This window comes from Novosphingobium sp. 9 (genome assembly GCF_025340265.1).
Lineage (GTDB): Bacteria > Pseudomonadota > Alphaproteobacteria > Sphingomonadales > Sphingomonadaceae > Novosphingobium.
The window spans coordinates 737,153-793,960 of sequence record NZ_CP022707.1 but is presented as its reverse complement, the minus strand read 5'-3'; the positions used below and the strand labels follow the sequence as shown (position 1 = coordinate 793,960).

Here is a 56,808-nt window from a genome sequence, read left to right as displayed (position 1 = left end):
ACACCTGAATCACGCCCTCTTCGGACAGATCGTCGAGCGCCTTGCGAAGCTGCTTGGTCTTGGTCGGGTCCTTGAGCTGGACACGACGCAGGATTTCCGGCGCAAAGTTGGGCAGGCCGGTGAAGCGGACCTGGTTCTTTTCCGACAGGGTATCGCCCACGCGCAAGGTGCCGTGGTTGGGAATGCCGATGATATCGCCGGGCTCTGCGTTGTCGGCGATCTCGCGATCCTGCGCGAAGAACAGAATCGGCGAGTGGACCGCGATCGGCTTGCCCAGCCCCGAGGGCGTCAGCTTCATGCCGCGCTTGAAAGTGCCCGAGACCAGCCGCATGAAGGCGATACGGTCCCGGTGCATCGGGTCCATGTTGGCCTGCACCTTGAAGATGAAGCCGGTGACTTCCTTCTCCTCGGGCTCGACCGGGCCGGTGTCGCTGGGCTGCGCGCGCGGCGGCGGCGAAAACTTCGAGATCGCGTCGATCAGCTCGGCCACGCCGAAGTTCTTGAGCGCGGAGCCGAAATAGACCGGCGTCAGATCGCCGCCGAGATAGGCGTCGAGATCGAACTCGGGATAGCCCGCCTGCGCCAGTTCCAGTTCGTCGGCGACTTCGGCAGGCAGCGTCGCGCCTTCGTCCACCTTGCCGAGGAACTCCTTAGAGGCACCTTCGGGACGGCTGACCCGGCCCGATGCGATGTCGAGAATGCCCTCGAAAATGCCGCCCATGCCGACCGGCCAGGACATCGGGCACACGTCGAGCGCCAGCTTGTCCGCCACTTCGTCGAGAATGTCGAAGCACGGGCGGCCTTCGCGGTCGACTTTGTTGATGAAGGTGATGATCGGCAGCGAGCGCAGGCGGCAGACCTCGAACAGCTTGCGCGTCTGCGGCTCGATACCCTTGGCCGCGTCGATCACCATGATCGCCGAATCGACGGCGGTGAGCGTGCGATAGGTGTCTTCCGAGAAGTCCTCGTGCCCCGGCGTATCGAGCAGGTTGAACGTCACGGTCGAACCGTCGGCGTTGGTCTTCTCGAACGTCATGACCGAACTGGTCACGGAGATGCCGCGCTGCTGCTCGATCTTCATCCAGTCCGAGCGCGCACGCCGGGCCGCGCCACGCGCCTTGACCTGTCCGGCCAGGTGGATGGCGCCGCCCTGCAGCAGCAGCTTCTCGGTCAGCGTGGTCTTGCCCGCGTCCGGGTGCGAGATGATCGCGAATGTGCGACGGGAATTGGTCATCGGCGCGCATTACCGGCGCGCGCGCGGATTTCATAGCCTGTTGTTGGCGCGCGGGAGAGACAGCCTCCCCCGCAGCACCACATCCGCAGATCAGCCTACGCGCGCGACCTGGAAGCCCGCGAACGATTGGCTGACCGGCATCAGTTCCAGCGTGTTGATGTTGAGGTGCGGCGGCAGCGTCGCCACCCACAGGATCGTCTCGGCGATATCGTCACCGGTCATCGGGTTGGAGCCGCCATAGAGCGCATCCGAAGCCGCCTGGCTGCCGCCGGTGCGGATCAGCGTGAACTCGGTCTCGACCATGCCCGGCTCGATCGAGGTGACGCGCACACCGGTGCCGTGCAGGTCCGAACGCAGGCCGAGGCTGAACTGGTGGACGAAAGCCTTGGTGCCGCCGTAGACGTTGCCGCCGGTGTAGGGATAGGTCGCGGCGGTCGAGGCGAGATTGACGATCGCCCCCTTGCGTTCGATCAGGCCCGGCAGCAGCTTGTGGGTAAGCGAGACCAGTGCGGTCACGTTGGTGTCGATCATCGTCTTCCAGTTGTCGACGCTGGCCTGCTGCGCCGGTTCGGTGCCGAGCGCGAGCCCGGCATTGTTTACCAGACAGTCGATCGCGGCGAACTCGGCGGGAAGCGACGCCAGCGCGGCATCGCGCGCGGCTTCATCGCGCACGTCGAAAACGAGCGCATGGACCTTGTCGGCGCCCAGATCGGTGACCAGCGCCTCAAGCCGATCGGCACGGCGGCCGGTGGTCACGACGCGCCAGCCCGCCTTCACGAATGCACGCACGCAGGCTTCGCCGATTCCGGCGGTTCCGCCGGTCACAAGTGCGGTCTTCATGGGCAATCTCCTTGGCTAGTTTGCGAATAGGAATGAAAGGCGCGCGGGGGATCAGTCGGCGGGCAGCACCGTCACGTCCATGCGGAAGCCGCGCGAGGCACCCGGTGCGAGTTCGACCACGCCCGGCTTCTCGCGGAAATCGCCCGCGAAGCCGACCGGATCGGCATGGCCCTGCCAGGGCTCGACGCAAAGATAGGCCGCGCCCGGCTTCTGCCAGATGCCCAGCATCGGCGTCTCGGGAAAAGCGATGGCGAGTTGCGTGCCACCCGGCGCTCCAAACGTCAGCGCGCGGCTGGCGAGATCGTCCCAGATCAGCGCGTCGGCCTCGAACAGTTCGGACGTCGGCGTGAAGGTGTGGCCTTCGACAGGCGTGGGAATGGTCTCGGGCAGCAGCAGGCCGGACTTGAGATCGACCGCGCGGATCGGCTGCGGCTCGCTCTGGTCAAAGGCGATCGCGTGGTCGGCCTTGGCCGCGCCGCCGGGCAGCGGCCAGGCAAACGCGGGATGGAAGCCGAAGCTGAACGGCAGCGCGCCCTCGCCGGGATTGGTCACGGTGCCGGTCATCGACAGGCGCGCACCGTCGAGCTCAAAGGCCATCTCCAGCGCGAAGGCGAACGGATAGACCCCGCGCGTCTCGGCACTGTCGGACAGGCGGAAACGCGCGACGCCCTCGCCCGCCTCGATCACCTCGAAGCGCGAATGGCGCGCGAAGCCGTGCTTGGAAAGGCCGTATTCCTGCCCGTCGAGGCGATAGCGGTTGCCGTTCAGCGCGCCGACGATGGGAAACAGCACCGGCGCGTGTCCGGTCCAGAAGGCCGGGTCCGCATCGGTCATGTACTCACGGCCCTGACGATCGGTGAGCGACCACAGTTCCGCACCCAGGGGATTGATCCGGGCGGAAAGATCGCCGGAGGTGATGGTCACGAAGTCCTTGTCAATCACCGGCGATCGTCTCCATTTCCAGAACGGCATCCGGGATTACCCCCGCAGGGTCGCCCCGAGCTTGGCGGCGGCGGCCACAACCTTGTCGGACACCGCCTTGATGTCCTCGTCCTTGTAGGTCTTCTCGACCGGCTGGAGCGTGACTTCGAGCGCCAGCGACTTGTGCCCCTCGGGCACGCCTGCCCCACGGAAATCGTCGAACAGGCGCGCGGCGACGATGTTGGCCTTGTCGGCACCCTGCACCGCCCGAACCAGATCGCCTGCCGCCAGATGGACCGGCGCGAGGAACGCGAAGTCGCGCGTCACCGCCTGCAGCGCGGGCGGCGCATAAGCGGTGCGGGCAAAGGTAGCGGCACCCTTCTTGGCCGGGATCGCGTCGAGGAACACCTCGACCATCGCCACCGGACCGTCGATATCGAACAGCTTGGCGGTCGCCGGATGCAGCATGCCGAAGCGCGCCAGCACCGACTTGGGCCCGAGGCGCAGCGTGGCCGACTGGCCGGGATGGAACTGAGTACCTGCCTCGCCCATCACCATCAGGCGATCGACCGGTGCGCCTGCCTCGGCCAGCAGCGCGAGCGCCTCTGCCTTGGCATCGAAGGCATCGAAGGCAACGGCCTTGCCGGTCGCCCAGCCGCGCGGCGTCTTCTCGCCTGCGAGCACGACGCCCAGCGTCACGCGCTCGTCGCTCGCGCCGCCCTTGCCGCGCAAGTAACGACGGCCCAGCTCGAACAGGCGCAGGCTGGACGCCCCGCGATCGAGATTGCGGCGCGCGGCGGACAGCAGCCCCGGCAGCAGCGAGGGACGCATGGCCTTCAGGTCTTCGCTGATCGGGTTGGCCAGCACCCAGAGCGCATCCTCGCCCCGGAACGCCTCGGCCTCGGCCTCGGGCAGGAACGACCAGGTGACGGCCTCGTTCAACCCGCGCGCAGCAGCGGCGCGGCGCAGGCGGCGCTCCAGCATCTGCGCAGGCGTCGCGGTGGGACGCGCCACGCCATCGGCACGCGGCAGAGCCACGCTCTCCACCTTGTCGAGCCCGTGGATGCGCACGACTTCCTCGACCAGATCGGGCGCGCCATCGACGTCCGGGCGCCAGCCCGGCACGGTGACAGCCCAATCACTGTCGAAACCGGCCTCGCTCGCCACGACCGAGAAGCCCAGCGATTCGAGAATGCGCTGCTGCTCGGCAGGGGCGACGGTCACGCCGCCCAGACGCTGTGTCAGCGCCGGATCGAAGTGGACGATCTTGGGCGTTGCAGGCGCAGCCCCGGCGCGCACGACTTCGGACGCCTCGCCGCCGCAGGTCTCGACGACCAGCGCGGTCAGCAGGTCCATCGCGGTATCGAGGAACGCCGGATCGACGCCGCGCTCGAAACGACCGCGCGCGTCGGAGGTGAGGTTGAGCTTGCGGCCCGCCCTGGCGATGCGCTCGGGATCGAAGTAGGCGATCTCCAGCAGCACGTCGCGGGTCTCCGCCGAGCAACCCGAGTGCTCGCCGCCCATCACGCCTGCCACGCCGTGGATCTCGGCATCGTCGGCAATGACGGTGATCTCGCCATCGAGCGTGTAGGTCTTCTCGTTCAGCAGCGTGGCCGTCTCGCCGTCGCGGGCGCGGCGGGCGACCAGCGCGCCGGTCAGCTTGGCAAGGTCATAGGCATGCGCCGGGCGGCCGTAGCCGAGCGAGAGGTAGTTGGTCACGTCCACCAGCGCCGAGATCGGGCGCTGTCCGGCGGCGATCAGCACATCCTGAAGCCACTGTGGCGAAGCGCCGTTGGTGACGCCGCGCACGACCCGGCCATAGAGCGCAGGTGCGCCTTCGGCGTCCTCGGTGCGCACGTCGACGGGGCTGGTGAAGCTTGCCGAAACCGGTGCGAAAGCGATGGGCTTCAACGTGCCGAGGCCTGCCGCCGCAAGGTCGCGGGCGATGCCGTAGACGCCCATGCAGTCCGGGCGGTTGGGGGTGATCGCCACTTCGATCACCGGGCTGGCGCCGTGATACTGCGCGAAGGGCGTGCCGATGGGCGCGTCCTCGGGCAGTTCGATGATGCCGTCGTGATCCTCGCCCAGTTCCAGTTCGCGGGTCGAGCACATCATGCCGTTGGATTCGACACCGCGGATCGCGCTCTTGCGCAGCACCATGCCGTTCGCGGGCACGCTCGCGCCGGGCAGGCCGAGCACGCCGACAAGGCCCGCACGCGCATTGGGCGCACCGCAGACGACCTGCAAGGGCGCGCCCTCACCGGTATCGACGCTGAGCACCTGCAGCTTGTCCGCATCCGGGTGACGCGCGGCGGTAAGCACACGGGCGATGCGGAAGCCTTCGAGCTTCGCAGCGGGGTCTTCCACGCCTTCGACTTCGAGGCCGATGGCGTTGAGCGTATCGCAGATCTGCTGCAGGCCGGCCTCGGTATCGAGGTAGCGCGCGAGCCACGAGAGAGAGAATTTCATGTCCGTCGTATCCTTGTCGCGCGTCAGGCCGGGGTGCCGACACCGCCCGAGAGGGTCGGCACGTCGAGCGCGGAGAAACCGTAGTGGTTGAGCCAGCGATGATCGCCGTCGAAGAAGGCGCGCAGATCGTCCATGCCGTATTTCAGCATGGCGAGGCGATCGACGCCGATGCCGAAGGCGAAGCCCTGCCACTGTTCGGGGTCGAGGCCGCCGAACTCGACGACGCGGCGGTTGACCATGCCGCTGCCGAGCACTTCCATCCAGCCGCCCTCACCCTTGGACGGATCGCCGCCGACCACGCGCTTGCCGTTGATGAGCGTATAGCCGATGTCGACTTCGATCGAGGGTTCGGTGAACGGGAAGTAGCTGGGGCGCAGGCGCAGGACGATGTCCTCGCGCTCGAAGAAGGCCTTGAGGAAGGTCTCCAGCGTCCACTTCAGGTGACCGAGATGTACGTCCTTGTCGATCACCAGACCTTCGACCTGATGGAACATCGGCGTGTGCGTGGCATCGCTGTCCGAGCGATAGACGCGGCCCGGCGCGATGATGCGAAGCGGCGCACCCTGCGCCAGCATCGTGCGCATCTGCACCGGCGAGGTGTGCGTGCGCAGCAGCATCTCGCGGCCCGCCTCATCACGGTCCGGGAAATAGAACGTGTCGTGCATCGCGCGCGCCGGATGGCTTTCGGGCATGTTGAGCGCGGTGAAGTTGTGCCAGTCGTCCTCGATCTCGGGACCGGAGGCGACGGCAAAGCCCATGTCGGCGAAGATTTCGGCCAGTTCGTCCATCACCTGCGCGATGGGGTGGACCGAGCCGCGCGGGGCCTCGGGCGCGGGCAGCGAGAGGTCCACGGTCTCAGCGGCGAGACGCGCTTCGAGCGCGGCGCTTTCCAGCGCGTCCTTGCGGGCGGTCAGCGCGTTGCTGACCTCTTCGCGCAGGCCCTGGATCTTGGGCCCTTCGACCTTGCGGGCCTCGGGATCGAGCTTGCCCAGCGTCTTGAGCAGGCCCGAAATCGAACCCTGCTTGCCCAGAAACTCGACCCGCAGCGCCTCGAGCGTTTCGAGATCGGTGGCCGCGACGATGCGCGCGATCGCCTCCTGGCCGGTTGCTGCGTAATCCATGGGTGTCTGCCTGGCTGGTTGTTCAAAAGGATCGGAAGGCCGGTCCTTAGAAAGGATGCCGCCAAAGCGCAAACGGCAAGACGCGTTTGCGAAGCCCGATCAGAAGCGCAGCGCCCGATCAGAACCGCGCGGCCAGCCGCGCCCGCTCGCGCAGCACAGCCCCGCTGATCGGGTGCGGCTGCTGGGCATATTCGCGCGGGGTCATGCCCATGAACTCGCGGAAGTCGCGCACGAAATGCGCCTGATCGTGATAGGCCGCATCGATGGCGCCGATCCAGCGCCCGGACGGATCGACCGAAAAGTCGACCAGACTGCGCACGAAGCGCGCACGGCGCAGCAGCATCTTGGGCGAGAATCCGAAACAGCGCAGCGCCAGCCGCTCGATGCTACGCTTGGCGATGCCCAGCCGTTCGGCCAGCATGTCCACGCTGTCCACCGTCGGATCGGCGAGCGCGGCCTGCATCGCCTCGATCGCTCCGGCCTGCGGCTCGCTCTGCTGCGCCATGGTCTCGAAGAAAGTGACGATGCGCTCCAGCTCTCCCGGCGCATCCGAGGCCTGTCCGTAGATTGCCGAGCGCAGCGGGCGAAAGGGGGCGAAGACCGGGTCCGCCATGCCATCGGCCATGCGGTTGGCATAGTCCGCCGCAGATACCCCGATGAAGCTTGCCCAGCCCAGCGGCGTCAGCGCGACCGTCCACTGGCGATAGCTGCCGAGCCGGAACCGCACATCGTTCATCAGCGGGCCGACCACGACGAAATCACAATCGGCCAGATGGCCGCCATTGCGCATCCAGCCCTCGCCGCGAAGACCGAGATTGAAGCGCAGGGTCGCAAGGTCCGGGAAAAGCACATCCTCGATCATGCCGCCATGCTCGACAACGACGTCGGACAGCACGAATTCGGCCACGAACGGTCGCAGGCTCGCAGGGCCTGGAAAGCTGCGAATACTGACCCGGTAATCGGGCGCGACCGTCATCCCCGTTATTCCCCTTATCTTTCAGGAAGATATGGTGATATTTCTTGTTTTTGACAATGAAAAAGGCGCCAGAGAGGACCTCTGACGCCTTAATCTATTTCGCTCATGTACTCAGGAGCAAGCCCCGAGTATCGATTAAAGTCCTGTAACCAGCACTTCAACCGTTCGGCCGGTTCAGGCCGGAAGAGCAGCCTTCGCCTGTGCGATCACAGTCGAGAACACGCCGCCTTCGTTCATGGCGAGGTCCGCCATGGTCTTGCGGTCGAGTTCGATGCCGGCCAGCTTAACGCCGTGCATGAACTGCGAGTAGGTCAGGCCTTCGTTGCGAACGGCAGCGTTGATGCGCTGGATCCACAGGGCGCGGAAGGTGCGCTTCTTAACCTTGCGGTCGCGATAGGCGTACTGGCCGGCCTTTTCGACGGCCTGACGGGCAACGCGGATGGTATTCTTGCGACGGCCACGGTAACCCTTGGCCTGGTCCAGAATACGCTTGTGCTTGGCGCGGGTGGTTACACCCCTCTTGATACGGCTCATAGTCTAGCGCTCCTCAGTTCAGCCCGTAGGGCGCCCACTTCTTGATCGTCTTTGCATCGGCGTCGGAAATGACGTCGGTGCCGCGATTCTGGCGGATGTACTTGCCGTTGTGGCTCATGAGGCGGTGGCGCTTGCCAGCCACACCATGCTTGATCTTGCCAGTGGCAGTGAGCTTGAAGCGCTTCTTGACGCCGCTCTTGGTCTTCAGCTTGGGCATTTTTGTCTCCTGTTCAGGGACACGTCCAACCAGCCCTGGCAGCCCTTTTCGCCAGGCGGGCCATGAATTGCGTGTCTATGAAGGGCGCGCCCATAAGGGGGTCTGCGGGCAAAAGCAAGAGATTCGCTGGAGCACCGCGATTGTCGGCGCCGCGATCAGCGGAATGCACGATGCCCGGTCAGATCGAGCCAGCGCCGGAAATCGCCGCTTGGCACCGGCCTTGCCCTCGCAGGCAGTTGGCGATCCCATCGCCACGCCTGCGCGGCGACAAGCGCACCGCCTGCCCTCGCCCGCACCATAGTCCGGCGATAATCGCGCCCTTCGTAGCGATCGAGACGCGCGAGATCGTTCGCAGCGAGATCGAGCGTCAACAGCGCGCCCGCAATCGCGGCATCGGCGGCGGCAACCCCGGCCGGATACCAGCCGCGAGGATCGGGGATGGCATATAGCCGCCCCGGCACGGTGGCTGCGACGCTCTCGACCGTCCGCCCGGCCAGCCAGCGCGCCATCGGCGTATCGGCTTGCGGTTGCAGCGTGCCATAGACGAAAAGCCGTCGCCGCAGCACGATGACCAGAACCTCAGTGGTGGTGGCAGGCCAGCGCCTCGACCACGTCTTCCAGACGCGCGGGATCGCCCATCGCCAGAACATGCCCGTCGCTGTCGGCGTTGAGCGGCTCGCCGTTCCAGTCGCACATCGTGCCGCCCGCGCCTTCGACCACCGGCACCAGCGCCGCCCAGTCGTGCAGCTTGAGCCCGGCCTCGCAGACCACGTCGAGATGACCGCTCGCCAGCAGTCCGTAGTTATAGCAGTCACCACCCATCACCATGCGCTTGTGATCGGTCTTGGCGGCCAGTGCCATGAAGTGCTCGCCCTGGTGATTGTCGAAATAGTGCGGCCCGGTGGTCGCCAGCATCGCCTGCGACAGCTCGCGGCAGGGGCGCGTGCGGATCGGGCGATCGTTGAAGGTCGTCTCGCGCCCGGTAGCCCCGATCCAGCGTTCGCGCAGGATCGGCTGGTCGATCACGCCCAGAACCGGCCAGCCATCGACGAGCAGCGCGATCAGCGTGCCGAAGATCGGCCGCCCGGCGATGAACGAGACCGTGCCATCGATGGGATCGAGCACCCAGGTCCGGCCCGAGGTGCCCTCCTCGGTGCCGAACTCCTCACCGATGATGCCGTCGCGCGGGAATTCCGCTTTGATGATCCGGCGCATCGCCTCTTCGGCAGCGCGGTCCGCCAGCGTGACCGGCGAGGCATCGCCCTTGGTCTCAATCGGAACGCTGTTGCGGAAATGCGGGCGAATCGCATCGCCGGCGGCATCGGCAAGGCGGCGGGCGAGGGCGAGTTCGGCGTCGATCTTCATGCCCTGTGCTCTGCGCCGGACACCACGCCATGGTCAACCCCTACGGCAGATGGCCCTACGGCAGATGGCGCCAAAGCGAGATTTACCATCGAACCTGTAAGAAAATGCAGCCGCAACCAATGCTTCTCGGCACATTTCCCTAATTGCCCGCAAGGAAAGGGTTTTCTATCTTATGTGTTCCGCGGTAACATAGCGGGTCGCAAAAGACGGAATCAGGGGAATGCAGCATAAGCGCTCACCGGCGCTCGATAGCCAGATCGAGCCGGTTCAAGGAGTTACGCGAGACGGCCAGCCGATCTCCTATAACCGGGCCCCGGCGCCCGACCTTGAGCCCTACGTCGGGCGCTTCTATGTGACCAAGGTCGATATGCCGGCCGATTACACGCTGTCCTGCGGTCTGCTCAACGACGTGTCGTGCGTCCGCATCCAGCTCGCGGGAGACTGGGCGGCGGAAACGGCAGACGGGCCTCTCACGGCAAGGCGCGAGGCGATGTTCTTCGGCCCGCAGCGCCGCAAGATGCCGATCAGCGTCACCGGCAGCTTCATCAGTGTGGGCATCCATCTTCGCCCCGGTGCCTGCGCCGCGCTGGGCACGCCCCTGCCGCCCGACACGCTGGACCGCATCCGCCCGACCGATGCCTCGACCGTAGACCCCGAAGCGATCATCGCCGCGCTCACGCCCGATGGCTCGCCCGAGGACTGGATCACCACGATCGAGGACCATCTGCGCAAGGCCGTCGCACGGGCTGGCGGCAAACTGCCCGATCCGGTCACGGTCGCTTTCGAGGAACTGGCCTTCGTCAACCCGACGATGACGGTCGCCGAAGCTGCGGAGCGCTGCGGGGTGGAGCGACGCAAGCTGGAGCGGGTGATCGCGCGCGATTTCGGGCTGTCCCCCAAGAAGGTGCTGCGCCGGGCCCGCGCGCTCGACATGGCGAGCCACTTGCGCGGCGTCGCCGACGAGGCCGAGGGCGAGGCCATCGTGCTGCGCTATTACGATGAAAGCCACCTGATCCGCGAGTTCACCGAACTGTTCGGCATGTCGCCGCGCCATTTCGTCGCCACACCGCAACCGATCATGACGCTGGCGCTGGAATCGCGTCAGGCGCATCGGCTCGAAGCGCTCAAGCGCCTGCAACCGGGCGAAAGTCGTCCCTGGGAGCGCTGAGCGCGCTCCCAGAGGCGGAATAGAATCAGTCGAACAGGCTGGAGACCGAGCTTTCGTCGGCAATGCGGCGGATCGCCTCGCCGATCAGCGGCGCGATGGTCAGCACTCGGATCTTGTCCGAAGCCTTGACCGCATCGGTCGCCTGGATCGAATCGGTGATGACCAGTTCCTTGAGCGCCGAGTTGGTGACGCGGCTGACCGCAGCGCCCGAAAGCACGCCGTGGGTGATGTAGGCGGTGACGCTGGCGGCGCCCTCGTCCATCAGTGCCTGCGCTGCGTTGCACAGCGTGCCGCCCGAATCGATGATGTCGTCGATCAGGATGCAGGCGCGGCCCTTCACATCGCCGATGATGTTCATGACTTCCGACTGGCCGGGCTTGTCGCGGCGCTTGTCGACGATCGCCAGCGGGGCGTTGTCAAGGCGCTTGGCGAGGGCGCGGGCGCGAACCACACCGCCGACGTCGGGCGAGACCACCATCAGCGACTGGTCGCCGTAGCGGGCCTGGATGTCGGCGGCCATGACCGGCGCTGCGAACAGGTTGTCGGTCGGGATGTCGAAGAAGCCCTGGATCTGTCCGGCATGGAGGTCCGCCGACAGGACGCGATCGGCGCCCGCCTCGGTGATCAGGTTGGCGACCAGCTTGGCCGAGATCGGCGTGCGCGGGCCGGGCTTGCGGTCCTGACGGGCATAGCCGAAGTACGGCACGACAGCGGTGATGCGGCGTGCCGAGGCCCGGCGCAGCGCGTCGATGCAGATCAGCAGTTCCATCAGGTTGTCGTTCGCGGGGTAGTTCGTCGGCTGGACGATGAACACGTCCTCGCCACGCACGTTCTCGTGGATTTCGACGAAGACTTCCTCGTCGGCGAAACGACGCACGCTGGCATCGGTCAACGGCAGTTCCAGATAGGCCGCGATCGCACGCGCGAGCGGCAGGTTGCTGTTGCCTGACATGATCTTCATGGCGATTCCCCGACTAGAGCATTTTCTAATCAGGCGGAAATCGCCTGATGACCCGGAAAATGCGATAAACCAAAATCGTAGAGCCGTTGAGCCGACACAGTCGGACCGGAAACGGCTCCACGCCCGACCGCCCGCCGGACGCGCACGCCTCTAGCCATGAGTCACGGGATTGCAATAGTGAACCCGCGGTTTTTCGATGGTGGGAGGCGGGCGAACGCCTCCGGCCCCGCTCAGTAGCGGTGCTCGCCCCGGATCCAGCGAACCGTGCCCGAACTGGCGCGCATGACCACGCTCTCGGTCGTCATCTTCCCGCCTTTCAGGCGCTTGACCCCGCCCAGCAGCGTGCCGTGCGTGACGCCGGTCGCCGCGAAGATGCAGTCCCCGCGCGCCAGATCGGTCAGCGCATAGATCCGGTCGAGATCCTCGATACCGGATTGCCGCGCGCGCAGACGCTCATCCTCGTTGCGGAACAGCAACCGGCCTTCCATCTGCCCGCCGACGCAGCGCAATGCCGCCGCCGCCAGCACGCCTTCAGGGGCGCCGCCGCTGCCCATGTACATGTCGACCGTGGTTTCCTCGTCGGTCACGGCGATCACCCCGGCGATATCGCCATCGGGGATCAGCTGGACCCCGCAGCCCACCTCGCGCAGTTCGGCGATCAGCGCCTCGTGCCGGGGGCGGTCGAGCACGCAGACCAGAATCTCTTCGGCGGGCACGCCCTTCGCCTCCGCCAGCGCGCGCACGTTCTCGGTCGGCGTGCGGCTGAGGCTGACGACACCTTCGGGATAGCCCGGCCCGACGGCGATCTTCTCCATATAGACGTCCGGCGCGTTGAGCAGAGCGCCCTCTTCCGCCGCCGCCAGCACCGCCAGCGAGTTCGGCCCGGACTTGGCCGCGATCGTCGTGCCTTCCAGCGGATCGAGCGCGATATCGATCCTCGGCCCCTTGCCGGGCGCGCCGCCCACCTTCTCGCCCACATAGAGCACGGGCGCTTCGCCCTGAGCGCCCTCCCCGATCACGACAGTGCCGTCCATGTAGAGATCGTCGAGCGCCTGGCGCATCGCCTCGGCGGCAGCGGCATCCGCGGCCCGCTCATCGCCCCGGCCGACCAGCCCGGAAGCAGCAATCGCCGCCGCCTCCGTAACCCGCACCATTTCGAGAACCAGAATGCGGTCCAGCACGTTACTGGCAGCAACCGACCTATCGGGACTTGCAGAAGTCGGGTTGCCGGGCATGTTCTCTCCAGTTTATGCCATGGAAACAAAGTGGGTGTGACTTAGACAGAGGACATGTAGTTGTCGAGACGAAGGACTGCCTACCTGGGCGCCGCCGCACTGGTTATCGCAACGATGATCCAGCCCGCGTTCGGGCAGGAAAACCAGACCGTCCAGCAGGCGGACAGCGCCGTTGCCCAGAATTTGCTGAGCGGCTCGCTCGTCCCCAAGACCTCGCGCGAACGCTGCTCCGAACCGGGGCGGCCGGGGGAGATCATCGTCTGTGCACCGGATAAGGACAAGTATCGCATTCCCTCGACGACGGACGAGGATCCGACCGGAAAGAAAGGCACGGATGACGGGCAGCTTCACGCCCCCAACGTCAGCGGCCTGCCCGATTGCAGCAAGCGCGGCTCGTGCATCGGCATCGGCAAGACGCCCGAGCCGGTCTATATGATCGATCTGAAATCCATCCCTCAGGCCCCTGCGGATTCCGATGCCGACAAGATTGCCCGTGGCGAGATGAAAGTGCCCTGAGGGCCATCAGCCTTTGCCGTCCAAACAGAAAGGGGCGCGGGATCTTCGGACCCCGCGCCCCTTTTCTTGGTCGGTCAAACCGGCGATCAGCCGACGATCTGCATCACCAGCGGCTTGCCGCTCAGGCTGTCCGAGCCATCGAGGATGCGCAGCGCCTCGTTGACAGCACTCTCCGGCCCTTCGTGCGTGACGATGGCGATCAGCACTTCGCCCGCATCGGAGCGGTTCTGCTGGATCAGGCTCTCGATCGAAACCCCGGCATCGCGCATCGCCGCCGTGATATCGGCCAGCACGCCCGGACGATCGGGCACGGTGAAGCGGATGTACGAGCGGCCCTGTCGGTGGCCGGAATCGGCGGGCTCCATTGCCCCCAACTCGCCTGCGGGCATCGAGAACGCCGCGCCCTTCTCACCACGCGCGATATCGATGATGTCGGCCACCACGGCGCTCGCCGTCGGCCCGTCACCGGCGCCGGCGCCCTGAAACAGCAGGCGGCCCATAAAGTTGCCCTCGGCGACGACCGCGTTGGTCGCGCCGTCGACGTGGGCCAGCGGGTGGTCGAGCGGGACCAGATGCGGGCGCACGCGCTGGAACAGGCGCGGAGTGCCGCCGGTCGCGTCCAGCTCGGCCATGCCGATCAGGCGGATCACATAACCCAGCGAATGCGCCTGCGCGATATCGGCGGGACGCACGCGCGAGATCCCCATGGTCTCCACCGCATCGAAGCGCAGCCGCGAACCGAAGGCGATCGCCGCCAGGATCGAGAGCTTGTGCGCGGCATCGATACCCTCGACATCGAAGGTCGGATCGGCTTCGGCATAGCCCAGCTTCTGCGCCTCGCCGAGCACTTCGGCGAAGCTGCGCCCGGTGTCTTCCATGGTCGAGAGGATGTAATTGCAGGTGCCGTTGAGAATGCCGTAGACGCGCTCGATCTCGTTGGCAGCGGCACCTTCGCTCAGCCCCTTGATCACCGGGATGCCGCCTGCGACCGCCGCCTCGAACTTGAGCGCGACGCCCTGCGCCTCGGCAGCGGACGCAAGCTCCAGACCGTGATGCGCGATCATCGCCTTGTTCGCCGTCACCAGCGACTTGCCCGCCGCGATCGCCTGACGCGCGAGGCTGAGCGCCGGACCGTCCGAGCCGCCGACCATCTCGACCACCACGTCCACATCGTCGCGCGCGGCCAGCGCCGCCGAATCGTCGACCCATTCATAGGGCGACAGATCGACGCCGCGATCCTTGGTACGGTCGCGCGCGCTGACGGCGGTAATGCGAATCGGCCTGCGGGCACGCCGCGAAATGAGATCGGCATTGGTCTCGATAAGACGGACGACTCCGGCCCCGACAGTGCCGAGCCCGGCCAGCGCGATATGCAACGGTTCTGACATGAATAACCCTTTCGGCTGCGCGCCTAGGCGAGACAGCCGCAAAATTCCAGAGGCAACGCGTGCAGAGCAAGATTCATGCTCTGCACTACGTCCTGCGTGTTGCGATCAGTGCAGGTTCCGGCGACACGGTCCAAGCTGCTGGAGCACGAAGCGATAGTCGGCATCGGCCTGCGCCTGCGCATCGCCGGGGTCCGACACATTGACGCCGGGCGCCAGCGTGCGCGGCAGGAAACAGGCGAGACGATACCATTCCACCGTCTCGGGCTGCGGCGGATGGCTGAGGTCGGCGGTCAGTTCCGAGAACGACACCCCCAGCTGGCCGGGACGCCCGGCTCGTGGTGGACCGTGATCGAGGCTGCCGAATTGTTCGCTGTCTTGAGGAACATCTGCGTCTCACCCTGCCCGGCAAGGTTGCCCGGCACGTACATGATCTCGCGCACGCCCTCGATCTTCACCGGGGCGTTGGGAGAGACCAGCGTGGTCAGGATCTGGCGAACGCGGGCATCGGCCTCGGGGCTCCACATCTGCTGGGCGGTGGGCGTCACCAGCTGGAGTTCGCCGGGACGCCCCGGCACCGCGCGGGCGAACAGCAGCACGTCGCGCTTCTTGATGTTGTCCGGCTTGCCGCGTTCGTTCAGCGGCAGATCGACCAGATAGGCGACCTGCGCGCCCAGCGGCGCGGAGCCGACCAGCAGGGCCACCGTCTGCGCCTGCACGTAGAAGCGGCCATATCCCGGCGCGAGGCCCGGCGCCCGCGCATCGTCCACCCGCGCGATCTTGCGGACCTGGGCATGCACGACCATGCCCGCCGAATCGGCAAGCCCGGCGACATCCGCGAATGTCGGCCCCGATGCTGCGATAGCGGATTCGGGCGCGCCGACCGTCTGGGCCTGAAGGGCACCGCCGGTTACTGTCAATCCCAGCCCAAGGGCGATGAGATTCGGCAGAATCAGACGGCTTGCGCCCAGGGGCAGACAGCGCGTGTTGGAGGGCATCCTAATCAAACTCCTTGAGTATTCTACAGACCGTCAAACACGGCCTGCGCGCACCGGAAAACCCCGTCAAGTCCTTGCTTGGCGACCTGAATCGCACGTTAACAGCCCCTCTGTGGATAAGGCGTTGCGCGCATGGGGCATCCTCGCTAAGAATTGTGCCAAACGGGGTGGAAATACAACAATTGCCCCGCGGTTCGCCTCACCATGGCTTCGCATCTTTGGAGGGGCAGACTGTTCAGCCGTCAGGGTGGGTAAAATGAGTTTCGTCATGGCGCTCGTCTGTGCGAGTGTCCGTGGACGCCCTCGGCTTGTCCGGGGCATGGTTAATGGAGTGATGCGTTTGAATGGCTTACGCTGACCAGCAAATGAGCGGTAGCAAGGTTACCGCGCTTGTCATTGTGGCGCTGATCCACGTGCTCGTAGGGTATGCCCTCGTCACGGGGCTTGCCTATACGGCGCTGCAGAAGGTCGCCCAGAAGGTGACGGCCGTGGATATTTCGGAGCCGCCTCCGCCGCCTCCGCCGCCACCGCCGCCGCCGCCCAAGGAGCAGCCGAAGACACCGCCGCCGCCGACGGCTCCGCCGATCGTGGCACCGCCGCCGCCGATCAACATCGCGCCGACGCCGCCTCCGGTGGCCGTTGTCGCCAAGGCCCCGCCCCCGGCGCCGGTCAGCGTGATCGCGGCTCCTCCGGGACCGCCCGCACCTCCGGCTCCGCCCGCGCCTTCCAAGGCACGTGGCGCGACCCCCAAGGGTCAGAGCAGCTGGGCCGCGCGTATTCAGGATGCCTATCCGCCCCGTGCGGCGCGTGAAGAGCGCGAAGGCCGCGTGGGCCTGAAGGTCACCATCGGACCGGACGGTCGTGTCTCGTCCTGCACGGTGACCGCATCGAGCGGCAGCCCGGATCTCGATTCGGCAGCTTGCGACGGTATGAGCCGCTACGCGCGCTTCAACCCCGCGCTTGACGATGCCGGCAGCCCGACCTCGGGCGGTTACTCCACGGCCATCGTCTACAAGCTCCAGTAAGTTACCCAAGTTTACCGGGTCCGGGCATCCAAGGGATTGTAACCGGACCGCACCCTGCATTCTTCTTGAGAGGTAAATCGCATGCTTATCGTGGATATTCTTGCCGCTGCCGGAGAGGCCGCGCCGCAGAACAAGTTCGGTTTCGTTGAAGCTGTCCAGGCCGGTGGCTTCATCTCGTACGCCACCGTCATCATCATGGGCGTGATGTCGTTCGGCTCGTTCTACATCCTGTTCACCAAGTGGTTCGAGCAGGGCAAGATCATGCGCCAGTACCGCGAAGTCCGCAGCTCGTTCTGGCGTGCGCCCACGCTGCGCGAAGGCGTGACCAAGATGGAGAAGAACACCGCCTGGCGTCAGATCGTCGAGGACGGCATCGCCGCTGAAGACCAGCACTCGAAGATGACCGACGCTCTCGAAGGTCATGAGTGGCTGCACGGCTCGCTGGCCCGTTCGGAAGCCTCGATCAACGCTCGCCTCGCTGGCGGCCTGCCCTTCCTCGCCACCGTCGGCGCGACCGCACCGTTCATCGGTCTGTTCGGTACCGTCGTCGGCATCTACCGCGCGCTGATCGCCATCGGTCTCGCCGGTTCGGCCTCGATCGACAAGGTTGCCGGCCCCGTCGGTGAATCGCTGATCATGACCGCACTCGGCCTGATCGTCGCCGTTCCCGCCGTTCTCGCCTACAACTACCTGCAGAGCCGCAACAAGCGCATCGCCGAGCTGCTGACCGGCTTCTCGACCGACGTGCTCGCGAACATCACCTCGAAGGGCGTCGTCAAGCCGTCCGTCCCGGCTGCCCCGGCAAAGGTTGCTCCGAAGCCCGCAGCGGCTCCGGCGAAGCCCGGCTCGACCCCGGCAAAGTCGTAAGGCCGACCCGGGGGCCGGGGATGGAGCAAGGCTCCACGAACCGGCCCCACGGGAAGGAAGCGACGGCTCTCCATGCATGCGGAGCCGTCGCCCTCTCCCGAGGCAACGCAAGGATTAGGATAAGACTATGGCGATTTCCACGGGCGGGGGCGGTGCCGAAACACCGATGTCCGACATCAACACGACGCCACTCGTTGACGTCATGCTGGTGCTTCTGATCATCTTCCTCATCGCCGTTCCGGTCGCGATTCAGACCATCCAGAAGCTGCACATTCCGATCATCAAGTCCGTCGAATCGAAGGACAAGAACGAGAATCTGCTGCTGACGGTATCGACCACGGACGACTCCGGTCGCAGCGCAGGCGACCCCGGATTCGAGGGTGCATCGCGCAACGGCCAGTGCCGCGTCTACATCAACAACATCGTTCCGGTGACTTCGGACGAGCTGCAGAAGCAGGCGTTCGATCGCCTCGATGCTATCGTCAAGGCCGCTGGCGGCCCCGAGGCCCTCAAGGATGATCCCGAGCGGATTCCGCAGGTTCAGATCCGCGGCGACGTACAGGCCCCCTGGCGCTGCGTCGCAGGTGCGATCTACAACGTTCAGCTCGCCGGTTATCCGACCGTCGGCTTCGTTTCGAACCCGGTCGATCCGAACGGCTGAGCCCGCAGGACGGAACAGGAGTAACACCTCATGGCAATGTCAGGCGGCAAGGATGATGGCTCGCCGATGATGGATATGAACACGACGCCGTTGATCGACGTCATGCTCGTGCTCCTCATCATGTTCATCATCACCATCCCGGTTGCGACCAACTCGATCAATATTGATCTCCCGGTCAATTCCCAGACGACGACACCCCCGCCGATCAACCCGGTGAAGAACAAGATCGTTCTGACCCAGGACGACCGTATCCTCTGGAACGGCACGCCGATCGACGGCCCGACCCTCGCCAAGACGCTGGCGGACACCACCCGGATGGACCCGGAGCCCGAGCTCCAGTACCAGCCGGAAGCAGAAGCCAGCTACGACCTGTCGGCCAAGACGCTGCAGGTCATCAAGGCTTCGGGCGTCACGAAGTTCGGCTTCGTGGGTAACGAACAGTACCAGGTCTTCGGCAAGTAAGCCGAATGATCCGGTGCTTTCCTTTCGGAAAGCAGATCAAGGGGCGGAGCGATCCGCCCCTTTTTCTTTGTCCAAGGCGGGCGGGGGGCGGAGCGATCCACCCCTTTTTCTTTGTCTAGGGCGGGTGGGGGCGGAGCGATCCGCCCCTTTTCTTTGTCCGGACCAAGCAAGGGCCAGGAACCATCAGCGCGGCTCACCCCTCATCCGGCATCTCCACCGGATCGATCCGCATCGCCAGTCCGGCCAGCGTTTCCGCCTCCATCAGCAGGTCCTCGTCCGCCGCGCCCGACGGTAGCGTCTCGCGTCCGATCATCGAGAGTACCGGCACCGACAGCGGGCTGATCCGCTCCAGCGTGATGTGATCGACCTCGCGCGCCGCCCGGTCGAGAACGTCTGCCACACGCGCCACGTCGGTCATCCGCTGGCGGGCATCGGCCCAGGCCGCCTCGATCAGCAGATGATCGGGCTCATGCCGCTGGAGCACATCGAAGATCAGGTCAGTCGAGAACGTCACCTGCCGCCCGGACTTGCGCGCGCCGGGCTGCTGGCGCTCGACGAGGCCGGAGATCACCGCCACCTCGCGAAACGCGCGCCGCAGAAGGTGCGACTGCTGCACCCAGTCGACGAACTCGTGCGTCAGGATGTCCGGTGAGAGCAGCGCGGCCGGATCGTCGACCGCATGCAGCCCCCAGACCGACAGCGCATAGTCGGTGGCGACGAAGCCCAGCGGTCCCAGTCCCCGATCCTCCATCCGCCGGGTGATGAGCATCCCCAGCGACTGGTTCGCATTCCAGCCCTCAAAGGTGTAGTAGGTCGTATAGGCAAGGCCGCGATGCGGGAAGCTTTCCACCAGCAGGCGCCCCGGCGCCGGCAGGTGCGAGCGCCAATCCTGCACTTCCAGCCACTCGCGCACATCGTCGGGGAAGCGCGCCCAGCCCGCCCGGTCGGCCAGCATCGCCCGGACGCGATCGGCAAGATGCGTCGAGATCGGCATGCGCGCGCCCATGTAGCTGGGGATGGTCGCCGAGCGTTTCGCCGCCCGCACCACCAGTTCGAGATCGCGCAGGCTTTCCACTTCCAGATCGAGCCCGGCGAACCGGAAGGTATCGCCCGGCTTCAGGCTGGCCCCGAAATTCTCCTCGACCTTGCCCAGCGAGCGCCCGTTGCGAAACCGCACGTCGAGCATTTCGGCATCGACGATGATCCCGGCATTCAATCGATGGCGCGCGGCATGTTCGGGATGGGTCAGACGCCAGACGGCCTCTCCCCCATCCCCTCCCCGCTCCCGCACGATCCGGCGAAAGCGGTCGTAGGCCCGCAGCGCATAGCCACCGGTGGCCACGAAATCGAGCACCCGCGCCAGCACCCCCTCGTCCACCCACGCATAGGCCAGTGTCGAGCGGACCTCGGCCAGCAGGTCTACCTCGCGCTGTGGGCCGGCGCAGATGCAGCCCATCACGTGCTGGGCCAGCACGTCGAGACCACCGGGCCGGAAACCCTCGCCATCGCGCTGCCCGGCATGGACCGCCGCCTGCGCCGCGAAGGCCTCCAGAAACTCGAACCGGTTGCCCGGCACCAGCAGCGCCCTGCTTGGCTGGTCGAGCCGGTGGTTGGCGCGCCCGATCCGCTGGAGCAGGCGCGACGAGCCTTTGGGCGCGCCCATCTGCACCACCAGATCGATGTCGCCCCAGTCCACGCCGAGATCGAGGCTGGCGGTACAGACCAGCGCCCGCAGTTCGCCGCGCGCCATCGCCCCTTCCACCTTGCGCCGCGCCTCCTTCGACAGCGAGCCGTGATGGATGGCGATCGGCAGGTTATCGTCGTTCGCATCCCACAGGGACTGGAAGATATATTCGGCGAGGAAGCGCGTGTTGGTGAAGACCAGCGTGGTGCGGTGGTCGCGGATCTGCCGATAGAGCTGCGGGATTGCCCAGGTCGCGGCATGACCGCTCCACGGGATGCGCGCTTCCTCTGGCAGCAGGATCTCGACCTCGGGCGGCGCGCCGCTGTCGCCCTCGACCAGTTGCACCGTGTCGATCTCGCCCCACGGCGCCAGCCAGCCGCGATAGCCTTCGGGATCGGCCAGCGTCGCCGACAGCCCCACGCGCAACAGGTCGGGCGACAGCGCCTGCAAACGCCCGAGCGCGAGCGCGAGAAGATCGCCGCGCTTGCCGGTGGCGAAGGCATGGATCTCGTCAATCACCACGCGTTTGAGGCCCGCGAACAGCTCCGGCGCCTCGGGATAGGTCAGCAGCAGCGAGAGCGATTCGGGCGTGGTCAGCAGGACATGCGGCGGCCGGGCTCGCTGGCGGGCCTTGCGCTCGCTTGGCGTATCGCCGCTGCGCGCCTCGATCCGCATGTCGAGCCCCATTTCGGCAACAGGCGTCAGCAGGTTGCGCTGGACATCGTGGGCCAGCGCCTTCAGCGGCGAGACATAGAGCGTGTGCAGGCCTTGAGGCCCCGGTGCTCCCGCCAACGTAGACGGACAGAACGCCGCCAGCGTCGGCAGGAACCCTGCCAGCGTCTTGCCTGCGCCGGTATCGGCCATGACCAGCGCATGGCGCCCTGCCGCCTCAGCCTCCAGCACGCCGGTCTGGTGACGGCGCGGCTGCCAGCCTCTCCCGGCGAACCAGTCGGCAATCTCCGGGGGCAGGATCGCGGGATCGGTCATCCAGAGGAAAGTGGCAAGCCCTCCGGAACAAGACAAGAGCCTGCCGAAATGCTGCCCTTGCGCTCAACCTTCACCGGCACGCGGCGAGCCGTGGATCGCTTTGCGGTCCTTCACGTTGAACCAGCATGGGGGGCCGCAAGAGCCCTTTCGAGGGCGCCGGCTCCAAACAGCCAATCTCGAAACGTGGAGAGAGAGTCATGAACCGACGCGACATCGACAGCCGTTTCGGCAGCCATCAGTCCTACGCCGGAAGCTCCGGCAACCAGAGCGAAGGCTATGAAAGCCCCCGACAGGCCAACCAGCTGCATTCCGGTGGTGAACGGCAGGCCGGGGAACGACAGGCCGGTGGCGGCTGGGGCCAGGGCAGCGCCTCGCCCGACCTGCCGCCCTCCCGCGAGACCCGCAGCGAGAGCCCGACCAACCCGCGCGATGGCGAATATCGCCTGATCCGCGAAGAATCGCACCGCGATCGCTGGTCCGAGCCCGAAAACACCGCATCGCGCCGCGACCCCGTCTACCCGATGCGCAATTACGATGCCGCCTTCGGCAACGAGTTCCGGGACTTCACCAGCGAAGACTATGGCGGGCGCGATTTCTACGCCTCGCGCCGCCCGGTCGGCGGCGCATCGCCCAGCTACAGCTATCGCCCGACTTACGGGCCGGACTATGGCGGGGGCCTCATGCGCAGCGAATACTATGGCTCGGCGCGCGACGATAACGATGAAGGTTATGGCTCGTGGCGGCGCTATGGCGAGCAGCGCGGCTTTTTCGAGCGGGCGGGCGACGAGATCGCCAGCTGGTTCGGCGATCGCGATGCCGCCGCCCGGCGCCAGCAGGACCACCGCAGCGACCAGAGCGCCGACCAGAGCATCAATCACCGGGGTCGTGGTCCCTCGGACTATACCCGCTCCGACGAACGCATCCGCGAAGATGCCAACGATGCGCTCACGCATGACTGGATGCTCGATGCCAGCAACATCACGCTGACGGTGGCCGAAGGCGAGGTGACGCTCAGCGGTACGGTCGAGAGCCGTCACGCCAAGCGGCGCGCCGAAGACGTGATCGACAACGTTTCCGGCGTGAAGCACGTCCAGAACAATCTGCGCGTGGCAACAGGCGGTACGGGCGGCACGGCGGGCGCCTGATCGTACCGGTCTTGTCGCTACCGCTGTCGTGACGACGGCAGAAGGGGGAGCCCCATGCGGCTCCCCTTTTTGCATCAACCGCGCGGCAGATTTACGGCCAAGCCGGACAGCGCCAGCTGCTCCTCGATTTCCGCGAGCAACGCCTCCAGTCCTTCAGGCGCTGCCGCCTCGGCTCGCAAAGACAGGACTTCCTGCGTGTTTGAGGCGCGCAGCAGCCACCATCCCGTACCCCGGTTAACCCGCACGCCGTCGATCGCGACCATCGCGGCAGCACCGGCTTCCAGCCGCGCGCGAACCTCGTCGACGGTGGCGAACTTGCGGCTGGCACTTACCGGAACGCGCAGTTCGGGCGTCGCGAAGCTGGTCGGCATCGCAGCATGTAGCGCCGTCACGCTCTGCCCCAGCCGCGCCTGTGCCGCGATCAGTTCCACGGCGGCACAGACGCCGTCGTCGAAGCCGTACCAGTCCTCAGCCAGAAAGACGTGCCCGGTCGTTTCGCCACCCAGCAAGGCACCGGTTTCTTTCATTCTGGATTTGATATGCGAATGCCCTGCCTTCCACAGGTCGAGGCGCCCGCCTGCCTGTCGGATCAGGCTCTCCAACCCGGCAGAACTCTTGATATCGGCCACGATCTGCGCACCGGGATGCCGCAGCAGCAGATCGAGCGCATAGATCGCCAGCAGCTGATCCCCGGCAAGCGGGCGCCCGGCAGCATCCACCACACCCAGCCGATCGGCATCGCCATCGAAAGCGCAACCGAAATGGAGGCTCTTGGCCGCGACGAGCGCCTGCAGGTCTGCCAGATTTTCCACCTCGGAAGGGTCCGGGTGATGGTTCGGGAAAGTCCCGTCGACGGAGGTGAAAAGCAGATGATGTTCACCGGGAAGCTGACTGGTCAGCAGCTCGATGGCGGGACCGGCGGCGCCGTTTCCGGTATCCCAGCCGATCCGCAGGTCCGCCATGGCCTCGCGCTCCATGGGGCCGAGGCGCCTCAGGATCGCTTCGATCCAGCGTGGGAGAATATCCTCGCCCTCACTGCCCCCGGCACGTTCGAACCGCTGCCCGGTGCCCCCGAAGGCCGCCATGCCGAAGCCGCAGGCCGCGATTTCGCCGATCCGCTGGAGGTCGGCCCCGAAGACCGGTCTTCCCGCAAGTACTATCTTGAAACCGTTGTGATCCTTGGGATTGTGGCTGCCAGTTACCTGAATGCCGCCTACCACCTCCTGCATTGAAGCTTCGGCGAAATAGAGCATCGGCGTAGGCCCCATGCCGATGCGCACCACATCGATCCCGCCCGCGCAAAGGCCCTCCACCAGCGCTGCCTCCAGCATCGGCGAACTGAGACGGCCATCGCGGCACACGGCGATCCTGCCGTTGGAAAGCCCCGCCTCAACCACCGTCGCGGCGAAGGCACGCCCCAGCGCCCAGGCATCGGCCTCGTGAAGCGTTTCGTCGACTACGCCGCGCACATCGTATTCGCGAAGAAGGGTCGGGTGAAAACTATGTCCGGTCATGGCCCGATCCGTTCCATCATTTGCCCGTTCGGGCAAGAGCAAGGGCAGGGCTTCGATGTGCGCCTTCCCATATCGGGCAGACGCATATCGCCACCATGCCCCTTATCTGCTCCTGGGAGGCGCGTTCGAGGAAGCGGGGCAGCCTCATCCGCCCCTCAGCCCCCGTGCTGATGCATCCAGACCGCGATTTTCGAAATGACCTGTGCCTCGACGCCATAATAGCCGTGCGGCGACAGCGACCCGCAGGCTTGCGGTGAACGCTGCGCACCACCCCTGACCGTCAATACCCGAACGCTTGGCGCGTGTACCATCGCAGCTGCAATTTGCGGCGCCAACGCAGGGGGAGCGACATCGCAGGCGTCATCCCTGTTGGCCACCACCAGAACGGGAACCCGCACTTTGCCCGGATCGGCATCGAACACGGTTTCCGTGCTTCGCCGCCCCGGAACGGCCACGCTTTCTGTCAGGACAAGCCCGGAAAGCAGGCCCGGCTCGGCGCGCGATGCCGCGTTCGTTGCCGCAATCGTGCCCTGGCTCGTACCGAGCAGAAACACCGGCGCGTTCACCTGCCTGCGCGCATAGCGCGCCAGATCGTCCACCAGCCTGCCATACGCCGCAGCACTTCGCGCGCCGCGCATATTGGCATGGTCGATGCTGTCCGGGATCAGGACGGCATAGCCTCGCGCCACCCAGGCCAGTCGCGTTCGCACAACGAAGTTGTCGCCATGGCGCAGCTGGCCATCGCGCTCGATACCGATCTCTCCCGTTCCCCCCGGCAACATGACAAGCGTGGCGCGGGGGTGGGACGGCGCGACATAGAGGACACGCTGCATACCGCCCCCGAGCGGCAGATCGATCACCCGCTGTGCCGGGGAACCGACCTTTGGCGGTACGTGCGCGGCGGCCGCGCCCGACAGGGAAAACAGCCCGGCGCCCAGCGCGACAGCGACGATTCTCGACAGGCTCAAAGGTATCCTCCGGGCTAGGAAATCATCGCTCCTATCGGCTCGATGCTGAACCCGGACAGGACCGGTCGGTCACTCGATATTCACAGGTGCTGCGATCGGATCGCCGACATGCTCACGCTCGATCGCCCACCGAACTCAATGTCCGCGAGGCAGGCCCGCAAAGCGATATTCCGCCAGCGTCTTCACGATCTGGCCGTTCTCGTCGACCACGGCCATGCCGATCCCCTCCACTGTTCCGCTGGCTCTGGGCGGCGTGGCCGCTGCGCTCGCGACGAAATCGGCCAGCTTCGGGTTGGTCTCGTTCGCCAGCAAGGTCAGATGCGGGTCGAACTGCATGAAGACGTTGGGCGAACCATAGCGTTCGAACGCCGGAAGCTTGGCAGGATAGGCCGACATCCACGTCGGCGCCTTCACGTCATGATCGCGCAAAGGCTCGGCTGTCACCGTCACCAGATCGGCCAGCCGCTGAAGCTCGGCAGAGCGGTCCACGCCGAGGAACAGCCAGTTGCTGGGGTGACCTGCAGGCCGCCGACAGTGAGCGGAAACGCCTTTCGCCCCTTCGCCAGCTTGCGGATCGCGGCCTTGAGCGCGGGCTCGGCACTGACCGGATAACGCGTGAGATAGAGCGTGGCGTGGACGGCGTGGCCCTGCCGATAGAACGTCGTCATGCCCTGCGCGGCCAGACTGTCGCTGACTTTCGCCATGGCATCGACCACCGGCTGCGACGGAATCGCGTAGATGTCGATGCTCACCGCATTTTCGGCATAGGCCGGGGCAGCGATGGCAAGCAACGGAGCGGCAAGCAGAAAGGCACGGCGCAGCATCGGGGCAGTTCTCCGTTCGGGCACAGGAAAACCATGCCTGTAAAACTTCATGAAAGTTGCAATAGCAAGGTCCGAGCGGGCCACCAAGGCGTCACACGCCGCCGATTTCAATCCATGGCGGCTATCAGTGCAGTCTGCTGCGCTTCGACGATCCGCAGGAAAACGCGTTCGTCGTCCAAGGCGCGCGACAGCACGATTGCCCCCTGAATGGCCGACACGGCCTCTTCTGCCAGCAAGGCAGCCCGTTCCGGCGCGACACCCCTCTCTCCAGGCACACGGCAAGCGAGGATATCCAGCGGGAGAAATAGCCCTTCACCCGGTCGGCAAAACCATCGCGCGACGAACCCAGCCCGATCCACCCCAGGAGGCAAACGCGACCGCCCGCCTGGAAATAGGTCGTGACGTCACCCATCATGAAACGGATCGCGGCGGCTCCATGGCCTGCCTGCTCCAGCCGCAGGAAGACCGTCCGTTCGAACCAGCCGTCGATGTCAGCCAGTACGGCCGCTATCATCTCTTCCTTGCCGCCGGGGAAGAAGTTGTAGAGGCTTCCCCTGCCCAGCCCGGTAGCACTCGAAAGCACGGCCAGACTGGCCCCTTCGTAGCCATGTTCACGAAATGCCTCGGCCAGCGCGGGCAGACATGCCACCCGCTCGGTCATGATGCGCTTGCCGGTCAAAGGCCCAGATCGCTCAACGACGGATGATCGTCCGGGCGGCGACCGAGCGGCCAGCGGAACAGCCGATCGCCTTCCAAAATCGGGAGATCGTTGATCGAGGCGATACGACGGACCATCAGCCCCGCCGCATCGAATTCCCAGTTCTCGTTGCCGTAGGAGCGAAACCATGCGCCGCTGTCGTCATGCCATTCATAGGCGAAGCGCACAGCGATGCGATTTTCCTGCCAGGCCCAGACTTCCTTGATCAGGCGATAGTCCAGTTCCTTCGCCCACTTGGCGGTCAGAAACCCGACGATAGCCTCGCGTCCGGTCAGGAACACGTCGCGGTTACGCCACACGCTATCGGGCGAATAGGCCAGCGACACCCGCTCCGGATCGCGACTGTTCCAGGCATCCTCGGCCATGCGCGCCTTCTGCGCAGCAGTTTCGCGAGTGAACGGCGGTAAAGGAGGACGAGACATGAACGATCTCCATCGATGTTTTACCGATCGGTACAACCACTGCTATCACCGGTCAATCGATAGCCACGCCTCGCTGCCGCGCGAGTGCCCTTTCATGCAGACCACCGAGCAGAACCACGCTCACCGCCGCGCCGATCAGGCAGGTGAGCATATCCCACTGGGTATCCCACGGATCGCCCTGCATGCCGAGAAAGGCGTCCGCCCCCTGCCCCATCCCCATTGCCGCGCCGAACTCGATCAGTTCGTACAGCGCACTGACGGCAAGGCAGCAGGCGAGCGTCAGCCCGGTCAGCAGCACACCGCGCGGCAGGCGCCCCAGCCGGATCAGGATTTCGCGGAACACCACTGCGGGAACGAACCCCTGAGCGAAATGGCCGATGCGGTCGTAGGGATTGCGGGCAAGGCCAAGCGACTGCTCCAGCACATACCCCAGCGGCACCCGCTCATAGGTATAGGCCCCTCCCAGCATCAGGATCAGCCCGTGAACGGCGATCAGTACCAGCGCGAGGCGGGTCAGCGGGAAGCGCCGTGCCGTGGCCCACAGCACCGGCAGCGCGATCACCGCAGGCGCGACTTCCATCGCCCACGTCGTGCGGTCGAAAGGGTGCCAGCCGGACAGCAGCAATCCGGCAATCCAGATCGCGGTCAGCACCGACAGGTCGGACCGCGCTCTGGCCATCGGGATCAGCCCTGCGCGCCCGGATCGAGCGCCGCGAGCAGCGTATCGCGTGCGGCGTTGGCGGCGTGGACCTGCTCGTTGCTGCCGCCCCGGTCCGGGTGGACCTCGGCCAGCTTGCGGCGGTGCGCGTCGAGGATGTCCTTGCGACCGGCGCTGTCGGGCACACCCAGCAGCGCGCGGGCCTGTGCCAGCGCGAAAGCGCCCTGCCCATTCGCCGCATCGCCGCCGCGCGGAGGCAGTGTTTTCTTTTCCCACGGCCAGCGGCCCGAGACCATCTTCCACACGACGCAGGCCAGCACCGCGATCAGGATCAGCTTGCTCATGCCTCGGTCGCGAACTCGAAGTCGGGCTGGCGCGCGGCAGGCATCGGCAGGTTGAGCCCGGCGACAAGGCCGCGCAGTTCCTGTCGTGCCACCAGATGGCTGGTGCCCAGCTCGCCCAGATGACCCTTGTCGAGCAGCGTCAGCCCCGAGGGGAACAGCTCGCGATAGATCACGCGCTCGGACAAGCCGGGCGAGATGCGGAAGCCGACACGCTTGGAAAGCTCCTGCAACGCCTCGTTGATGCGGCGCATGTTGCGCGCCTCGACGTGCTGGACGCGGTTGCGCACCACCACCCAGTCCAGTTCGCGGCGCCCCTGCTGGATCGTCGCCATCGAGCGCTTCTTGCGGGTTTCCCACATGAGCTCGGCATAGAACGACAGGCGCTTCACCTTGAAGCTTTCGGAATCGACCTGACCGATCAGGTCGAAGTCGATGAAGCTGTCGTTCAGCGGCGTCACCAGCGTATCTGCCGTGGTGGCGACGTGGCGGGCGAAATCGTCGTCACGCCCCGGCGTGTCGAAGATCAGGAAGTCGTAATCCTCGGCGATGGCCTCGGCCATGTCGTCGAGTTCGGCGGTCTCGTTGCCGTCGTAGACCGCAAAGCGCGTGCCGGGCAGCGCGATCTCGCGGCGACGCTCGGTGTCCAGCCGGTTCTCCATGTAGCGGTAGAACGTGCGCTGGCGCGGATCGAGGTCGATCGCGGCCACTTTGGCGCCCTGATAGGCAAGCGCGATGGCGACGTGGACCGCCGTGGTGGACTTGCCGGTGCCGCCCTTTTCGTTGGCGAAGACGATACGATGCGCAGTCACGGGTCGCGGCTCTTTCAAGGTTGACGAAACGATCGGTTTGCAAAGCGTTTGCCCCATCCCCCGGCACCCGGCTAAAGGCCGCATCCGTGGGCTGGACATGGCCCTTCATACCGGAGCACGCAGAGGCAATGCAAACTCTCCACGAGACTGATCCACTGCGGCGTGCAGTGGCCCACTTGCGCCAGAGCGGCACCATCGCGCTGGTGCCCACCATGGGCGCGCTGCACGAAGGCCATCTGACGCTGGTGCGCGAGGCGAAAAAGCGCGCCGATCACGTCGTCGTCTCGATCTTCGTGAACCCGCGCCAGTTCGGCCCCGGCGAGGATCTCGACGCCTATCCCCGCACCCTCGCGCGCGATTGCGAGCTGGTGGAAGGCGCGGGCGCCGCGCTCGTCTGGGCACCCTCGGTCGAGGCGATGTACCCGGCGGGCTTTGCCACCAACATCAGCGTCTCGGGCGTCAGCGAAGGGCTGTGCGGCGGTTCGCGCCCCGGCCACTTCGACGGCGTGGCCACCGTGGTCTGCAAGCTGTTCAACCAGGTGCAGCCCGACGTGGCCCTGTTCGGCGAGAAGGACTGGCAGCAACTCGCGGTCATCCGCCGCATGGCGCGCGACCTTGATCTGACTGCGCCACACGTGGATTCGATCCTCGGCGTTCCCACCGTGCGCGAGGCGGACGGCCTCGCCCGCTCCTCGCGCAATGCCTACCTCTCCGCAGACGACCGCAGCCGCGCCGCCGCCCTGCCCGAAGCGATGAAGCACGCCATCGGCGCGATCGAGAGCGGCGCCCCGGTTCCCGCCACGCTCGACCTCCTCGCCCACGCGCTGGTCGACGCCGGGTTCGCCTCGGTCGACTACGCCGAACTGCGCGATGCCCAGAGCCTTGAGGTACTTTCCGAACGCGAAAACGCGCCGATGCGGCTGCTGGTCGCGGCACGGATCGGCAAGGCGCGGCTGATCGACAATATGGGCGTTGCGCCGGTTTGAGGATTTGAAAGCTTGAAGGGGAGGATTCCGGGGCCAGAGGCCCCAGACCCCGTTACGTCTTCCGACGCCGGCCTTAACCTTCAGGCGGACCCACTTCGTGTCCATACGGCAGGATACGCGACAATCTCACCCAGCGCTTAACGCCCGCGCCGGGAGACGTTCAGGGGTGCAGGGGGGCTCAGCTCCCCTGCCTTTAACTTACTCTACCTCCCAAAAACACCAAACCCCGACGCCAGCCTTTCGCCAGCGCCGGGGTTTCCTTCAGGTGCGACCCGTCGGGGTGTCAGTCGAGGACGGTGCGTTCCTCGCTGGGGTCGGTGTGGAACTCGTGCCACACGCCGTTGATGATGCCGAAGCCCACGGCGAGGCCGGTCCCCAGTATCCAGGCGAAGTACCACATGGCGTTATCTCCTCAGTAGAAATCGGGGTTGAGCGTGACTTCGCGCATCGTCACCCGGCCGAACATCACCTTGTAGACCCAGGCGGTGTAGAGCAGGATCAGCGGCAGGAAGATCACGGTAGCGATCAGCATCGTGAACAGCGTGCCATGGCTGGACGAGGCGTTCCACGCGGTGAGGCTGGAGGCCGGGTCGATCGAGCTGGGCAGGATGTAGGGGAACATCGAAAGGCCCACGCTGGCGATCACGCCCACGTTGGTCAGCGCCGATCCGGTGATGACCAGCTTGTCCGCCTTGGTGCGGATGCCGAGGAAGGCGAGCACCGGCCCGGCAAGGCCCAGCAGCGGTGCGATCAGCATCCAGGGATGGGCGCCGTAGTTGTCCATCCAGGCGCCGCCCGCGCGCACCGTCTCGGTCAGGCGCGGGTTCGACGGGCCGAAGGGATCGGCGGCGCTCACCATGTGATAACCGATGCCGCCCTTGGCCAGCCAGATCCCGCCGATGGCATAGAGCACCAGCGCCAGCACGGCGGCGACCTGTCCATAGGCCTGTGCGCGCTGACGGACCGGGCCGTCCTCCAGCTTGATCGTCAGCCAGCCCGCGCCGTGGAGCACCAGCATCGAGACCGAGACCAGCCCGGCGAGCAGCGCGAAGGGGCTGAACAGGCCCAGCAGCGAGCCTTCGTAGAACGAGCGCAGGTCGCTATCGAGGCGGAAGGGAATGCCCTGAAGGACATTGCCGACCGCGACGCCGAACACCAGCGCGGGCACGAAGCCGCCGACGAACAGCGCCCAGTCCCAGCGCTTGCGCCATGCAGGGTCGGGCCGCTTCGAGCGGTACTTGAAGCCCACGGGCCGCAGGATGAACGAGGCGAGCACCAGGAACATCGCGAGGTAGAAGCCCGAGAAGCTGACGGCATAGACGAAGGGCCAGGCGGCGAAGATCGCGCCGCCGCCCAGAATGAACCACACCTGGTTGCCTTCCCAGGTGGGGCCGATGGCGTTGATCACCATGCGGCGCTCGGCATCGGTGCGCCCGGCGAAGGGCAGCAGCGCTGCAGAGCCGAGGTCGAAACCGTCGGTCAGCGCGAAGCCGATCAGCAGCACGCCGAGCAGCGCCCACCAGATCACCCGCAGCGTCTCGTAGTCTAAGGGAATGGACATGGGAAATGCCTTTCGGTGGAGGGCGTTATTCGGCCGGGACGGCGGTGAAGCGGGCGGCCTCGTCGCTCGCCTCTTCCTTGCCGCGCCATTCGACGTAGGGTTCCGGGCCATGGCTGATCGCCGAGAGCATCAGGCGCACCTCGATCACGGCCATCACGCCATAGATCGCGGTGAAACCGGCGATGGTCGCCCAGATCTGCGGCACGGTGAGGCTGGAAGCGCCCAGGAACGTCGGCAGCACGCCGTCGACCGCCCAGGGCTGGCGTCCCAGCTCGGCCACCGCCCAGCCGAACTCGATCGCGATCCACGGCAGCGGCATCGCGAAAAGAGCGACGCGCAGGAAGGCCTTCTTGTCGAACCGGCGGTTGACCGAGAAGAACAGCGCGGTGGCGAAGAAGGCGACCAGGAAGAAGCCGATGAAAGCCATCACGCGGAACAGCCAGAACAGCACCGGCACGTTGGGAACGGTATCCCATGCCGCCTTCTGGATCGTCGCCGCATCGGCCTTGCGCGGGTCTGCCACGTACTTCTTGAGCAGCAGCGCATAGCCCAGATCGTCCTTGTTGCGCTCGAACGCTTCGCGCGCGACGGGATCGGTCTCGTTGACCTTCAGCTTCTCGACCGCGTCGTAGGCAACGATGCCGTGTTCGATGCGATCCTCGGCGCGGGCAACCAGCGGCAGGATGCCGTTGACCTGCCCGGTCAGGCTGCGCGTGGCGATCAGGCCCAGCACATAGGGCACTTCGATCTCGTACTTCGTCTTGTGCTCGGCGACCGAGGGCAGACCGAACACGGCGATCCCGGCAGGCGCCTTGGCGGTTTCCCAGGCACCTTCGATGGCGGCCAGCTTCATCTGCTGGTTGTCGGTGAGCGTGTAACCGCTCTCGTCACCCAGCACGACCGCCGAAAGCGAGGCGGCCAGACCGAACGCGGCGGCCACGGTGAAGCTGCGCTTGGCCAGTTCGATATGACGGCCCTTGAGCAGGTAGAACGCCGAGACGCCCAGCACGAACACGCTGGCGCAGACGTACCCGGCGCTGACGGTGTGGACGAACTTGGCCTGCGCCACCGGGTTGAAGATCACGTCGGCGAAGTTGGTCACTTCCATGCGCATCGTGGCGGGATCGAACTTCGCGCCCGTCGGGTGCTGCATCCAGCCGTTGGCGACCAGAATCCACAGCGCCGACAGGTTCGTGCCCAGCGCCACCATGAACGTCACGAACAGGTGCTTGCGCTTCGACAGGCGATCCCAGCCGAAGAACATCACGCCCACGAAGGTCGCCTCCAGGAAGAAGGCCATCAGCCCCTCGATGGCGAGCGGCGCGCCGAAGATGTCGCCCACATAGTGCGAGTAATAGGCCCAGTTGGTGCCGAACTCGAACTCCATGGTCAGGCCGGTCGAGACGCCGAGGACGAAGTTGATGCCGAACAGCTTGCCCCAGAAGCGGGTGACGTCCCGCCAGATGGGCCTATCGGTCATCACATAGACGCTCTCCATGATGACCAGCATGAAGGAAAGGCCGAGCGTCAGCGGCACGAAAAGAAAGTGGTACAGCGCCGTCAAGGCGAACTGCAGGCGGGATAGTTCCACCACGGCCATGTCGATCATGTTCGATCCTGCTCTGGTGTCGGGGTCGGCGCGCCCTCAAAGGTTGCGCCGGCAAGGTTGAAAACGTAAGGGTCGCGCCGAGTCCCGGCCCTTGCGGCTGGCCATATACTCCTGCTCGGCATCGCGATTTGACACGCATCAAATACCTGGGCTGCTGGCTGCTGGATCTTGCCGGCGCTGCGCTTTTCTCGTTCGGCATCGCCCTTGCCGTCGCCACATTCGCCCGCCACGCGCTGGCCCACACGCCATTTGCCCCCTCGCGGGCGGACGCTTTCGAGCTGCTCGGCCCGGCGGCGATGATCGTGGGCGGCGCGCTGCTGCGCGCGCTGGGCACCTATGCGGTGGACCGGGTGGCGGTGATCGACGCGCAGGCGGCGGCGGGCACCTTGCGCGCCTCGCTCTGGCCGCGCCTGCTGGGCGGCGTTCTGCCCGCCCCGCTCGCCAGCGGCACCAGTGCCACGCTCGCCATCGACCATGTCGGCGCCATCGAGAACCGCGACCTGCGTTTCCAGCCGGTGCGCATGGCCGCCGGGATCGGCCCGCTGGTGGTGGCGCTGCTGGTCGCGCCTGCCAGCTGGGTCGCCAGCGCGATCATGCTGGGAACGCTGGTGTTCTTCGTGGTCGGCATGATCCTGGCGGGCACCGCCGCGCGCCGCGCCTCGGACCGCCAGCTGGCCGCGCTCGCCGCGCTGTCGGGCCTGTTCGTGGACCGGGTGACGCACCTGCCGCTGATCCGCCACTTCGGCGCCGAACAGCGCCTGTCAAAGCAGGTCCGGCAGGCGACCGGCGAAGTCGCCGCGCGCACCGTCACCGTGCTGCGCGCCGCCTTCCTGTCGAGCGCGGTGCTGGAGTTCTTCTCCGCCCTCGCGATCGCGCTCGTCGCGGTCTATTGCGGGTTCTCGCTGCTCGGCCTGCTGCCCTTCCCGGCGCCCGAGCACCTGACGCTGGAGCGCGCGTTCTTCGTGCTGACGATGGCGCCCGAATTCTACCTGCCGATGCGCCGCCTTGCCGCCGCCTATCACGAAAAGCAGCTGGGCGAGGCCGCCGAGGCCGCGCTCGCGCCGTGGGAGGAGACACCCGCCCCGCCAGTGCAGATGCCTGAGGCCACCTTCACGGGCCTCGTGGTGGAAGGCCTGCGCCTCGATCTGCCCGGCGTGGCGATCGCCCCGCTGGGCTTCACGCTGGCGCCCCACGATTTCGTCGCGCTGACCGGACCGACCGGCAGTGGCAAGACCTCGACCCTCGCCGCCATCGCCGGACAGCTTGCGCTGGCGCAGGGCTCGGTCACGGATGCGCAGGGCCAGCCGCTTGCCCCCGGCGCGATCGCCTGGGCCGCACAGCGCCCGCTGCTGCTGACCGGTACGCTGCGCCGCAATCTCGCCCTTGCGGCACCCGACGCTGACGAGGCGGCCATCCTCGCTGCCGCCCAGCGCGTCGGCCTCGGCCCGCTGCTCGACGCGCGCGGCGAGCTGGACCTGCATCTCGATCACGCCGGATCGGGCCTCTCGGGCGGAGAGCGCCGCCGCATCGGGCTGGCCCGCGCGATCCTCTCGGCCCGCCCGCTGATGCTCTGCGACGAGCCCACCGCCGATCTCGACGCCGACAGCGCCGCCGCGATCACCGCACTACTCGCTGAACTGGCGCAGGAACGCTGCCTGCTGGTCGCCACCCACGATGCCGCGCTCGTCGCTGCCGCCAACCGGGAGATCGCGCTGTGAAAGCCGACAACGGGAAGACAGGTATCCTCGACATCGCCGGGCTGGGCCGCGCGCGCCTGATGTGGGCGAGCCTGTGCGCGGTGGCGGCCGCCATTGCCGCCATTGGCCTGCTCGGCGTCTCGGGCTGGTTCCTGACCGGCGCGGCCATCGCCGGGGCAGGCGGCTTCGCCACCGCCAGCGCCTTCAACTACCTGATCCCCAGCGCGCTGATCCGCCTGATGGCGATCGTGCGCACGCTGGCGCGCTATGGCGAGCGGATCGTCGGCCACAAGGTTGCGCTGGAAGGCATGGCCGAGTTTCGCGGCGGGCTGTTCGACAAGCTCTCCGCACAGGACAGCCGCCGCGCGCCCGACACCTCGCCCGGCGAAGCGGCAGGCCGCCTGATAGACGATGTGCAGGCGCTGGAGGATCTGGTGATCCGCCAGCCCGCCAGGCACGCCGCCATCGCCTCGGCGCTCGTCAGCGTGCTTCTGGTCGCGTTCTGCGGTGTTCTTCCCGCGCTTTGGCTGATCGCCGTGATGGCCGCGCTGCCGGTGATTTTCACCAAGGTTTCCAATCGCCTGACCACTGCCCCGGCACACGATCTGGCAGAGGCATTGGGAGACCTTCGCAGCGGCTGGATCGAACTGGCCGCTGCCCGTGCCGAGATCGCCGCCTATGGTCTGGCCCCGCAGGCCGAGGCCGAACTCGCCCCGCTGATCACGCGCCTGAACGCCGCCCGCGCCCGTCTGGTCCGCGCCGAAGCGCTGCAAGGCGCGCTGCTGTCGGTCTACGGCGCGCTCGCGGTGGCAGGCGTGTTGCTGCTCGCACCCTCTGGCCACGCGCATGCCCCAATGGTCGCGCTGGCGATGCTGGCGACCGCCTCCGCCATCGAAGCGATGGGCGGCTTTTCGCGCAGCCTGCTGCGCCGCGCCTCGCTGCACGCCGGGATCGAGCGGCTGAGCATGCTCCACGCGCTGGAGGGCACGCCCGAACCAACGCCCGAACCTGCCACTGCCGCCGCGATCACGCTGGGCACGCACACTTTCGCGCCCGGCAGCCGCGTGACGCTGACCGGCGCCTCGGGATCGGGCAAGACCCGCGTGCTCGATGCTTTCGCCGGGCTCCATCCCGCCCATGTCGCACTGGCGCTGGACGGCATGGCGCTGGATCGGCACACCGCCGATGGCCTGCGCGCGCAGTTCGCGCTCTCGCCGCAGGACGCTGCGATGCTCGTCGGCACGATTGCCGACAACCTGCGCATCGCCCGCCCCGGCCTGACCGACGCGCAGATGTGGCAGGCGCTGGACATCGCGCAGCTTCGCCAGCGGGTGGAGCGCATGCCCGCCGGGCTCGACACCCTGCTCGGCGAAAGCGGCGGAACGCTTTCGGGCGGCGAGCGCAAGCGCCTGTCGCTCGCCCGCGCGCTGCTGGCGGGACGCGCGTGGCTGCTGCTCGACGAGCCCACCGAAGGGCTGGACGCGACGACGGAAGGTGCACTGGTGACGGCGCTGGAGGCCTGGCTCGACGCCACCGGCACCGGCCTGCTGCTGGTTTCGCACCGCACCGCACCGCTGGCGCTGTGCCGCGAGAGCGTTGCCATCGAGAGCCTGTCTGCGGATTGACCGGCACCCGGATGATTGACCGCCCCCCGGATTTCGCCGCATAGGTTCGACAAGGCGCGGCAGGTCAGGGGATTAGCGCGATGCACGAACATCTCACGCTGACGACGCTCCAGCCGATCCTGCGCTGGCTGGACATCGCAGGGCTTTCGGTCTTCGCCGTTTCGGGCGCGATCCGGGCCGCGCGGCAACGGCTGGACCTGATCGCGGCGGCCTTCTTCGCCATCGTCACCGCGACCGGCGGCGGCACCATGCGCGACCTGCTGATCGGCGCCCCGGTGTTCTGGATGCGCGCGCCAGCACCGCTGGCGATCTGCCTCGGCGTTGCTGTCGTCGTCTGGCTGGTGCCGCCGCGCTTCTGGCCGGAACGGGCGCTGGACTGGTTCGATGCGGCGGGGCTTTCGGCCTATGCGGTGTTCGGCGCGGGCAAGGCGATGAGCTATGGCATCCCGCCGCTGCCCGCCGCCGTGATGGGCGTCGTCACCGCCTGCATGGGCGGCGTGATCCGCGACGTGGTGGCAGGCGCGCCCTCGATCCTGCTGCGCAACGAGCTGTATATCACCGCCGCCGTGCTGGCCGCCGGAACCTATGTCGGGCTGACGGGGCTTGGCCTGTCGAACACCGCCGCTTCGCTCACCGCGACAGCAGCGGGCTTCCTGCTGCGCGGCGGGGCGATCCGCTGGGGATTCGCCCTGCCGCGTCATCGGGGGTAATGGGTCCTGACCCTAGGGCCGCGCCTGCGCCAGCATCTGGAGCGAGGCCGCGAAATAGTCGTTCGAGAGTTGCGAGGGCGCCGCCGTATTCAGCAGGCGCGAGACGATCGCCGCGCCGCCTTCAGACACCGCATAGTTCGCTTCCTCGCCCGTCATCACGTCCACCCACGCGGGGATCGGGCGCCCCTGCGCCAGACAGCCGCGCCAGTAGGCGGCGATATTGTCGGTGAGGCCCGTGCGCCCCGCCATCGTCGCATAAAGCGGAACGCGGATCGCATCGAAGCCGAAGCGCGGCGGCTTGTCCGGCGCGGGCGCGACCTGATCGCGGCCCGTGACCAGCACCCAGTCGGTCGGCACACCGTGAGCGCCGAAGCGCGACAGGCGCAGCAGCGCATCGGCATCGTTGATGATGCCGCGCCATGCCGCCTCGCCATCCAGTTTCGCGAAGGCTTCCATCGCGCTCCAGATGAAATAGCTGGGATTGATGGTGATGCCGTTCGTCTCGACGAAACCGGCGATACCGGGGACGAGGATCTCGCGGCCATAGCGCGTTGCCACGCACTTGGCGCGGATGTCGGCGCGCACGGCGGCGGAGCGCTGGCGCCACGCCGAATTGCCCCAGCGCGCCGCCGCGATGGACAGCGCCCAGGCGATCAGCACGTCGCCGTCGGTCGCGTTGTTGGGATCGCTGACCGGGTTCGCGAGCTTCGGATCGTAGCGCCAGGAATAGAGCGCCATGTCCTTGCGCAGCAGCGTGCGGTCCGCCCAGTCCGCCATCTTGGCGAACGAGGCGCGGTCTCCCGCCAGCGCGGCGAGGACCATGCCGTAGCCCTGCCCTTCGCTATGGCTGATCCCGCCGTTGCCGTTGTCGACGATGCGGCCTTCGGGTGCGAGAAAGCGCTGGCGATAGAGCGGCCACCAGTTGCCTGCGAGCGAGCCGGTGAACGGGCGCCCCTCGGCATGGCTCTGGGTGCCGGTGTTGCAGGCGGCGGTCATCGCCAGCAGCATGCCGATCGAGAAAGTGCGACGATTGAGGTTCATCATGTCAGCGGCCGTGTCGCAATTCGAGGGTGGAGGCGGTCCAGTGGCTTTCGGTCTTCAGCACCGGGCCGGAACCCAGCATCCGGAACCACGCATCGTACGCGCCTTCCAGCACCGCGCCGAGCGCAATGCGCCAGTTGGGATCGTCTTCGGGATCATCGGCGACCAGCGGCGCATCGCGATGGCGCACGATGATCGCCTCGCGCCCGACCGCGAAGTCGGCCTCGCCCCAGCCCAGCCGCTGCCACAGCGCATTCACCCGCACGCTGAGCCCCGAGACGTCGTTGACGCCATCGAGCTGTTCCATGCCCGCCAGCCGCTTGCCCACGCTGCGGAAGAAACCACGCGCCTGTGCTTCGGGAACCGCATTGAACGCCTCGTTCACCGTGGCGAGCGCAAAGGCGGCAAAGCCTGCCATGCTGTCGCTGTCCGGGTCGTCGGGCGGGCTGGGAAAGGCGCTCATCTTCACTTGCTCGATCCCCCGAAGCTCTGGCGGACGCCGAGCATGCTGCGGAATTCGTCATAGCTGCCGAAGGTGTTGTAGCTCGCCTCGCCGCCGATGCGGGTGTTCGGGCTGACGCGGTAATAGACCGAACCCGCCGCCGACAGCGCGAAGCCGGTGCTCGACAGGCTGTCGTAGTCGGCGCGCACATCGTTGTCCTCGGCCTTGAGCGCCTCAAGCGCGGCCTGTGCCGTCACGTCAGTGGGATACAGCGCGCTCTCGTCCTGGCTGTAGCTCTGGAAGCCGGGCGTCAGCGAGGCGGACACGTCGAACTTGTCGTTGTTGTACTTGTAGTTGATCGGGAAGCCGACCGAGATGAAGCGCTGCGGGCTGAAATAGCCGCCATTGCCGAACGTGAAGTAGTTCTGGCTCTTGTCGTAGGACTGGTAATTGACGTTCAGGCCCACCGTCAGCGACGAATGCTGATCGCGATAGGCGCGCACGTAGCCGCCCACATTGCCCTCGTAACCGCTGTTGTTGGGCGTGTTGTCGCCGCGGAAGCTGTAATAGCGGCCCTGCACATAGACACCGGTGCCTTCGTGATCGTACGAGAAGCCCGCGCCGCCCGCCGTGCGCATCACCTGCCCCCAGCGCTCGCCCGTCACCGGATCGAGCGTGCCGGCGTAGGAGACGATCGAATCCGTCACCGGCTGACGCTCGACCATGGCGCTCAGGCGCACGTCCTGGCTGACCTTGGGATTGGCCTCGGCATGGAAGGTAAGCTTGGTCTGCCCCATGCCGATCGGCGTGGTGCCGATCTCGGCCTTGGCCGCATCGCTTTCGTAGCCCGCCGCGAAGGCGACGCCCGAATCGTTCTGCGTCTGCGCGTTGGTGAGCGCCGAAGGCTCCGCCGCAACGATGCCTTCCGCTTCGGCGGTGGCATTGTAGCCGAAGCGGGCCAGCGCCGATCCGGTCGGGCGTCCGGCGTCGATCACCGTCGCATCGGCCCGTACATAGGCGCGCCCCTTGAGCACGCCGGTCGAAAGCTTGGCCGAGCCCTTGATCGCGGAAAGCTTGCTGAGGCCGGTCTCGCCCGCGCGCTGACGGTAATCGGTGGTGACTTCGGCCTGCGGGGCATTGTCGCTGGACAGCTGGGCGATCTGCGACTGAATCTGCGCCATCACCGGATCGGCGGAATATCCCGCGCCGACAGGTGCGGTCTGTTCCGCGCCGGTGAAGGCTGCGGTTCCCTGCATGGCATTGCCCTGCATGGGGGCAGCCTGCATGCCGCCGCCAAAGCTCTGTGGTGCCTGCGTCGGATAGGACGGCGCCCCGAAAGCACCGGAAGACGCTGCCGAGGCGGCGGGCACCTGGCTGCCACCGCCGAAGCCGCCCCCGAAGTTGCCTCCGGCATTGGCGTTATAGGCCACCGGCGCGGCATAGCCCGTCGCGCCGCTCTGGCCATAGCTTCCTTGCGCATAGCCGCCCTGAACCGGCGCATAGCCGCCATTCGACGGCACGCGCGCGCCGTTGCCCAGCGCGAAGGGATTGACCGGCGCAGGCGCCATCGCGACCTGCTGCGAGGCGAAGGGATTGCCCGCATTGCCCTGCATCGTCGCGAAGGGGTTGTTGCCGGAAAGACCGCCAAGCCCGGCGCTGCGCGCGTAAAGCTCGCGCGCTTCCTTCAGCATGTGCACGGCCGAGCCCTGATTGCCGCGCGCCTGCTCCACGCGGGCCAGCGTCAGGTAGACCTGATAATCCTGCGCGAAACCGCGCAGCACCTGATCCTCGGCCTGCTGCGAAAGCTGCTTGTCGCCCGCTGCCTGCGCCGTCTCGGCCAGCCCCAGCAGCGCATCGCGATCGCCCGGCTTCTTCTGGAGATAGAGCTGCCAGGTCTGCGCCGCACGGCCGGGCATATTGCCGCCCTGATAGAGACGCGCGAGCCCGGCAAGGATCTCCACGTTATCGGGCGCGGCGTTCCAGGCTGACTGAAGCGTATCGAAGGCCTGCGCGTATTGCCCCGAAAGACGCTCGCGATCGGCCTGTCCGATCATCAGCTGCGCATTCATGCGGGCATAGGCCTTCTGGCCATCGGGCGAGGTGCCGACCATCTGGCTGGCGCGCTGGAGCGCCTGCTGGGCCAGATCATCGCGCCCTGCGCGCGTGAACACGCCGATCAGGCCTTCGTAATCGCCGACCTCGGTGATGTTGCCTGCCATCGTCGACTGCGCCAGTTGCAGCGCGTCCTGCGTATCGCCAAGGTCGATCAGCGCGGTGGCGACGGCGGCCTTCTTGCCCGCCGGAAGGTTCGGGATCGAACCGATCTGCTGGAGCGCAGCGATACCTTGCGCCTTCTGCCCGCTCTTGGCCATGTACTGCGCGCGCACGATCGCCGCGTCGGTCTTTACGCCGAGCGCAAAGGCGCGCATCTGCGGCGTCTGCTGCGTTTCGGGAATACGGTCGATCAACTGGTCGGCAGCGGTCACCCGGCCCAGTTCGTTGTCGATCAGCGCGGCGGCATAAAGCGAATCCGCACGGCCCGTGCTTTCCAGCGAGCGCAGCAGCGATTCCGCCTCGGGCACGCGCCCGCGCGAAATCATGTAGCGCGCGAACTCGTAGCGGATCCACGGATCATTGGGATCGGCGACGAGCCCGGTCTGGAACTCGCGCTGCGCGGTCATGTCGTCGCCATTGGCAGCGGCGGCCAGCGCACGACTGCGGATCGCGCGCAGTTGCAGGCGGTTCTCGTCCTGCGCACCGCCCTTGTCTCCGTTAGCCGCCTGTGCGTAGAGATCCGCCGCATCGGCATGACGGCCCTGCGCGTCATAGAGATCGGCCAGCAGTTCCAGCGCAGGCGCAGGCTGCGGATAGCCCGAGCGCACCAGCGCTTCGGCATCGGCCTGGGCATCGGACAGGCGGCCCTGCTTCTGCAGCGAGCGGGCATCGTCGAGCCCGGCAAAGAAGCGCGCCGAGGCCAGCCCCTGCGACCACTGCGCCGCCTTGCCATAGCGCGAGGCCTGTTCGAGCAGGTCCGCCGCTTCGGCAAAACGGCTCTGGCGCAGGCGCACGAGGCCAAGACCGCCGAGCGCATCGCCGTCATGCGCGTTCACATCGAGCGCGCGCTGGAACTGCGCCCCCGCCTTCGCCAGATCGTTATCGTCCAGCGCGTCGAAACCGGCGACACGCGCAGTGCCCGCCCGGTTGGCGGCAGTAACCGGAGCAGGCGCTGCCGGTGCTGGTCGTACCGGTGCGGGGGCCTGTCGGGGCGCCGGCATCGGCGTGCTTTCGCGCACGACAGCAGGCCGCGCGACCGGCTGGGCCCTGGGCGCAGGCTGCGGTTTGGGCGCAGGTACAGGCTTCGGCGCGGGCGCATTCGTCGCGCCCTTCACCGCCGGATCGTTCGGCGCCAGCGCGCGGGCGCGGCGCAGCGCCTGCTGGGCCAGATCCTCACGCCCCTTCGAGCGCCAGTACTGCACCTGCTTGAGCAGCGCCGCCACCGCCGGATCGGCAGCAAAGGCCGGAGCCATCGGCACGACCGAACAGGCTGCCCCCGCCAGCAGCAGCGTCAACCCAAGGCGGGCGCGGCGACGGTTACGGGGCGCAGGGCAGTCGTTCATCAATGGCCGTCCTTGTTGACACCGTCCTTGTTGGCGAGACGGCGCTCCGCCTGTCGACGGAAGTAGAAATACGCAGGTCCAGCCAGTACGACAGCCAATAGCAATGTGGCCAGCCCCATCAGCAGCGGACGGCCCGAAAACCAGTAGGCAATCTTCATCCAGGCGGGCAGCGAACCTACCCAATAGGTGTTGCCGAGCAGGAAGCTGGTCATCCCGTCGCCATCCGTCACCGAAAGATCGCCCTGGATGGTGGCATTGATCTTGGTGTCGGCCATGCCCGAAACAATGCCCGGCAGAGCTGCGCGGTCATCGGCCAGCACGGCAACCACCGTACGCTTGGACGCAAACGGCGAACGGAAACTGACGATCCCGGCAAATCCGCGTGCGTTGTAGACCACCGGTGCTGCATCGTCCGGATCATCGGTGTCGGTGCCGCCGAACAGCGCCGTGACATTCTGCAGCGCGGTACGCTCGGCCACGCGCAGGCGGCCATTCTCGAAGTGGACGGGGGCTCCTGCGAACAGCGCATCGTCCCCGGCGAGGGAAGACGGCCCGATCACCAGCACATCCTGATCGCGCAGCTGATCGGCATCGGCAGACGAGGCCACGGTGACCGCCGTGGCAGGCGCGCCGGTGGAATCGCCGAAGCGGCCCATCAGCATCAGGAACGCCTCGACCGTTGCAGGCTGCGGATCCGGCGCCATGATGACGGTGGTTCCGGCAAGGTCGGGATTGACCGTGAAGGGGAAACCCGCGCCGGCGAACGTCGCCAGATCGGGCATCCGCAGTGCGTGATAGGCATGCGTAAGGTCGATCGTGCTGTTGGGATCGATCGCCACGCGCACATTGTCGGGCAGCGTGCCGGTGCACTTCTTCTTGTCGGCAAGGACAAGGTTGTAGTCCATCGCCAGCTGGTTCTGGCCGAACAGGTTGTAGCGCGGCAGGGTGACGGTGGCGCTGGAGTCCGCCGTGCTCACGCCGCCCCAGCCGAACAGGCGCTGCCACAGGCCTCCGCCCAGCGGCAGGCTGCGCAGGTACTGACCGTTGATCGAGACATCGAGACGCGAGGCGCGCTTGTCGAGCCAGTCGGCCACCGGATAGCGATAGCCCAGGCTGAGGCTGCCCCCTGGCGCGGCCAGAAGAACAGATCGGGCGCGACGCGGAACGCGGCAGTCAGCGGTCCGGGCGGGATGCCCATGCCCTGAAGCGCATAGTCGGGCATGATATCGCCCAGCTTCACGGCCTTTTCGGTGCTGATCCAACGCGGCGCGCTGTAGGGCGCCCAGGTGGGAATGCGCACGCCGTCGAAGGTCATGCGCGGACCGCCGAACACGCCGCGCCCCAACGAAACCGCCGCGGCGGCAAGCCGCAGATCACCGTCGTTGCTGCCGGTCAGGACCAGCAGCGTCCCGTCGGGATCGATCGGGTTGGCCACCACAGCTGCCGACGGTCCGCCCGAGGTATCGACATTGAGGCCGGGGATGGACTGCCCGGTCTTCAGGAAGACGATGGCATTGCCACGCGGCAGCGAACCGTAGACCGGCTTGAAATCGTAGCCGCGATAGCTGGCAAGCGCCCCCAGCCACGACGCAACGCTGGCAGCCGCTTCCAGTTCGCCCTTGTGCGGCTGTCCCGCAAAGACGAACGGCATGTTCAGCGGCAGGTTCTGGCCCTTGTCGAAGAACGGCAGCGGCAGGCGCGAAAGATCGCGGCTGAAGCCGAGCGGCGCATAGCTGACATCCAGATAGGTGCCGGTGTTTGAGACATTGGCCCACAGCGAGGAGTGGAACGGGTCTTCGCAATCACGGGTATAATGCCCGATCAGGCGCAGGTTCAGGCGGTTGTCACCGGGCAAGAACAGCGCCGGATTCACCGGGATCGTCAGCGTCTGACCGCCCGACATCGCGCGGGTGAGCGGGATCGTCTGCACAACCTCGCCGTTCACCAGCACCACCATCTGGCTCAACCCTTCGAGCAGCGCCGGCGACCAGGCCATGCGCAGCGTCATTGTGGCGGATGTAACCACACGGTCCTGGCGCATGCCGAACGGGATGCCGATCTCGCCGTGGGTGCCCTGCAACCGGATCGGCTGGCTGACACGCAGATCCTTGAGCGTCAGGCGCTCGCGCACGGTGCTGGCCTGCGAGGGCGCCACGCCGTCCGTTTCGGCGGGAGCTGCGGAATCGGCGGTCGCAACTTGTGCAGCGCGCGGGGCGGGGGCCGCGAAGGCAGGGATCGCCCCTGAGGCGAGCAAGGCCGCCGTCAATGCAGCCGCGCCGATCAGCGCGGCCGCCTTGGCCAGCGAGCGACGGTCGGCAGTATGCTTGGCCGCCGCTTCCTTCTCGGCCTTGACGCGGGCCATCGCCTCGCCCTCGATCTCGCGGATACGGCGGCGCTCGGCGCGGTTGAGGCCGATCAGGCGGCGGATCGTCACCATATCGACGCGGATGATGTCAGCCAGCGAGCGCAGACCGCTGACCGGCTTGGGCTTGCCGGTCGGCTCCCATGCATCGGCACGGCCCATCACCGCTCGCACGAGATGGCGCGCGGCCAGCGTATCGAGTTCGAGGAAGCGCACGAAGGCATTGCCGTTGGCAACGCGCACCGTTTCCACCGGAATCGAGAGCACTTCATCGCCCATCGCCATGGTAATGTGTCGCAGGGTACGGTCCTTGGTCGGCAGTTCTGCGGGCAACTGGATACCCGCGCCGCCCATCGAGATGTCGATGGTGCGCGCAGGCACGGTATGGCCGCTTTCGAGATAGGCGGTAACGGGCAGCTGGACCGGCACGCGGATGTCCTGGCGGGCCTGACGCGTCTCTCGGGCAACCGAAACGGCGGCAAGCAGGATCGCAAGGCTGAAGCTGGCCCAGGCGACGTTCAGCACCAGCGAGTCGGTCTGGATGTTGAACATGTAGGGAAAGAACACGCGCTTCACGATACCCATCGTGATACCGGCGACGATCACCCCGATGCAGATCAGGTGCGGGCGCACGATTTCCCAGTCGAAATAGGTGCGGTCCAGCAGCTGGCCCTTGTCGGTCACGTTGAACTTGCCCTTGCGCGGCTGGAACCAGGTGGCGACGGTAGGCTTCACGAGGTGGAAGGCCAGAATCGTCTCGTAGACCTCGCCCCAGAACGGACGGCGCTCTCCGCCCTGCGTGCGCTCGTTGGCGACCGACGAACAGAACAGGTGCGGCGCGGCGTAGGAGAAGATCAGTCCGGCGGAAGCCTGGATGATGTTCTGGCCGAAGATCAGATAGGCGAGCGGGCTGGTCAGGAAGACCAGACGCGGCAGCGGATACTGGAAGTGCAGCATCGCGTTCAGGTAGCAGAGGCGCTGCTGGAGAGTCAGGCCCCGGCCCAGCAGCGGATTGTCGATGCGCAGGATCTGCGTCATGCCGCGCGCCCAGCGGATGCGCTGGCCGACGTGCAGGACGAGACGCTCGGTCGCAAGGCCTGCCGAAAGACGCGCCGAGATATAGGCGGTGTTCCAGCCGGTGCGCTGCAGCTTGAGCGCGGTATGCGCGTCCTCGGTCACGGTCTCACCCGCGAAACCGTTGGTCTCCATCAGCGCCTCGCGGCGGATGATCGCGCACGAGCCGCAGAAGAAGGTGGCGTTCCACAGGTCGTTGCCGCCCTGCACCGCGCCATAGAACAGGTCCCCCTCGCCCGGCATGTCGCCCATCGTCGAGGCGAGGTTGCGCTGCACCGGATCGGGCGAATACATGTGGTGCGGGGTCTGCAGCAGCGCGAGACGCGGGTCGCGCTGGAACCAGCCGACGGTCAGCTGCAGGAAGGCGCGGGTCGGCACGTGATCGCAGTCGAAGATGGCGATCAGTTCGCCATCGGTCTTCTTCATCGCCGCGTTCAGGTTGCCCGCCTTGGCGTGCAGGTTGTTGTCACGCGTGATGTAGCCGCAGCCCGCTTCCTTCGCGAAGGCGCGGAAATCCGGGCGCTTGCCGTCGTCGAGAATGAACACCCGCACGCGGTCCGCCGGATAGTCGACGTCCATCGCCGCAAAGACCGTGTTGCGCACGATCTCGAGGCTTTCGTTGTAGGTTGGAATGTAAATATCGACCGTGGGCCACACGTCCGACGGCCCGATCGGTTCCACGACAGGCCGGTTGAGCGGCCAGCTGGTCTGGATGAAGCCCAGGATCAGGATGATCCAGGCATAGGCCTCGGCGATGTAGAGGCACGAACCGAACAGGAATTCGGGCAGGGTCGAGAACGACAGCGTCTCGGTCGTGCGCCAGAACATGTAGCGCGTCGAGACGATGACCGCGAGGATGCCAAGGGCAAGCGAGCCCTTCTGGCCTTTCCAGCGCTTGAGCACCAGACAGCCGGCGATGGTGACGCCTGCAAACATCCACTGTGCCTTGTTGTCCAGCGGCACGCCAATGACGAGCGCGGCCATAAGCACAATCGGCACCACCGCCACCAGGCGCATGATACCGGGAGAGAGCAGGCGATCCTTCATGCGACGCGGCTCTGCTTGGCAGACTGACGTACGTCCGCCGCAGCTTGCCGCGTATCTACGGCAGAGGTGTCGACGGCGGAGGTGTCGAACGCCACGCCCTCCGCTTCGAGACGCACCCCGACCGCCTGGGCGATCTGCACCAGATCCGTCAGCGCGGCGCTGGTGGGCGCATAACGGTCCAGCGGCTGGAGCATGGCACCCGCCTCGGGAACCGCTTCGTCCAGACGTACACGGCCCAGCAGGCGCGATCCGGCAAGTTCGCGCAGGAACGCGGCCGAATGGCGCGACAGGCGGCGGGTTTCGTCAAGCCGGTTGAGCACGAGCATGCTCTGCGCGCCCCACACGCCATCCTCGCCATCGATCAGACGCGGGATCATCGAGAGACATTCCGGCGCAGCGGTCAGCGTGCACAGGTGCAGCTGCGCGATCTCCAGCAGCGAGCGCGCGAAACCGAGCTGTCCCGAAGGCACATCGACGATCATGACGCGCTCGTTACCGGCTTCCAGAAAGCCCAGATCGCCGATCATCGCCGCGAAATCGGGCTCGTGTTCGGCGCGCGTCATCTTACGCAGATCGATGCCGTTGACCACCACCGCCTGGTCGGCGGGCGCCAGCAGCGAAGGCAGGCGCGTGGCAGGCGGCAGCGCGAAGTGCAGCGGCAGCGGGTCGAAAGTTGCGGTGGTCAGCACGGTGACTTCGGCGCCCTGCGCGACCAGCCCCTGGGCGAGGTGTGCGGCAACGAAAGTGGTGCCGGTGCCGCCCTTGGGCGAATGACAGACGATAAGGGCCATTATCCGGCTCCGTGCAGAGTGGGACGGGAGAAGCCGTTCAGCGCGGACCTGTCCCTGAAAAGGTTCGCGGATGCGATGACATCGCCGCTCTGCGCGGGCAGTGCGGCGTATTGCGCGAAGAGCGCATGGATCGGAGCGCTATGCTGCGATGCGTTGGCAGCTTCCGTTGCTTGCGCCGACAATGCCTCGGCCACATCGTGAGCGGGCTCCTCGGCAAGCTGCGCCATCGCCGGATCGCCGAGCACCTGCTCGAACAGCGGCCACAGCTCCAGCTCGCTGAAGCGATCGGTAAACGCCTGATAGGCAAAGTCGGTCTTGCCCATTCTGGCCAGCAGTTTCTTGGCATCGACGCGCACGGCAGTTTCTCCGTATTTCTACGAAATATTTCGCAGATAATGGTTAACGAGAAGTTCCCCCGGAACTTTCTTCCCGCCGTTTACTATCGATGCGAATTTCCTAGAATACGTAGGTAGATCCAATCTTGCTGCATTGCGGAAACGTTCCTTAACGGGACAGACCCCAAGCCCCTTCCGCAAGTCGCCGGAATCGCGCCGGAAAGTATGCCCTGCAATGCCTTTGCCTTGTCGCAGAACGCTAATCTGATTGCAGCATGACGTTACCGTGAAGCCCCCTGCACCCCGGCACCGCTGCACGAGCGCAGAAGCGCCCCCTAAAATCGTTTGCGACGCCCTTGCCGGAAACGCGCCCCGAAACGGGGTTTTCACTCCGAATCGGTCGCTCCGCGTCATCAGAGCTTGCCGCTCTGGTTGAGTTGCGAGAGCTCGCGCAGCATCGCACGCACGTCCTGCTTGGGGCGTTGGGGCGCAGGCGCAGGGACGGAAGGGGCGACACGAGCCGCTTCGGGATTCTCGTAGCGTGCGAACAGGGAACTGAATGCCTCGTTCTGCGCAGCGCTGAGCGCAGGGGCAGAAGGGGCAGAAGGGGCAGAAGGGGCCGCCGGCGCTGCTGTCGCGAAGGCCGGCATCGCCGGCGCAGCGGAAGCCGCCAGTCCTGCCACCGCCTCGATCTCCTCGACACTGATCGTGTCGCCGGCATCGTCGAGGCTGGCGAGGCGCGGATCTTTCAGCAGCGCTTCGAACAGCGGCCACAGCTCCAATTCACTGAAGCGATCGGCAAATTCCTTGTAGGCGAATTCCTGCTTGCCCAACCGGTCGAGCAGAGCCTTGGCATCGACGCGCATCGCAAAACCCTTCCGTATTTTCCGTATTTCTACGAACCATGTTTCCAACTCTGGATCGCAGACAATGGTTAACGACAGGTTTCGCGCCCCCGCGACCCCGGTATAAAACCCTAGCTTTTCCGTAAGAAAGGGCAAAGCCTAAGTGCAAACCCGAGGCTGATTTTTACCGAATCGTTACTCCGGCGCACCGGTTGGGCAGCGGGATCAGGCCGTCAGCGGCTCCAGCACGCGAATCGTGCCTGCAATCGAATCGATCTCGGCCGGGATTCCCACCGGAATACTGTCCTGATGGGCGATATGCCCGATCGCCGCGCCCTGGAACGCGGGCTTGCCCAGCGAAGCGAACTGCCGGTCGAGCACTTCGTAGATCGTGAAGTTGCCCCAGCCGCCATCCGGGTTGACGCAGTTGGTACACTGGCCGAACACGATGCCCGCCACCTTGTCGAAGATCCCGGCGAGCGAGAGCTGCGTCAGCATCCGGTCGATCCGGTATTCGGACTCGTTGGTATCCTCGATGAACAGGATCGCGCCGGTGAAGTCGGGCAGGTAGGGCGTGCCGACCAGCGCCGAAAGCACGGTGAGATTGCCGCCGAGCAGCCGCCCGCGCGCGGTGCCGGGATGGAAGGTGCGCACCGGGTTGGTCTGCGCGGACAGGCTGGTGCCGACATTGGCGGGCACCTTGTAGGTCGGCGTCGCGCCCTCGAAGGCGAGCGCATGGAAGGCATCCCACGCATCCTGCGGCCACGAAGCCGAGGCGTTCGGCCCATGCACGCTCGGCACCCCGGTATGCGCGGCAAACGCCAGATGCAGCGCGGTGTTGTCGCTGAAACCGCAGAATATCTTCGGATGGCGGGCGATCTCGGCATAGTCGAGCAGCGGCAGGATGCGCGCACATCCCCAGCCCCCGCGCACCGACATGATCGCGGACACGCTGTCATCGCGGAACATCTTCATGAGATCGTCGGCGCGGTCCTTGTCGGAACCGGCCAGATAGCCGTTGCGATCGAGCATGTGCGCGGCAGGCTTGGGCTCCAGCCCCATCGCGCGCACCGCCTCCATGATCTCCTCCAGCCCGAAACGGTCGGCAATGAAGCCTGCGGGCGCGACCAGCCCCAGCGTATCGCCTGCCTTCAGCGCCCTGGGCTTGCGCAGCGGCGGACGGGGTGGCGAAGTTGGGGCGGCACGGGCCAGTCCCCGCGCACCGATCATCACAGGCGCGGCAGCAAGAAGCCCGAGGGCGGAACGGCGGGGGAGCGCGGAAAAGGTCATGACGGCAGCAGCCTAACGATCGACATTCCTTCGGGCGAGCCCCTATTTCCGCTGCGCCTTTCACGAACCGCCAAAGATGTATTTGCAAACCGCCGGGGAAAGGCCATGAAGGGGTAATGACTAAAAAGACGATGACCGAAGACGAACAGCAGAGCCTGTCCCACCGCCGCTTCTACAAGGCCGAACAGGAAGCCGGCTTTGCCGACGCCCAGAGCGGCACGATCCAGACCCGCAACCCCGCCTACCGCCTCGCCTTTCAGGACACCGAGTTCCTGCTGCGCGACGAGCTGCGCCCGGTGCGTTTCCAGCTGGAACTGCTCAAGCCCGAGATGCTGCTGGAAGAGGCCAACATCGGCTCGACGCTGGTGATGTACGGCTCTGCCCGCATCCCCTCGCCCGAGGCCGCAGAGGCGCTGGTCGCCGCTGCCGACAGCGACGAACGCCGCGTGGTGGCCGAAAAGCTTGCCGCCAAGGCCAAGTATTACGATGAGGCACGCCGCCTCGCCCAGTTCGCGAGCCAGCGCGCCATCGTCGAGAAGGGCATGCGCCAGTTCGTGGTCTGCTCGGGCGGTGGCCCCTCGATCATGGAAGCCGCAAACCGCGGCGCCAGCGATGTCGGCGCGGAATCGCTGGGCCTCAACATCGTGCTCCCGCACGAGCAGGCGCCCAACCCCTATGTCACCCCGCGCCTCGCCTTCCAGTTCCACTACTTCGCGCTGCGCAAGATGCACTTTCTGCTGCGCGCCCGCGCGGTGGCGGTGTTCCCCGGCGGCTTCGGCACCTTCGATGAGTTCTTCGAACTGCTGACCCTGATCCAGACCGGCAAGATGAAGCCGATCCCGATCCTGCTCTACGGTCGCGAGTTCTGGGAGCGCGTGGTCAACTTCGAGGCCCTGGCCGAAGAAGGCGTGATCAACAAGGCGGACCTGAACCTGTTCACCTGGTGCGAGACCGCCGAAGACGGCTGGAAGCGCGTCTGCGAGTTCTACGACATCAAGTTCGAGACGCCCCGCACCACCTGAGCTTTCAGGACACCGAGCAAGGCACATGACCGGACAGGCAGCACCAGGCGCGACGATCACCACATCGCGTCTGGTGCTGCGCCCGGCCCTTGGCGACGACCTCGACGACCTCCATGCCGTGTTCGCGCATCCCGAGGCGATGCGCTACTGGTCGCGCCTGCCGCATACCAAGATGGACGAAACCCGCGACTGGCTGGCAGGCATGATCGCCCTGCCCGCACAGCAGGGTGAGGATTTCGTGATCGAACACGAAGGCCGCGCCATCGGCAAAGCCGGGTTCTGGCGCTTCCCGGAACTCGGCTTCATCCTGCACCCGGCATTCTGGGCACAGGGCCTGATGCGCGAGGCGCTGGAGGCCGTGCTGGCCCGTGGCTTCGCCAAACACCGCCTTCCCCACGCCACAGCCGACGTCGATCCGCGCAATATGGCCTGCCTCGGCCTGCTGACGCGGCTGGGTTTTCAGGAGACGGGCCGCGCGCAAGGTACATGGCAGGTTGGCGAGGAATGGTGCGACAGCGTCTACCTGCAACTCGACGCCGCCACCTTTCAGAGCCGCACCGCCTGATGACCCAGCGGGCCGTGCCCGGCGCCAAAGCCGGGTGCGGCCAGCAGGGCGGCACGAACGAAGGCGCGCGCCTGTTCGATCGCCTGTTCCAGCGCCGCCCCCTGCCCCAGCCCGGTGGCGATGGCGCTGGCCATCGTGCAGCCGGTGCCGTGGGTATGGCGCGTCTCGATCCGTGACGCCTGCCAGCGCCTCGGCGGCAGGCCGGGGCGCTCCAGCCGGTCCTCCACCACGTCGCCGGGGGCATCGCCGCCCTTCGCGAGGAACGCGATACCGCGCGCGACCAGCGCCTGTGCGCCGCCGAGGGCGGCCAGCTCGTTGTAATTGGGCGTCGTCAGCGTGGCGCGCGCCATCAGCCGGTTGAACGCGGCGACGGTATCGGCATCGGCCAGAACGGCTCCGCTAGTGGCGATCATCACCGGATCGAACACCACCGGCACGTCTGTCCGCTCCAGCAGATCGGCCACGGCGTGGGCGATATCGGCGCTGCCCAGCATGCCGATCTTCACCGCGTCCACGCCGATATCGTCGATACAGGCGCGGGTCTGCGCGATCACAAAGTCGGCAGGCATCACCTCGACCGCGCTCACGCCCAGCGAGTTCTGCGCGGTCAGCGCGGTGATCGCGGTCATCGCATAACCGCCCAGCATCGTGATCGTGCGGATATCGGCCTGAATACCGGCGCCACCCGAACTGTCGGACCCGGCAATAGAGAGGACGCGGGGGATGCTCATGCCCCCGATATTCACGCCAGAGCGCCGGACTTTCGGGCCTGCGTGCCGATCCGCACGCGCACCCCCACCCATTCGCGCAGCAGCACGGTCAGCTGCAGCGCGATCCCGGCCACGATCGCGCCCAGGATCATGTCGGTGAGATAGTGCGTGCCCTCGACCGGGGTGGAGAGCAGCATCGCCACGTTGATCGCGATCAGCGGCCAGCGGATCACCTTCTGGCGCGCCGCGAACGTTATCAGCAGCGTCGCGGCCGCCGCATGGAAGCTGGGCGCGGAAACGAGGCCCACGAGATGGCCGGGATCAACTTCGGTGAAGACATGCGCGCGCAGCTGCGGGATCACCTGCGGCTGCCACAGGTCGCTCACCGGCAGATAGGGGATCGCCCCGTGCCACAGATAGGCGAACGGGCCGACAGCAGGCATGAACCAGAAGGCGAACAGCGTGATCCACGCGGCAAGACACACGGCGACGATGAAGTCATGCGCCACGCGCCGCTGGCCGGTCCACGCCAGCCAGCCGAGCAGGATCGCCGGGGATACATAGATCATCGCATAGGCGCTGCGACTGACGTCCTGCAGCAGCGGATGCGCGGCCACCATGCGATACCAGGCCAGCCAGTCGAAATGGAGCGCCATGTCGGCACGCTGGAGCGCGGCATCGGCAAAGCCCCGGCTGAGCGCCGCGACCGGATAGCTCGCGATCGCGCAGGTCAGCGTGACGACCATGAACAGCGCCGCATATTCCACCATGTCGCCCAGCGGCCGCAGGATGCGGTGCGTGGTCCCGCGCGTGCGCCAGCGGAACAGGCCGAGCACCGCGAAGATCGCGGTATACAGCAGCGTTCCGGGCGCCCTGGCGGCGATCTCCACATCGGCGGCATGAAGCAGCAGCGCCAGCAGCACGCACCCGCCCGCCAGCAGCGACAGCACCATGCGCGAGGAGATCATCTGGATCTCGCGCGGCTCGGCAACGACGAGGGAAAGACGCGGCGGTTCGGACGGGTCATTGTGGGGCGGAGGAGGAGAGAAGGGACTGACGGCAGGCACGCGTGACCTCGAAAACACCGCTCTCTACAGATACTTCCGCCCTTTCCTGCGGTCGGGAAAGGCCAGGATCATGGCCGGCCCACCAATGCGGCGAAACCGGTCGAAACACACGACAGGACAAAAACTACTAGGACGGGAAATCTGAACGGCACCCTTCCGGGGTCGACCAGCCGTGAAACTTTTATGGCAACATGAGCCTCAGGTACAGTCCTGCCGCGCGCGAAAGGCCGTATCGGACCTTTCGCACGCAATGCAGCAGGCGCCTTACCCCTTGAAACGACGCTCCTTTGACGGCGGCGCCGAATCATGGTGCCGCTTCGCGCGCGTCGGCCGGTCGACCAGTTCACCCCCGCAATTGGGGCAAAGATCGTCCAGCGCATCAGCGCATTCGGTGCAATAGGTGCATTCGAAGCTGCAAATGAACGCGCCCGGCGCCTCGGCCGGCAGCGCCGTGCCGCAGCGTTCGCAATCGGGTCTCATTTCCAGCATCAGGGCACTCCGGCACATCAAGGCTCGCAGCAGCCCGTGAGCGCGCGCTTTTGCCGGATTGTTCGCGATTATGCCAGAGCCAAGCCGCAAGGCCCCTCGCCCGACCCGGCGATTTCGGGCCGGGGCGGGATATTGGGCAACAGGTGGCCCGTTACGCAGTAGCGATTCAGAGGGGGGCGATTCAGGTCCCGGCGATTCAGGCCGCCGCCTGCTCCACCGCCGAACAGACCTGCGCGACCGCCGCCTCGACCTGCGTGGCATCGTCGCCCTCGGCCATGACGCGGATCACCGGCTCGGTGCCCGAGGGACGGATCACCAGACGCCCGCGCCCGGCGAGCGAGGCCTCGACATCGGCGATCGCGGCCTTCACGCTCTCGGCCTCCAGCGGCTTGCCGCCCGAGAAGCGCACATTGCGCAGCAGCTGCGGCACCGGATCGAACAGATGGAGCAGCTCGCTTGCGCGCTTGCCGCTCTGCACCAGCGCCGCCAGCACCTGCAACGCCGCCACGGTGCCGTCGCCGGTGGTCGCATGGTCAAGCAGGATCATGTGCCCGGACTGTTCCCCGCCGACATTGAACTGCGACTTGCGCATGCGCTCCAGCACATGGCGATCGCCCACGGCGGTGCGCTCCAGCGTCAGCCCCTGTCCATTGAGGAAGCGTTCGAGGCCGAGGTTCGACATGATCGTCGCCACCACGCCGCCGCCGCGCAGACGGCCCTGCATCGCCCACTGGCTGCCGATCAGCGCCATGATCTGGTCTCCGTCGACCACCTTGCCCTTTTCGTCGACCACGATCAGGCGGTCGGCATCGCCATCGAGCGCGATGCCGATATCCGCGCCAGAGGACACCACCGTCTCCTGCAACAGCGAGGGGTGGGTCGAGCCGCAGGCCTTGTTGATGTTCTTGCCGTTGGGATTGACGCCGACCGCGACGATCTCCGCGCCCAGTTCCCACAGCGCCGAAGGGGCGACCTGATAGGCCGCGCCGTTCGCGCAATCGACCGCGATCTTCAGGCCATCGAGGCGGATCTGTTCGGGCAGCGAGCGCTTGACCGCGTGGATATAGCGCCCGCGTGCGTCGTCGATGCGACGGGCCCGACCGATCTCCTCGCTCTCGGCCAGCGCCAGTTCCTGCCCCAGCATCGCCTCGATGGCGAACTCGTCCTCATCGGAGAGCTTGAAGCCGTCGGGGCCGAACAGCTTGATACCGTTGTCCTCATACGGGTTGTGGCTGGCCGAGATCATCACGCCCACATCGGCGCGCAGTTCGCGCGTCAGCAGCGCGACGCCGGGCGTCGGCATCGGGCCCAGCAGCACCACGTCCATGCCCACGCTGGTGAAGCCTGCGACCATCGCGTTCTCGATCATGTAGCCGGACAGGCGGGTGTCCTTGCCGATCACCACGCGGTGGCGATGGGCGCCGCGCAGGAAGCGCTTGCCCGCCGCCTGCCCCACTTTCATCGCGGTGGCAGCGGTCATCGCACCCTTGTTGGTGCGACCGCGGATACCGTCGGTGCCGAAGAACTGCTTTGCCATACCTTGCGCCTTCCCGATCCTCGCCAGAGACCATTACTTCAACAGACCCGGCCCCACCGGAACGGCCCGCGCTTCGATGGTCCATAGCCCCTGTCTATCAACTTGCCCCTTCAGGCAAATTGCCAATGCGCGCAAGCTTGCTAAGGTTGCCGTGCAGGGACGAGCGCCACCGACGCCAAGAATGCGCGTGCGGCCTCAAGCAGACCGATCGTTTACCGCACCTGAAGGACCAGCATGACCGCCGATACCAGCGCGACCTCGAACGGTGCTCCTCCGCCCGGCGCCGCCTCCAACAGCGCCAGCCGCATGCCCGAGATCAAGGTGCCCGGCCTGCTTACCCTGGGAGGGCTGGCCGCCGGGCTCGCGCTCGGCCTCGCACTGGCGAAAACCAGCCTGATCGCGCCGCTGGCCGCCATCGCCGCGCCCATCGGTGCGCTGTGGCTGCAGGGCCTGCAGATGACGATCCTGCCGCTGGTAGCGGGCATGCTGTTCACCGGCATCGTCGAGACCGCCGCCGCCGCCAGCACCGGCGCCATCGCCCGGGGTACGCTCAGCTGGATCGTCGGCACGCTGGCGCTGTCCTCGGTCGTGGGCGCCAGCGTGATGACCGGACTGGTCGCCACGTTCGATCCGCCGCGCAGTTTCGTCCAGCCCGCCCACTCCACGGTGCCTCAGCAGGTGCCGGGCATGGCCGACTTCTTCCGCACCATCGTGCCGACCAACGTGGTCTCTTCCGCCGCGAACGACGCGATGCTGCCCGTGATCATCTTCGTCGCGCTGTTCGCGCTGGCCTCCACCCGTCTGGCCGAAGCGCCGCGCCGCCAGCTGGCGCTGTTGTTCGAGGGTATTGCCGGGGCGATGATGGTGGTGATCGGCTGGGTGCTGTGGCTGGCCCCCATCGGCGTCTTCGCGCTGGGGCTGACGCTCGCGGCGAACAGCGGGATGCAGGCAATCGGCGCGCTGGCGCAGTATATCGTGCTGGTCGCCAGTTGCGGCCTCGTCATGCTGCTGCTCGCCTATCCGGTGGCGATGGTGGCGGGGCGCAAGCGGCTGGGCGCCTTCGCCTCCGCCGTGCTGCCCGCGCAGGTAGTGGCGATCTCCACCCAGTCCTCGCTCGCCAGCCTGCCCGCGATGCTCGCCGCCTGTCGCCGTCTGGAACTGCGCGCGACCAGTGCCGAGTTCGTGCTGCCGCTGGCCGTCACGCTGTTCCGCGCGACCAGCCCGGCGATGAACGTGGGCGCCGCCGTCTTCGCTGCCCATATCGCCGGTGTCCATCTTTCGGCGGGCGCGCTGGCGGCGGGCGTCGTCGTCGCCTTCATCACCACCTTCGGCTCGGTCTCGCTGCCGGGCACGATCAC

Annotated in this window: 53 protein-coding genes and 1 pseudogene (2 of these 54 only partly in view); 14 read left to right on the top strand and 40 right to left on the bottom strand. The window is 66.5% G+C overall.

Features of this window, described 5'->3' with window-relative positions:
* The 10 genes from CI805_RS03905 to hisN form a co-directional block, all read right to left on the bottom strand.
* On the bottom strand, positions 1–1,234 hold the 5' portion of the coding sequence (locus CI805_RS03905) for a peptide chain release factor 3 (protein WP_260926439.1). It extends 305 nt beyond the left edge of the window; only the first 1,234 of its 1,539 coding nucleotides appear in the window; its start codon is at positions 1,232–1,234; the stop codon falls past the left edge of the window.
* A 90-nt stretch (positions 1,235–1,324) separates the two neighbouring features.
* Entirely contained in the window at positions 1,325–2,074 is a 750-nt protein-coding gene (locus tag CI805_RS03900) for an SDR family NAD(P)-dependent oxidoreductase (RefSeq protein ID WP_260926438.1), read from the bottom strand.
* A gap of 51 nt (positions 2,075–2,125) precedes the next feature.
* Positions 2,126–3,046 (bottom strand): aldose 1-epimerase family protein, encoded by a 921-nt coding sequence (locus CI805_RS03895; protein WP_260926436.1) that lies wholly within the window; start codon positions 3,044–3,046, stop codon positions 2,126–2,128.
* 6 nt (positions 3,047–3,052) lie between these two features.
* On the bottom strand, positions 3,053–5,464 hold the full coding sequence (pheT, locus tag CI805_RS03890) for a phenylalanine--tRNA ligase subunit beta (protein ID WP_260926434.1): 2,412 nt from the start codon (positions 5,462–5,464) through the stop codon (positions 3,053–3,055).
* A gap of 23 nt (positions 5,465–5,487) precedes the next feature.
* The gene (gene pheS / locus CI805_RS03885) at positions 5,488–6,585 is read right to left on the bottom strand and encodes a phenylalanine--tRNA ligase subunit alpha (protein ID WP_260926432.1); all 1,098 of its coding nucleotides are present in this window, start codon (positions 6,583–6,585) and stop codon (positions 5,488–5,490) included.
* A gap of 118 nt (positions 6,586–6,703) precedes the next feature.
* Positions 6,704–7,561 carry an AraC family transcriptional regulator gene (locus CI805_RS03880; protein WP_260926431.1) on the bottom strand — a complete coding sequence of 286 codons (858 nt, stop codon included), beginning with the start codon at positions 7,559–7,561 and terminating at the stop codon, positions 6,704–6,706.
* Positions 7,562–7,735: 174 nt separating this feature from the next.
* A complete protein-coding gene (gene rplT, locus CI805_RS03875) occupies positions 7,736–8,095 on the bottom strand; it encodes a 50S ribosomal protein L20 (protein ID WP_260926430.1) in 360 nt (119 codons plus the stop codon).
* A gap of 13 nt (positions 8,096–8,108) precedes the next feature.
* On the bottom strand, positions 8,109–8,312 hold the full coding sequence (gene rpmI / locus CI805_RS03870) for a 50S ribosomal protein L35 (RefSeq protein WP_260926429.1): 204 nt from the start codon (positions 8,310–8,312) through the stop codon (positions 8,109–8,111).
* A 155-nt stretch (positions 8,313–8,467) separates the two neighbouring features.
* Complete coding sequence (locus tag CI805_RS03865) at positions 8,468–8,962, bottom strand: gamma-glutamylcyclotransferase (protein ID WP_260926427.1); 495 nt, start codon at positions 8,960–8,962, stop codon at positions 8,468–8,470.
* Positions 8,892–9,677 (bottom strand): histidinol-phosphatase, encoded by a 786-nt coding sequence (hisN, locus tag CI805_RS03860; RefSeq protein WP_260926426.1) that lies wholly within the window; start codon positions 9,675–9,677, stop codon positions 8,892–8,894. Before hisN ends, CI805_RS03865 begins: the two co-directional genes overlap by 71 nt.
* A gap of 220 nt (positions 9,678–9,897) precedes the next feature.
* Here hisN and CI805_RS03855 point away from each other — a divergent pair, with 220 nt between their 5' ends.
* Entirely contained in the window at positions 9,898–10,845 is a 948-nt protein-coding gene (locus CI805_RS03855; RefSeq protein ID WP_260926425.1) for a helix-turn-helix domain-containing protein, read from the top strand.
* 25 nt (positions 10,846–10,870) lie between these two features.
* Here CI805_RS03855 and CI805_RS03850 read toward each other — a convergent pair whose 3' ends face one another.
* Together CI805_RS03850 and glpX are read right to left on the bottom strand one after the other, a co-directional pair.
* A complete protein-coding gene (locus CI805_RS03850) occupies positions 10,871–11,806 on the bottom strand; it encodes a ribose-phosphate pyrophosphokinase (protein ID WP_260926424.1) in 936 nt (311 codons plus the stop codon).
* 230 nt (positions 11,807–12,036) lie between these two features.
* A complete protein-coding gene (glpX, locus tag CI805_RS03845; RefSeq protein WP_260926423.1) occupies positions 12,037–13,041 on the bottom strand; it encodes a class II fructose-bisphosphatase in 1,005 nt (334 codons plus the stop codon).
* A 114-nt stretch (positions 13,042–13,155) separates the two neighbouring features.
* Between glpX and CI805_RS03840 the strand changes: the two genes are divergently transcribed.
* Positions 13,156–13,557 (top strand): hypothetical protein, encoded by a 402-nt coding sequence (locus tag CI805_RS03840; RefSeq protein ID WP_260926422.1) that lies wholly within the window; start codon positions 13,156–13,158, stop codon positions 13,555–13,557.
* An 86-nt stretch (positions 13,558–13,643) separates the two neighbouring features.
* Here the strand turns inward: CI805_RS03840 and CI805_RS03835 are convergent, their stop codons facing one another.
* From CI805_RS03835 to CI805_RS03825, 3 genes are all read right to left on the bottom strand, one after another.
* The gene (locus CI805_RS03835; protein WP_260926420.1) at positions 13,644–14,945 is read right to left on the bottom strand and encodes a homoserine dehydrogenase; all 1,302 of its coding nucleotides are present in this window, start codon (positions 14,943–14,945) and stop codon (positions 13,644–13,646) included.
* Positions 14,946–15,050: 105 nt separating this feature from the next.
* Entirely contained in the window at positions 15,051–15,254 is a 204-nt protein-coding gene (locus CI805_RS03830) for a hypothetical protein (RefSeq protein ID WP_260926418.1), read from the bottom strand.
* Positions 15,236–15,940, bottom strand: a complete 705-nt coding sequence (locus tag CI805_RS03825; protein ID WP_260926416.1) for a hypothetical protein — start codon at positions 15,938–15,940, stop codon at positions 15,236–15,238. Before CI805_RS03825 ends, CI805_RS03830 begins: the two co-directional genes overlap by 19 nt.
* 344 nt (positions 15,941–16,284) lie before the next feature.
* On the opposite strand from CI805_RS03825, the gene CI805_RS03820 reads away from it, so the two are divergent.
* The 4 genes from CI805_RS03820 (at position 16,285) to CI805_RS03805 (ending at position 18,955) form a co-directional block, all read left to right on the top strand.
* Positions 16,285–16,965, top strand: coding sequence for an energy transducer TonB (locus CI805_RS03820; RefSeq protein ID WP_260926414.1), 681 nt, complete (start codon positions 16,285–16,287; stop codon positions 16,963–16,965).
* A gap of 81 nt (positions 16,966–17,046) precedes the next feature.
* Positions 17,047–17,832: a MotA/TolQ/ExbB proton channel family protein gene (locus CI805_RS03815; protein ID WP_260926413.1), complete on the top strand. Its 786-nt coding sequence runs from the start codon at positions 17,047–17,049 to the stop codon at positions 17,830–17,832.
* Positions 17,833–17,959: 127 nt separating this feature from the next.
* Complete coding sequence (locus CI805_RS03810; RefSeq protein ID WP_260926412.1) at positions 17,960–18,493, top strand: ExbD/TolR family protein; 534 nt, start codon at positions 17,960–17,962, stop codon at positions 18,491–18,493.
* A gap of 30 nt (positions 18,494–18,523) precedes the next feature.
* Complete coding sequence (locus tag CI805_RS03805; protein ID WP_260926411.1) at positions 18,524–18,955, top strand: ExbD/TolR family protein; 432 nt, start codon at positions 18,524–18,526, stop codon at positions 18,953–18,955.
* A gap of 193 nt (positions 18,956–19,148) precedes the next feature.
* On the opposite strand, the gene CI805_RS03800 is transcribed toward CI805_RS03805, so the two are convergent.
* Positions 19,149–21,626, bottom strand: a complete 2,478-nt coding sequence (locus tag CI805_RS03800; RefSeq protein WP_260926410.1) for a ligase-associated DNA damage response DEXH box helicase — start codon at positions 21,624–21,626, stop codon at positions 19,149–19,151.
* A 197-nt stretch (positions 21,627–21,823) separates the two neighbouring features.
* Between CI805_RS03800 and CI805_RS03795 the strand changes: the two genes are divergently transcribed.
* Entirely contained in the window at positions 21,824–22,771 is a 948-nt protein-coding gene (locus CI805_RS03795) for a BON domain-containing protein (RefSeq protein WP_260926409.1), read from the top strand.
* Positions 22,772–22,845: 74 nt separating this feature from the next.
* Here CI805_RS03795 and pgmG read toward each other — a convergent pair whose 3' ends face one another.
* The 9 genes from pgmG to CI805_RS03750 form a co-directional block, all read right to left on the bottom strand.
* Positions 22,846–24,285 carry a phosphoglucomutase/phosphomannomutase PgmG gene (gene pgmG / locus CI805_RS03790; protein ID WP_260926408.1) on the bottom strand — a complete coding sequence of 480 codons (1,440 nt, stop codon included), beginning with the start codon at positions 24,283–24,285 and terminating at the stop codon, positions 22,846–22,848.
* Positions 24,286–24,440: 155 nt separating this feature from the next.
* The gene (locus tag CI805_RS03785) at positions 24,441–25,253 is read right to left on the bottom strand and encodes an alpha/beta hydrolase (RefSeq protein ID WP_260926407.1); all 813 of its coding nucleotides are present in this window, start codon (positions 25,251–25,253) and stop codon (positions 24,441–24,443) included.
* A 135-nt stretch (positions 25,254–25,388) separates the two neighbouring features.
* On the bottom strand, positions 25,389–25,742 hold the full coding sequence (locus tag CI805_RS03780; protein ID WP_260926406.1) for a hypothetical protein: 354 nt from the start codon (positions 25,740–25,742) through the stop codon (positions 25,389–25,391).
* Entirely contained in the window at positions 25,700–26,077 is a 378-nt protein-coding gene (locus tag CI805_RS03775) for a hypothetical protein (protein WP_260926405.1), read from the bottom strand. The genes CI805_RS03780 and CI805_RS03775 overlap by 43 nt, the downstream gene beginning before the upstream one ends.
* A 124-nt stretch (positions 26,078–26,201) precedes the next feature.
* Positions 26,202–26,756, bottom strand: a complete 555-nt coding sequence (locus tag CI805_RS03770; protein WP_260926404.1) for a TetR/AcrR family transcriptional regulator — start codon at positions 26,754–26,756, stop codon at positions 26,202–26,204.
* A complete protein-coding gene (locus CI805_RS03765; RefSeq protein WP_260926402.1) occupies positions 26,753–27,217 on the bottom strand; it encodes a nuclear transport factor 2 family protein in 465 nt (154 codons plus the stop codon). Before CI805_RS03765 ends, CI805_RS03770 begins: the two co-directional genes overlap by 4 nt.
* A gap of 52 nt (positions 27,218–27,269) precedes the next feature.
* Positions 27,270–27,896, bottom strand: a complete 627-nt coding sequence (locus CI805_RS03760) for a DUF2238 domain-containing protein (protein WP_260926400.1) — start codon at positions 27,894–27,896, stop codon at positions 27,270–27,272.
* Positions 27,897–27,901: 5 nt separating this feature from the next.
* Positions 27,902–28,219: a J domain-containing protein gene (locus CI805_RS03755; RefSeq protein WP_260926398.1), complete on the bottom strand. Its 318-nt coding sequence runs from the start codon at positions 28,217–28,219 to the stop codon at positions 27,902–27,904.
* The gene (locus CI805_RS03750; RefSeq protein ID WP_260926396.1) at positions 28,216–29,028 is read right to left on the bottom strand and encodes a division plane positioning ATPase MipZ; all 813 of its coding nucleotides are present in this window, start codon (positions 29,026–29,028) and stop codon (positions 28,216–28,218) included. Before CI805_RS03750 ends, CI805_RS03755 begins: the two co-directional genes overlap by 4 nt.
* A gap of 128 nt (positions 29,029–29,156) precedes the next feature.
* Between CI805_RS03750 and panC the strand changes: the two genes are divergently transcribed.
* Complete coding sequence (gene panC, locus CI805_RS03745; RefSeq protein WP_260926394.1) at positions 29,157–30,014, top strand: pantoate--beta-alanine ligase; 858 nt, start codon at positions 29,157–29,159, stop codon at positions 30,012–30,014.
* Positions 30,015–30,297: 283 nt separating this feature from the next.
* Here panC and cydX read toward each other — a convergent pair whose 3' ends face one another.
* From cydX to CI805_RS03730, 3 genes are read right to left on the bottom strand one after another with little or no spacing between them, the layout of a single operon-like run.
* Positions 30,298–30,414, bottom strand: coding sequence for a cytochrome bd-I oxidase subunit CydX (cydX, locus tag CI805_RS03740; RefSeq protein WP_260926387.1), 117 nt, complete (start codon positions 30,412–30,414; stop codon positions 30,298–30,300).
* 12 nt (positions 30,415–30,426) lie between these two features.
* Positions 30,427–31,575, bottom strand: a complete 1,149-nt coding sequence (cydB, locus tag CI805_RS03735) for a cytochrome d ubiquinol oxidase subunit II (RefSeq protein ID WP_260926385.1) — start codon at positions 31,573–31,575, stop codon at positions 30,427–30,429.
* A 25-nt stretch (positions 31,576–31,600) separates the two neighbouring features.
* A complete protein-coding gene (locus CI805_RS03730; protein WP_260927769.1) occupies positions 31,601–33,181 on the bottom strand; it encodes a cytochrome ubiquinol oxidase subunit I in 1,581 nt (526 codons plus the stop codon).
* A 131-nt stretch (positions 33,182–33,312) separates the two neighbouring features.
* Between CI805_RS03730 and CI805_RS03725 the strand changes: the two genes are divergently transcribed.
* The 3 genes from CI805_RS03725 (at position 33,313) to CI805_RS03715 (ending at position 37,216) form a co-directional block, all read left to right on the top strand.
* A complete protein-coding gene (locus tag CI805_RS03725) occupies positions 33,313–34,902 on the top strand; it encodes an ATP-binding cassette domain-containing protein (protein WP_260926383.1) in 1,590 nt (529 codons plus the stop codon).
* On the top strand, positions 34,899–36,506 hold the full coding sequence (locus CI805_RS03720; protein ID WP_260926378.1) for an amino acid ABC transporter ATP-binding/permease protein: 1,608 nt from the start codon (positions 34,899–34,901) through the stop codon (positions 36,504–36,506). The genes CI805_RS03725 and CI805_RS03720 overlap by 4 nt, the downstream gene beginning before the upstream one ends.
* 80 nt (positions 36,507–36,586) lie before the next feature.
* Entirely contained in the window at positions 36,587–37,216 is a 630-nt protein-coding gene (locus tag CI805_RS03715; RefSeq protein WP_260926367.1) for a trimeric intracellular cation channel family protein, read from the top strand.
* Between the two features lie 12 nt (positions 37,217–37,228).
* Here CI805_RS03715 and CI805_RS03710 read toward each other — a convergent pair whose 3' ends face one another.
* The 8 genes and pseudogenes from CI805_RS03710 to CI805_RS03675 all read right to left on the bottom strand — a co-directional run bounded on the left by CI805_RS03710 (position 37,229) and on the right by CI805_RS03675 (position 50,060).
* Positions 37,229–38,260 (bottom strand): glycosyl hydrolase family 8, encoded by a 1,032-nt coding sequence (locus CI805_RS03710; protein ID WP_313958520.1) that lies wholly within the window; start codon positions 38,258–38,260, stop codon positions 37,229–37,231.
* Between the two features lies 1 nt (position 38,261).
* Positions 38,262–38,720 carry a cellulose biosynthesis protein BcsD gene (gene bcsD / locus CI805_RS03705; protein ID WP_260926366.1) on the bottom strand — a complete coding sequence of 153 codons (459 nt, stop codon included), beginning with the start codon at positions 38,718–38,720 and terminating at the stop codon, positions 38,262–38,264.
* A gap of 2 nt (positions 38,721–38,722) precedes the next feature.
* Positions 38,723–42,316 (bottom strand): cellulose biosynthesis protein BcsC, encoded by a 3,594-nt coding sequence (locus CI805_RS03700; protein WP_260926365.1) that lies wholly within the window; start codon positions 42,314–42,316, stop codon positions 38,723–38,725.
* Positions 42,316–46,736 (bottom strand): annotated as a pseudogene (gene bcsA / locus CI805_RS03695) (UDP-forming cellulose synthase catalytic subunit). The gene CI805_RS03700 and the pseudogene bcsA overlap by 1 nt, the downstream one beginning before the upstream one ends.
* Positions 46,737–46,795: 59 nt before the next feature.
* Entirely contained in the window at positions 46,796–47,590 is a 795-nt protein-coding gene (locus tag CI805_RS03690; RefSeq protein ID WP_260926364.1) for a cellulose synthase operon protein YhjQ/BcsQ, read from the bottom strand.
* Complete coding sequence (locus CI805_RS03685) at positions 47,590–47,946, bottom strand: hypothetical protein (protein WP_260926362.1); 357 nt, start codon at positions 47,944–47,946, stop codon at positions 47,590–47,592. Before CI805_RS03685 ends, CI805_RS03690 begins: the two co-directional genes overlap by 1 nt.
* 392 nt (positions 47,947–48,338) lie before the next feature.
* Positions 48,339–48,791 (bottom strand): hypothetical protein, encoded by a 453-nt coding sequence (locus CI805_RS03680; protein WP_260926360.1) that lies wholly within the window; start codon positions 48,789–48,791, stop codon positions 48,339–48,341.
* 204 nt (positions 48,792–48,995) lie between these two features.
* Complete coding sequence (locus CI805_RS03675) at positions 48,996–50,060, bottom strand: LD-carboxypeptidase (protein ID WP_260926358.1); 1,065 nt, start codon at positions 50,058–50,060, stop codon at positions 48,996–48,998.
* 131 nt (positions 50,061–50,191) lie between these two features.
* Between CI805_RS03675 and CI805_RS03670 the strand changes: the two genes are divergently transcribed.
* Together CI805_RS03670 and CI805_RS03665 are read left to right on the top strand one after the other, a co-directional pair.
* On the top strand, positions 50,192–51,082 hold the full coding sequence (locus CI805_RS03670; protein ID WP_260926357.1) for an LOG family protein: 891 nt from the start codon (positions 50,192–50,194) through the stop codon (positions 51,080–51,082).
* A gap of 25 nt (positions 51,083–51,107) precedes the next feature.
* Positions 51,108–51,647: a GNAT family N-acetyltransferase gene (locus CI805_RS03665; protein WP_260926355.1), complete on the top strand. Its 540-nt coding sequence runs from the start codon at positions 51,108–51,110 to the stop codon at positions 51,645–51,647.
* Here CI805_RS03665 and thiD read toward each other — a convergent pair.
* The 4 genes from thiD to glmM form a co-directional block, all read right to left on the bottom strand.
* The gene (thiD, locus tag CI805_RS03660; RefSeq protein WP_260926351.1) at positions 51,629–52,378 is read right to left on the bottom strand and encodes a bifunctional hydroxymethylpyrimidine kinase/phosphomethylpyrimidine kinase; all 750 of its coding nucleotides are present in this window, start codon (positions 52,376–52,378) and stop codon (positions 51,629–51,631) included. The genes CI805_RS03665 and thiD overlap by 19 nt on opposite strands.
* Positions 52,379–52,389: 11 nt before the next feature.
* The gene (locus CI805_RS03655) at positions 52,390–53,325 is read right to left on the bottom strand and encodes a phosphatase PAP2 family protein (protein WP_260926350.1); all 936 of its coding nucleotides are present in this window, start codon (positions 53,323–53,325) and stop codon (positions 52,390–52,392) included.
* A gap of 363 nt (positions 53,326–53,688) precedes the next feature.
* Positions 53,689–53,913, bottom strand: coding sequence for a DUF1272 domain-containing protein (locus CI805_RS03650; RefSeq protein ID WP_260926349.1), 225 nt, complete (start codon positions 53,911–53,913; stop codon positions 53,689–53,691).
* Between the two features lie 196 nt (positions 53,914–54,109).
* Entirely contained in the window at positions 54,110–55,450 is a 1,341-nt protein-coding gene (gene glmM, locus CI805_RS03645; RefSeq protein ID WP_260926347.1) for a phosphoglucosamine mutase, read from the bottom strand.
* 234 nt (positions 55,451–55,684) lie between these two features.
* Between glmM and CI805_RS03640 the strand changes: the two genes are divergently transcribed.
* A protein-coding gene (locus tag CI805_RS03640; RefSeq protein ID WP_313958519.1) for a dicarboxylate/amino acid:cation symporter crosses the window boundary here: on the top strand, positions 55,685–56,808 show its 5' portion. It continues 208 nt past the right edge of the window; 1,124 of the gene's 1,332 nt are visible here — the first part of the coding sequence; it begins with the start codon at positions 55,685–55,687; its stop codon lies off the right edge, out of view.

Bases quoted from the DNA above. Each gene is read 5' to 3' on its own strand.
- CI805_RS03900 (WP_260926438.1), bottom strand. From the start codon at position 2,074: ATGAAGACCGCACTTGTGACCGGCGGAACCGCCGGAATCGGCGAAGCC.
- CI805_RS03895 (WP_260926436.1), bottom strand. From the start codon at position 3,046: ATGCCGTTCTGGAAATGGAGACGATCGCCGGTGATTGACAAGGACTTC.
- pheT (WP_260926434.1), bottom strand. From the start codon at position 5,464: ATGAAATTCTCTCTCTCGTGGCTCGCGCGCTACCTCGATACCGAGGCC.
- pheS (WP_260926432.1), bottom strand. From the start codon at position 6,585: ATGGATTACGCAGCAACCGGCCAGGAGGCGATCGCGCGCATCGTCGCG.
- CI805_RS03880 (WP_260926431.1), bottom strand. From the start codon at position 7,561: ATGACGGTCGCGCCCGATTACCGGGTCAGTATTCGCAGCTTTCCAGGC.
- rplT (WP_260926430.1), bottom strand. From the start codon at position 8,095: ATGAGCCGTATCAAGAGGGGTGTAACCACCCGCGCCAAGCACAAGCGT.
- rpmI (WP_260926429.1), bottom strand. From the start codon at position 8,312: ATGCCCAAGCTGAAGACCAAGAGCGGCGTCAAGAAGCGCTTCAAGCTC.
- CI805_RS03865 (WP_260926427.1), bottom strand. From the start codon at position 8,962: ATGTTCTGGCGATGGGCGATCCCGCGCGTCTGGAAGACGTGGTCGAGG.
- hisN (WP_260926426.1), bottom strand. From the start codon at position 9,677: ATGAAGATCGACGCCGAACTCGCCCTCGCCCGCCGCCTTGCCGATGCC.
- CI805_RS03855 (WP_260926425.1), top strand. From the start codon at position 9,898: ATGCAGCATAAGCGCTCACCGGCGCTCGATAGCCAGATCGAGCCGGTT.
- CI805_RS03850 (WP_260926424.1), bottom strand. From the start codon at position 11,806: ATGAAGATCATGTCAGGCAACAGCAACCTGCCGCTCGCGCGTGCGATC.
- glpX (WP_260926423.1), bottom strand. From the start codon at position 13,041: ATGCCCGGCAACCCGACTTCTGCAAGTCCCGATAGGTCGGTTGCTGCC.
- CI805_RS03840 (WP_260926422.1), top strand. From the start codon at position 13,156: ATGATCCAGCCCGCGTTCGGGCAGGAAAACCAGACCGTCCAGCAGGCG.
- CI805_RS03835 (WP_260926420.1), bottom strand. From the start codon at position 14,945: ATGTCAGAACCGTTGCATATCGCGCTGGCCGGGCTCGGCACTGTCGGG.
- CI805_RS03825 (WP_260926416.1), bottom strand. From the start codon at position 15,940: ATGCCCTCCAACACGCGCTGTCTGCCCCTGGGCGCAAGCCGTCTGATT.
- CI805_RS03820 (WP_260926414.1), top strand. From the start codon at position 16,285: ATGGCTTACGCTGACCAGCAAATGAGCGGTAGCAAGGTTACCGCGCTT.
- CI805_RS03815 (WP_260926413.1), top strand. From the start codon at position 17,047: ATGCTTATCGTGGATATTCTTGCCGCTGCCGGAGAGGCCGCGCCGCAG.
- CI805_RS03810 (WP_260926412.1), top strand. From the start codon at position 17,960: ATGGCGATTTCCACGGGCGGGGGCGGTGCCGAAACACCGATGTCCGAC.
- CI805_RS03805 (WP_260926411.1), top strand. From the start codon at position 18,524: ATGGCAATGTCAGGCGGCAAGGATGATGGCTCGCCGATGATGGATATG.
- CI805_RS03800 (WP_260926410.1), bottom strand. From the start codon at position 21,626: ATGACCGATCCCGCGATCCTGCCCCCGGAGATTGCCGACTGGTTCGCC.
- CI805_RS03795 (WP_260926409.1), top strand. From the start codon at position 21,824: ATGAACCGACGCGACATCGACAGCCGTTTCGGCAGCCATCAGTCCTAC.
- pgmG (WP_260926408.1), bottom strand. From the start codon at position 24,285: ATGACCGGACATAGTTTTCACCCGACCCTTCTTCGCGAATACGATGTG.
- CI805_RS03775 (WP_260926405.1), bottom strand. From the start codon at position 26,077: ATGCTGCGCCGTGCCTTTCTGCTTGCCGCTCCGTTGCTTGCCATCGCT.
- CI805_RS03765 (WP_260926402.1), bottom strand. From the start codon at position 27,217: ATGTCTCGTCCTCCTTTACCGCCGTTCACTCGCGAAACTGCTGCGCAG.
- CI805_RS03760 (WP_260926400.1), bottom strand. From the start codon at position 27,896: ATGGCCAGAGCGCGGTCCGACCTGTCGGTGCTGACCGCGATCTGGATT.
- CI805_RS03755 (WP_260926398.1), bottom strand. From the start codon at position 28,219: ATGAGCAAGCTGATCCTGATCGCGGTGCTGGCCTGCGTCGTGTGGAAG.
- panC (WP_260926394.1), top strand. From the start codon at position 29,157: ATGCAAACTCTCCACGAGACTGATCCACTGCGGCGTGCAGTGGCCCAC.
- cydX (WP_260926387.1), bottom strand. From the start codon at position 30,414: ATGTGGTACTTCGCCTGGATACTGGGGACCGGCCTCGCCGTGGGCTTC.
- cydB (WP_260926385.1), bottom strand. From the start codon at position 31,575: ATGTCCATTCCCTTAGACTACGAGACGCTGCGGGTGATCTGGTGGGCG.
- CI805_RS03715 (WP_260926367.1), top strand. From the start codon at position 36,587: ATGCACGAACATCTCACGCTGACGACGCTCCAGCCGATCCTGCGCTGG.
- CI805_RS03710 (WP_313958520.1), bottom strand. From the start codon at position 38,260: ATGATGAACCTCAATCGTCGCACTTTCTCGATCGGCATGCTGCTGGCG.
- bcsD (WP_260926366.1), bottom strand. From the start codon at position 38,720: ATGAGCGCCTTTCCCAGCCCGCCCGACGACCCGGACAGCGACAGCATG.
- CI805_RS03700 (WP_260926365.1), bottom strand. From the start codon at position 42,316: ATGAACGACTGCCCTGCGCCCCGTAACCGTCGCCGCGCCCGCCTTGGG.
- CI805_RS03690 (WP_260926364.1), bottom strand. From the start codon at position 47,590: ATGGCCCTTATCGTCTGTCATTCGCCCAAGGGCGGCACCGGCACCACT.
- CI805_RS03680 (WP_260926360.1), bottom strand. From the start codon at position 48,791: ATGCGCGTCGATGCCAAGGCTCTGCTCGACCGGTTGGGCAAGCAGGAA.
- CI805_RS03675 (WP_260926358.1), bottom strand. From the start codon at position 50,060: ATGACCTTTTCCGCGCTCCCCCGCCGTTCCGCCCTCGGGCTTCTTGCT.
- CI805_RS03670 (WP_260926357.1), top strand. From the start codon at position 50,192: ATGACCGAAGACGAACAGCAGAGCCTGTCCCACCGCCGCTTCTACAAG.
- CI805_RS03665 (WP_260926355.1), top strand. From the start codon at position 51,108: ATGACCGGACAGGCAGCACCAGGCGCGACGATCACCACATCGCGTCTG.
- thiD (WP_260926351.1), bottom strand. From the start codon at position 52,378: ATGAGCATCCCCCGCGTCCTCTCTATTGCCGGGTCCGACAGTTCGGGT.
- CI805_RS03655 (WP_260926350.1), bottom strand. From the start codon at position 53,325: ATGATCTCCTCGCGCATGGTGCTGTCGCTGCTGGCGGGCGGGTGCGTG.
- CI805_RS03650 (WP_260926349.1), bottom strand. From the start codon at position 53,913: ATGCTGGAAATGAGACCCGATTGCGAACGCTGCGGCACGGCGCTGCCG.
- glmM (WP_260926347.1), bottom strand. From the start codon at position 55,450: ATGGCAAAGCAGTTCTTCGGCACCGACGGTATCCGCGGTCGCACCAAC.